Annotated in this window: 30 protein-coding genes and 6 pseudogenes; 15 read left to right on the top strand and 21 right to left on the bottom strand. The window is 64.9% G+C overall.

What is annotated here, in order from left to right; translation table 11 throughout:
* Positions 1–271: 271 nt before the first annotated feature.
* Together IE101_RS18535 and IE101_RS18530 are read right to left on the bottom strand one after the other, a co-directional pair.
* Positions 272–955: an ABC transporter ATP-binding protein gene (locus IE101_RS18535; RefSeq protein ID WP_189635343.1), complete on the bottom strand. Its 684-nt coding sequence runs from the start codon at positions 953–955 to the stop codon at positions 272–274.
* Positions 956–971: 16 nt separating this feature from the next.
* Entirely contained in the window at positions 972–2,324 is a 1,353-nt protein-coding gene (locus tag IE101_RS18530) for a KpsE/RkpR family capsule polysaccharide export protein (protein WP_229804308.1), read from the bottom strand.
* A gap of 95 nt (positions 2,325–2,419) precedes the next feature.
* Between IE101_RS18530 and IE101_RS18525 the strand changes: the two genes are divergently transcribed.
* The 5 genes from IE101_RS18525 to rfbA all read left to right on the top strand — a co-directional run bounded on the left by IE101_RS18525 (position 2,420) and on the right by rfbA (position 6,703).
* Positions 2,420–3,289 carry an ABC transporter permease gene (locus IE101_RS18525; RefSeq protein ID WP_189635342.1) on the top strand — a complete coding sequence of 290 codons (870 nt, stop codon included), beginning with the start codon at positions 2,420–2,422 and terminating at the stop codon, positions 3,287–3,289.
* Between the two features lie 95 nt (positions 3,290–3,384).
* Positions 3,385–3,939 carry a dTDP-4-dehydrorhamnose 3,5-epimerase gene (gene rfbC, locus IE101_RS18520; protein WP_189635341.1) on the top strand — a complete coding sequence of 185 codons (555 nt, stop codon included), beginning with the start codon at positions 3,385–3,387 and terminating at the stop codon, positions 3,937–3,939.
* Between the two features lies 1 nt (position 3,940).
* A complete protein-coding gene (gene rfbB / locus IE101_RS18515) occupies positions 3,941–4,990 on the top strand; it encodes a dTDP-glucose 4,6-dehydratase (RefSeq protein WP_189635340.1) in 1,050 nt (349 codons plus the stop codon).
* Positions 4,987–5,835, top strand: a complete 849-nt coding sequence (rfbD, locus tag IE101_RS18510) for a dTDP-4-dehydrorhamnose reductase (protein ID WP_189635339.1) — start codon at positions 4,987–4,989, stop codon at positions 5,833–5,835. Before rfbB ends, rfbD begins: the two co-directional genes overlap by 4 nt.
* A gap of 1 nt (position 5,836) precedes the next feature.
* Positions 5,837–6,703, top strand: coding sequence for a glucose-1-phosphate thymidylyltransferase RfbA (gene rfbA / locus IE101_RS18505; RefSeq protein ID WP_189635338.1), 867 nt, complete (start codon positions 5,837–5,839; stop codon positions 6,701–6,703).
* Here rfbA and IE101_RS18500 read toward each other — a convergent pair whose 3' ends face one another.
* Both IE101_RS18500 and IE101_RS18495 read right to left on the bottom strand, forming a co-directional pair.
* Positions 6,704–7,714, bottom strand: coding sequence for a DUF2793 domain-containing protein (locus tag IE101_RS18500; RefSeq protein WP_189635337.1), 1,011 nt, complete (start codon positions 7,712–7,714; stop codon positions 6,704–6,706).
* A 90-nt stretch (positions 7,715–7,804) separates the two neighbouring features.
* A complete protein-coding gene (locus IE101_RS18495; RefSeq protein WP_189635336.1) occupies positions 7,805–8,851 on the bottom strand; it encodes a replication initiator protein A in 1,047 nt (348 codons plus the stop codon).
* Between the two features lie 429 nt (positions 8,852–9,280).
* Between IE101_RS18495 and IE101_RS18490 the strand changes: the two genes are divergently transcribed.
* The 3 genes from IE101_RS18490 (at position 9,281) to galE (ending at position 13,036) form a co-directional block, all read left to right on the top strand.
* Complete coding sequence (locus IE101_RS18490; RefSeq protein ID WP_189635335.1) at positions 9,281–10,669, top strand: AAA family ATPase; 1,389 nt, start codon at positions 9,281–9,283, stop codon at positions 10,667–10,669.
* 110 nt (positions 10,670–10,779) lie between these two features.
* Complete coding sequence (locus IE101_RS18485) at positions 10,780–11,787, top strand: ParB/RepB/Spo0J family partition protein (protein WP_189635334.1); 1,008 nt, start codon at positions 10,780–10,782, stop codon at positions 11,785–11,787.
* 262 nt (positions 11,788–12,049) lie between these two features.
* Entirely contained in the window at positions 12,050–13,036 is a 987-nt protein-coding gene (gene galE, locus IE101_RS18480) for a UDP-glucose 4-epimerase GalE (RefSeq protein WP_189635333.1), read from the top strand.
* A 34-nt stretch (positions 13,037–13,070) separates the two neighbouring features.
* Here the strand turns inward: galE and IE101_RS18475 are convergent, their stop codons facing one another.
* On the bottom strand, positions 13,071–14,726 hold the full coding sequence (locus tag IE101_RS18475; protein WP_189635332.1) for a glycosyltransferase: 1,656 nt from the start codon (positions 14,724–14,726) through the stop codon (positions 13,071–13,073).
* 173 nt (positions 14,727–14,899) lie between these two features.
* Here IE101_RS18475 and IE101_RS18470 point away from each other — a divergent pair, with 173 nt between their 5' ends.
* Both IE101_RS18470 and IE101_RS18465 read left to right on the top strand, forming a co-directional pair.
* Positions 14,900–18,046: a rhamnan synthesis F family protein gene (locus IE101_RS18470; RefSeq protein ID WP_189635331.1), complete on the top strand. Its 3,147-nt coding sequence runs from the start codon at positions 14,900–14,902 to the stop codon at positions 18,044–18,046.
* Positions 18,043–18,402 (top strand): hypothetical protein, encoded by a 360-nt coding sequence (locus IE101_RS18465; protein WP_189635330.1) that lies wholly within the window; start codon positions 18,043–18,045, stop codon positions 18,400–18,402. Before IE101_RS18470 ends, IE101_RS18465 begins: the two co-directional genes overlap by 4 nt.
* On the opposite strand, the gene IE101_RS18460 is transcribed toward IE101_RS18465, so the two are convergent.
* From IE101_RS18460 to tagD, 7 genes are all read right to left on the bottom strand, one after another.
* Positions 18,356–19,663 carry a LicD family protein gene (locus IE101_RS18460; RefSeq protein WP_189635329.1) on the bottom strand — a complete coding sequence of 436 codons (1,308 nt, stop codon included), beginning with the start codon at positions 19,661–19,663 and terminating at the stop codon, positions 18,356–18,358. The genes IE101_RS18465 and IE101_RS18460 overlap by 47 nt on opposite strands.
* Before the next feature lie 83 nt (positions 19,664–19,746).
* Positions 19,747–20,541 (bottom strand): glycosyltransferase, encoded by a 795-nt coding sequence (locus IE101_RS18455; RefSeq protein ID WP_189635328.1) that lies wholly within the window; start codon positions 20,539–20,541, stop codon positions 19,747–19,749.
* Positions 20,538–21,356: a glycosyltransferase family 2 protein gene (locus tag IE101_RS18450; protein ID WP_189635327.1), complete on the bottom strand. Its 819-nt coding sequence runs from the start codon at positions 21,354–21,356 to the stop codon at positions 20,538–20,540. The genes IE101_RS18455 and IE101_RS18450 overlap by 4 nt, the downstream gene beginning before the upstream one ends.
* A gap of 4 nt (positions 21,357–21,360) precedes the next feature.
* A complete protein-coding gene (locus IE101_RS18445) occupies positions 21,361–23,904 on the bottom strand; it encodes a glycosyltransferase (protein ID WP_189635326.1) in 2,544 nt (847 codons plus the stop codon).
* A 42-nt stretch (positions 23,905–23,946) separates the two neighbouring features.
* Positions 23,947–24,987 (bottom strand): hypothetical protein, encoded by a 1,041-nt coding sequence (locus tag IE101_RS18440; RefSeq protein WP_189635325.1) that lies wholly within the window; start codon positions 24,985–24,987, stop codon positions 23,947–23,949.
* Positions 24,988–25,100: 113 nt separating this feature from the next.
* A complete protein-coding gene (locus IE101_RS18435; protein ID WP_229804304.1) occupies positions 25,101–26,168 on the bottom strand; it encodes an XcbB/CpsF family capsular polysaccharide biosynthesis protein in 1,068 nt (355 codons plus the stop codon).
* A gap of 84 nt (positions 26,169–26,252) precedes the next feature.
* Positions 26,253–26,687, bottom strand: a complete 435-nt coding sequence (gene tagD, locus IE101_RS18430; RefSeq protein WP_189635323.1) for a glycerol-3-phosphate cytidylyltransferase — start codon at positions 26,685–26,687, stop codon at positions 26,253–26,255.
* 235 nt (positions 26,688–26,922) lie between these two features.
* Between tagD and ilvD the strand changes: the two genes are divergently transcribed.
* Positions 26,923–28,761, top strand: coding sequence for a dihydroxy-acid dehydratase (gene ilvD / locus IE101_RS18425; RefSeq protein WP_189635322.1), 1,839 nt, complete (start codon positions 26,923–26,925; stop codon positions 28,759–28,761).
* A gap of 146 nt (positions 28,762–28,907) precedes the next feature.
* On the opposite strand, the gene cysN is transcribed toward ilvD, so the two are convergent.
* The 5 genes and pseudogenes from cysN to IE101_RS18400 form a co-directional block, all read right to left on the bottom strand.
* Positions 28,908–30,821 carry a sulfate adenylyltransferase subunit CysN gene (gene cysN, locus IE101_RS18420; protein WP_189635321.1) on the bottom strand — a complete coding sequence of 638 codons (1,914 nt, stop codon included), beginning with the start codon at positions 30,819–30,821 and terminating at the stop codon, positions 28,908–28,910.
* 1 nt (position 30,822) lies between these two features.
* Entirely contained in the window at positions 30,823–31,758 is a 936-nt protein-coding gene (gene cysD, locus IE101_RS18415) for a sulfate adenylyltransferase subunit CysD (RefSeq protein ID WP_189635320.1), read from the bottom strand.
* Positions 31,759–32,216: 458 nt separating this feature from the next.
* A complete protein-coding gene (locus tag IE101_RS20090) occupies positions 32,217–32,501 on the bottom strand; it encodes a hypothetical protein (RefSeq protein WP_373296138.1) in 285 nt (94 codons plus the stop codon).
* Positions 32,502–32,542: 41 nt separating this feature from the next.
* Positions 32,543–33,354: pseudogene (locus tag IE101_RS18405) on the bottom strand (IS5 family transposase).
* A 79-nt stretch (positions 33,355–33,433) separates the two neighbouring features.
* Positions 33,434–34,501: pseudogene (locus IE101_RS18400) on the bottom strand (ISNCY family transposase); the annotation flags it as partial.
* Between the two features lie 876 nt (positions 34,502–35,377).
* On the opposite strand from IE101_RS18400, the gene IE101_RS18395 reads away from it, so the two are divergent.
* Positions 35,378–36,562 carry a hypothetical protein gene (locus IE101_RS18395; protein ID WP_189635319.1) on the top strand — a complete coding sequence of 395 codons (1,185 nt, stop codon included), beginning with the start codon at positions 35,378–35,380 and terminating at the stop codon, positions 36,560–36,562.
* A gap of 167 nt (positions 36,563–36,729) precedes the next feature.
* On the opposite strand, the gene IE101_RS18390 is transcribed toward IE101_RS18395, so the two are convergent.
* On the bottom strand, positions 36,730–37,944 hold the full coding sequence (locus IE101_RS18390; protein ID WP_189635318.1) for a GSCFA domain-containing protein: 1,215 nt from the start codon (positions 37,942–37,944) through the stop codon (positions 36,730–36,732).
* An 837-nt stretch (positions 37,945–38,781) separates the two neighbouring features.
* Here IE101_RS18390 and IE101_RS18385 point away from each other — a divergent pair.
* Both IE101_RS18385 and IE101_RS18380 read left to right on the top strand, forming a co-directional pair.
* Positions 38,782–40,557, top strand: a complete 1,776-nt coding sequence (locus IE101_RS18385; protein ID WP_189635317.1) for a hypothetical protein — start codon at positions 38,782–38,784, stop codon at positions 40,555–40,557.
* Positions 40,554–43,736 carry a glycosyltransferase gene (locus IE101_RS18380; RefSeq protein ID WP_189635316.1) on the top strand — a complete coding sequence of 1,061 codons (3,183 nt, stop codon included), beginning with the start codon at positions 40,554–40,556 and terminating at the stop codon, positions 43,734–43,736. Before IE101_RS18385 ends, IE101_RS18380 begins: the two co-directional genes overlap by 4 nt.
* A gap of 216 nt (positions 43,737–43,952) precedes the next feature.
* Here the strand turns inward: IE101_RS18380 and IE101_RS18375 are convergent.
* Both IE101_RS18375 and IE101_RS19880 read right to left on the bottom strand, forming a co-directional pair.
* A pseudogene (locus IE101_RS18375) lies at positions 43,953–44,300 on the bottom strand (transposase); the annotation flags it as partial.
* Positions 44,301–44,353: 53 nt separating this feature from the next.
* A pseudogene (locus IE101_RS19880) lies at positions 44,354–44,527 on the bottom strand (IS110 family transposase); the annotation flags it as partial.
* A gap of 127 nt (positions 44,528–44,654) precedes the next feature.
* Here IE101_RS19880 and IE101_RS19875 point away from each other — a divergent pair.
* Positions 44,655–45,059, top strand: a pseudogene (locus IE101_RS19875) (IS21 family transposase); the annotation flags it as partial.
* A gap of 13 nt (positions 45,060–45,072) precedes the next feature.
* Here the strand turns inward: IE101_RS19875 and IE101_RS18365 are convergent.
* Positions 45,073–45,926, bottom strand: a pseudogene (locus tag IE101_RS18365) (Mu transposase domain-containing protein); the annotation flags it as partial.
* Between the last annotated feature and the right edge of the window lie 377 nt (positions 45,927–46,303).

Genomic DNA, 46,303 nt, shown 5'->3' with positions numbered 1-46,303 from the left:
CCAACACCAACTTTCTTCACACAACCGTCGCACACCCCTTGTTTCATTGGCATCCCAACCAAAAAATTCCCGCAACACAAACCCACAAACCAACACTTATCCACAACACAAATCACCCAAACCCCCAGAATCAACCAAGAATCACCGCCGAAAAACGGGGGGAACCGGAATCACCGCCGGAATCGGGGCGGGAATCGGGATCTCGGGCCACCAAACACAAAGACCCGGCAAAAGCCGGGTCCTCAGGATCGCGCAGGGGATCAGGGAGGGGTCAGCGCCGCCCGCGCCGGGGGGCGGGTGTATCCCCCATGAGCTGACGGTGGAGCGCAATCGCCTCTTCCAGATCGTCGAAGTACCACAGCTGCCCCTGCTCCAGCACCAGACCGGAATCACAGAAGGCGCGCACCGTGGCCATATCATGGCTGACCATGATCGCGCTGGAGGCCTTCATGCGCTCGTGGAAGACGGCGCGGCTCTTGCGGCGGAAGGCTGCATCGCCGACCGAGGTGACCTCATCCACCAGATAGGTGTCAAAGCGGATGCCCATGGCGGCGCCGAAGGTCAGCCGCGAGCGCATCCCGGAAGAATAGCTGCGGACCGGCATATGGAAATGCTGCCCCAGTTCCGCGAAATCCTCGACGAAGGCGGCCAGCTGTTCGGTATCCACACCATAGATGCGCGCGATGAAGCGGATGTTCTGCGCCCCGGTCAGGTCGCGGTGGACCGCACCGCCCAGGCCCACCGGCCAGCTGATGGTCCCGTCCGAGACGATGCGCCCGGAATCGGGGCGGATGGTGCCCGCCACCATCTGCAACAAGGTGGACTTGCCCGCACCATTGCGCCCGAGCAGCGCCAGCGACCGCCCCGTGGGCAGCGTCAGGTCCAGATCCTGCACGATGATCTTGCGCCCCGCGCCGATCCGGAAGCTCTTGTGCAGGTGTTCGAAGCGGATCATCTGCCAGCCCGCCGGTTCAGCGCCGATCGCGGATACTATAGAAGACCAGGGCCCCGATCGACCAGGCCAGCAGCAGGAACAGGCCCACCAGCCCCGACCAGACAAAGCGCTGCGGGAATTCCGCCAGCTGCGGCAGCGTCGGCCGGATATAGGGCGTCAGATAGAGCGTCTGGCGCGAGGCATTGGCCCGGGCGACATCCAGCGCGGCCAGGGCGGTGCGATAGGCCTCTTCTGCGAATTGCTGATCGACGGTCAGGCGTTCGAATTCGGCGATGAGTTCGGGGTAATTCTCATCCCCGTCCCCGGGCTGATCGGCCGAGGCAAAGGTTTGACGTTCCGCGGTGATGCGGTCGCGGATCACCTGGATGCGGCGCGCGGTCTGGTTGCGGCGCGGATCGGTTTCCTGGGTGGTCCCCAGAACGATGTCATTTTCGATCAGGGCTTCGGCCAGCTGCTGCTGCAGATTGTTCAGAACACCCATCCGGCCCTGGATATCAGCCGCCGGATCGACGATCCGCGTACGGGTGCGGAAGCGGCTCAGCGCCTCGCGCGCATCCTTCAGACGGGCCAGCGCCTGGTCCAGATCGCTGTTGGCATAGCGCATGACATCTTCACGCGCCTGGGTGTTCAGCGCATTGATCATGCGCTGGCTCTCGGCCACGATCTCGCCGGCGATGCGCTGGGAATCCTCGGCGGTGAAGGCCAGCACGCGCAGCTCGATCAGCCGGGTGCTCTGATCATAGGAGATGCGGACCATGCGCCGCCAATAGGCGTGCAGATCCTCGATCGCCGCATCGGGCCAAAGCGCGAAGACCGGGTCGCGCGGCCAGTGGAGCGCATAAAGCGCATCCAGCCCCACGCGTTCGTCAATGGCCGCGACGATTTCCTGGCTCTGGATGAATTCGTAGAGGATGTCGGCTTCCGACATGCCGCCCGCGCCGGTCAGCTGGGCCAGCCCGCCCATCAGCGCGCCCGAGGTGTTTTCCTCGCGCCGGACGGTGAAGGCGACGGTCGAGGCATATTGATCCTGCGCCACGCCCCAGAGATAGCCCATGGTGATCAGAAGCGGCAGCAGCACCAGCACCGCAAAAGAGAGGGCAAGCCCACGGTGGCGGGGCTGCAGCCGGGCGGGTTCGGCCATGGGGCGGATCTCGACCACAGGCACCGGGCGCGCCTCGGCGGCACCGCGGCCGGCCGCACGGGCGGGCGGCGCCTCGTCATCCCCTTCGACAAAAACTTGCTGTCGAGTGGCCGCGCTGGCCGGTTTGCGGGGCTTTTTGCCCGCGACCGGCACTTTTGCCGGAGGGGCAGCCGGGGTCAGCGGCAGATCCTGCGCGCTGGCCGCATCTGGGTTCTGCTGATCATTCAATGGCTTGCCCCGGCATGAACCGATTTGAACTTGTGCGCCCCCTTCTACATAATGGGCATTTGAAACGCCAGCACCGGTTTACCACAGGTTCGTGCATGCCCTCCTCCTCCTTGCTGCCTGACGCCGACCCCAGCCCGGTGCCCCAATCGGCGGTCCCGCTGCCTCAGGAACCCCGGCAGCCCCGGCGGGTGCTGACCCGGCGCTTCCCCACGCTGCGGACCGTTCTGGCCCTGATGCTGCGCGAGATGTCGTCGCGCTACGGCCGGTCGCCGGGGGGCTATCTCTGGGCGGTGCTGGAGCCGCTGGGGGCGATCCTGCTCTTGTCGGTCGCCTTCGGGCTGTTCATGCGCAGCCCGCCGCTCGGCACCAATTTCATGCTGTTCTATGCGACGGGCTATCTGCCCTTCATGGTCTATGGCGATATAGCCAACGCGGTGGCGCGCGCCATCGTCTATTCCCGGCCGCTGCTGATGTATCCGGCGGTCACCTGGGTCGATGCGCTGCTGGGGCGCTTTGCGCTGAATGCTCTGACCGGGATCACCATCACCTTCCTTGTGCTGCTGGGCATTCTCTTGCTGTCAGACACGCACGTCATTCTGGAACTGCAGCCGATCCTGCTGTCCCATCTGATGCTGATGGTCTTTTCCATGGGCATCGGCGTGCTGAACTGCGCGCTGTTCGGGCTGCTGCCGGTCTGGGAAATGGTCTGGGGCATTACCATGCGGCCGCTGATGCTCGCCTCGGGGGTGATGTTCATCTATGAGGACATGCCCAGCTTCGCGCGGGCGATCCTGTGGTACAACCCCCTGCTGCATGTGACTGGCGAGATGCGGAAAGGCTTCTACCCGATGTATGATGCCAGCTACGTGGCCCCCAGCTTCGTGCTCCTCTTCGGGCTCGGGACGCTTTTCCTCGGCACCGTATTGCTGGGGCGTTATCACCGCGACATTCTCAACAACGACTGATCCATCCTTTTCCCGCCTTGTGGGGCCGGTCGGGCAAGGTTCGCCCACCCCGGCCCCGCCTCTGGCCCGCCGCTGACCGAGAAAGACGAACAGACATGCAGATCGAACAGACCGCCCTGCCGGGTGTGGTGATCCTGACCCCGGCGCGTTTTGGCGATGACCGTGGCTTCTTTTCCGAAACCTGGAGCCGCAAGCGCCTGGCCGAGGCGGGGATCGACCTCGACTTCGTGCAGGACAACCATTCCCTTTCGGCGCGGGCGGGGACGCTGCGGGGTCTGCATTTCCAGTCGCCGCCCCATGCCCAGGCCAAGCTGGTGCGCTGCGGGCGCGGGGTGCTCTGGGATGTGGCTGTCGATATCCGCGCGGGATCGCCGACCTATGGGCATTGGGTGGGGGTCGAGCTTTCGGCCGCGAACGGGCGGCAGCTGCTGATCCCGGCGGGCTTCCTGCATGGCTTCGTCACCCGGACCGACGAGACCGAGATCGTCTACAAATGTTCGGATTACTACGCGCCCGACTGTGACGGTGCGGTCGCCTGGAATTCGGTGGGGATCGACTGGGGCCTGACCGGAGAGCCGGTGCTTTCGGCCAAGGATGCCGCCGCCGTGGCGTTTGCCGATTTCAAGACCCCCTTCACCTGGGAGGGCTGAGATGAAACTTCTTGTCACCGGGGGGGCGGGGTTCATCGGGTCGGCCGTGGTGCGGCTGGCCGTGGCGCGCGGGCATGAGGTGGTGAACCTCGATGCGCTGACCTATGCCGCCTGTCTGGCCAATGTGGCCAGCGTGGCCGAAAGCCCGCTTTACACCTTTGAACAGGCCGATATCCGCGATCGCGCGGCGCTGGAGCGGATCTTTGCCGCCCATGCCCCCGATGCCGTCATGCATCTGGCCGCCGAAAGCCATGTGGACCGCTCGATCGACGGGCCGGGCGATTTCATCGACACCAATATCACCGGCACCTATAACATGCTCGAGGCCGCGCGCGCCCATTGGCAGCGCCAGGGCCGGCCCGCGGAGTTCCGCTTTCACCATATCTCGACGGATGAGGTCTTCGGATCGCTGCCCGCCGACCCTGCGGTGAAATTCACCGAAACCACGCCCTATGATCCGCGCAGCCCCTATTCCGCCTCCAAGGCCGCTAGCGACCATCTGGTGCGCGCCTGGCACGAAACCTATGGCCTGCCGGTGGTGCTGACGAATTGCTCGAACAATTACGGCCCCTACCATTTCCCCGAAAAGCTCATTCCGGTGATCATCCTGAATGCGCTGGCCGGGAAACCCCTGCCCATCTATGGTGACGGGTCGAACATCCGCGACTGGCTTTATGTGGAAGATCACGCCGATGCGCTGCTTCTGGTGGTGGAAAAGGGCGCGGTCGGGCGCAGCTACAATATCGGCGGCGAGAATGAGCGCACCAATCTGGAACTGGTGCGCACGCTCTGCGCCATTCTGGATACCAAGCGCCCCAAGGCGGCGGGGTCCTATGCCGATCAGATCACCTTCGTGACCGACCGCCCCGGCCATGACGCCCGCTATGCGATCGACCCCGGGCGCATCCGCACCGAACTGGGCTGGCGGCCCAGCGTCACGGTAGAAGAGGGGCTGGAACGCACCGTGCAATGGTATCTCGACCACGAAACCTGGTGGCGCCCGCTGCTGGATCGGCAGGGGGTGGGGCAAAGGCTGGGGGTCAAGGCATGACGGTGCTTGTCTTCGGATCCACCGGCCAGGTGGCCACGGAACTGCGGCGTCAGGCACCCGAGGCGGTGTTTCTGGGGCGGGATCGCGCCGATCTGACCGACCCTGCCGCCTGTGCCGCCGCGATCCGGGCCGCAAACCCCACAGCCGTGATCAATGCTGCCGCCTGGACGGCGGTGGACCGCGCCGAAACCGAAGAGGCCGCGGCCCAGGTGGTGAATGGCGCGGCCCCCGGTGCCATGGCCCGCGCCTGCGCCGATCTGGGCGTGCCGCTGGTGCAGATCTCGACCGATTATGTCTTTGGCGGATCGGGAACCGCCCCCCGCCGCCCGGAGGATCCCGTGTCCCCGGTCAATGCCTATGGCCGCAGCAAATGGGCGGGGGAAGAGGCCGTGCGGGCCAGCGGCGCGACCCATGTGATCCTGCGGACCTCCTGGGTGTTTTCCGCCCATGGCGCGAATTTCGTGAAGACCATGCTGCGGCTTGGCGCCGAGCGGCCCGCGCTGCGGATCGTGGCCGACCAGATCGGCGGGCCGACCCCGGCCGATGCCATTGCCGCGGCCTGCCTGAGGCTGGCGGCCGCCCTGCGCGAGGGCGCGCGCAGCGGCACCCATCATTTCGCGGGCGCGCCCGAAACCAGCTGGGCCGGTTTCGCGCGCGAAACATTCAGGATCGCGGGGATGCCCACCACGGTCGAGGACATCCCGACCGAAGCCTTCCCCACCCCGGCGCGGCGGCCGCTGAATTCACGGCTCGACTGTTCCGCCCTTGCCGCGGACTTCGGGATTACCCAACCCGACTGGCGGGCCGCGCTCGCCCAAGTCATCACCGAGCTGAAAGGGGCCTGAGATGCAGCGCAAGGGGATCATTCTCGCCGGCGGGTCCGGCACCCGGCTTTATCCGATCACCATCGGCGTGTCGAAACAGCTGCTGCCGGTCTATGACAAGCCGATGATCTATTACCCGCTGTCGGTGCTGATGCTGGCGGGCATCCGCGAGATCGCGGTGATCACCACGCCGCAGGATCAGGACCAGTTCCGCCGCACGCTGGGCGATGGCAGCCAATGGGGCCTGCAGCTGACCTATATCGTGCAGGCCTCGCCCGATGGTCTGGCGCAGGCCTATATCCTGGCCGAGGATTTCCTGGCCGGGGCGCCGTCGGCCATGGTGCTGGGCGACAATATCTTCTTCGGCCATGGCCTGCCCGATCTGCTGGCCAGCGCCGATGCGCGCGCCACCGGCGGCACGGTTTTCGGCTATCGCGTGGCCGATCCCGAACGCTATGGCGTGGTGGGCTTTGACGAGGCGGGCCGGGTGAACCACATCATCGAAAAGCCCAGCCAGCCGCCGTCGCCCTATGCCGTGACGGGGCTTTACTTCCTCGATGGCACCGCCCCCGCCCGCGCGCGGCAGGTGCAGCCCTCGCCCCGGGGCGAGCTGGAGATCGTGACCCTGCTCGAGATGTATCTGGCCGAGGGGGCGCTTGCGGTCGAACAGATGGGGCGGGGCTTTGCCTGGTTCGACACCGGCACCCACAGCAGCCTGCTGGATGCCGGCAATTTCGTGCGAACGCTGGAATTGCGTCAGGGCCAGCAGGTCGGCAGCCCCGACGAAATCGCCTTCGAACAGGGCTGGATCAGCCGCGACCAGCTTTCCGACCGCGCCCGGCTGTTCGGCAAGACCGCCTATGGGCAATATCTGGCGGCCTTGCTGTAATCAGTACCAGCGCCCCACCGCCATCAGGCGCATGACATCGGCGCGGCGGGCATCGGCCTTGTCGCGCACCGAAAGCGTGGCCGTGGTGGTGGTGGGGGCTGCATCCAGCGTGACGCAGGCCAGCACCGCCGCCTGCACGGTGCCCGTCACGCAGGGGGCCGCGACGAAGGCCGAAGGGAAAGTCCAGGTGACGGCTGCCGTGGTCGAGGCGGTCAGGCTGTGGACACAGATCAGCGTCCCATCGGCAAAGCGCGAAAAGGTGCCGTTCGCCCCCGATCCGCGCTGCATGGCGGCGCCGGTGGGGACGCCCCCGCTCTGGCTGACCGTGCCCAGCAGATTGGCGCGCGTATAGGGCACAGCCCCGCCGATCGTGGCGCCCGCGGGCAGGGCCACCTGCCCCGTCGCCCGCGCGATCACCAGCGCCTCGGTCCAGACCGCGCCATCGGCGCTGACCTTCACCGAGAGATCATCGCTCCCCGCCAGCCCCAGTTCCGCCCGCCCCGACCAGTTCGACTGCAAGAGGAGCGAGGCCGTCTGCCCCGCCGCCGCCTTGTTGATCTTCATCTGATGCCCCGCCCCGTCATGGCTGAACAGCGAGGCCGCCGAGACGACCGAAAGGCGGTTCGTTCCGTCCGAGGGGGTGGCGATGCCCAGGCCCGCCATGTTTTCCAGCGGCAGTCGTTGCCAGGCCCCACCGCGGCAGATGCGCAGCTCGCCCTCGGCCCGGCCCCAGGCACGCCAGCCCTCCAGCGGGTCAAGAAAGATCCAGGCCCCCGGCAGGCGCAGCGCCAGCCGCCCCCCCTGCCCCGCCCATTCCCCCATGGGTGCCGGTCCCAGCGCCCAGATCTGCCCGACCGCCGGATTGACCGGCGGGGTCTGCGCGCCAAACCCCTCAACCGAGAGCTGCGCCAGCGCATCGAGGATCTGCAGCGCCTCGTTATGGGTGACATGCTTTTGCGCCTGCGCCGGGGCAAGGAAGGGCAGCGCAAGATTGGGCGAAAGATCGGACATGGGGGCGGTTCCTCTGGCAGGGATCGCGCCGACTGTCGGCAGGCCGGGTTAAGGGCGCCCCCATGGCACGCGCGCACCCTTGGAAAAGCGTTAACCCCGCGCGACCCGCGCCTTGACCCAGGCCAGGAAGGCCCGGTCGGGCGCCGTCAGCCGCGGGCGGCCCGATCCGATCCAGAAGGCCCGCCATTCCGCCTCGAGCGCATAGACATCAAGGCCCGGCGCCAGGGCCCGGGCGGCATCCAGCACCTCGGGATCGAAACGGGGGGCGAGATCGGGGCCCGCCTCCTCTTCGATCAGGCCCGCGCGGACAAAGCGGATCACGTCGCCCTCTTCCTCGGACATGAGGTAATCGGGCAGCTGCGCCTCTTCGATCATCTTGCGGACGGCGGCGCGGAACACCCGGAGGGGCGCGGCCGAGCCCGCCTTCTTGTGCAGCACCGCAAGCGAGACGCGCCAGTCGGGCTGGCGGCCGCAATGCTTGCGCGCCAGTTCGTAGATCCGCCGCTCCAGCGGTTTGCGCAGGCTGAAGTAATCGCGGCTCAGCGTCAGGACCGACCGTCCCAGCACGGCGCGGAACAGCCAGTCCGACAGCGTCACCGTGACCGAGATCATCCGCCCGCCCCGGGTCTTGCGCAGGATCTCCCAGCTTTCGATCAGGCCGAAACCGCTGGTCGTCTCCAGGCCGCCGGTGACGATATTGGTGGTGATGCGGGTGCCGGCCAGACGTTCGAAGGATTCGCGCAGACGCAGATAGCTGTCGCCCCCGGTGTCGCGGCGCGTGGCCACCAGAAGGTCATGCGCCTTGAGCTGCAGCGTGCGGCTGATCTCGCGCCCGGCATTGAGCGCGGCCATGAGCTGGCTGATGCAATAGATCAGGATGTCCTTGTCATGGATCGTCGCCCGCCCCTTGACCGAGGGCGTCACCTCGAAGCGCGCGCCATTGTGTTCATAAGACAGGATGCGCCGGTCGGGCTTGGTCGAGAGCGAGAAGATCGGATGTTCCATCGTGCCGATGTCATCCTTCGGGCTCGCCTCCAGCACGTCACAGATGAACAGATCCCCGATCACCGGCGGGGCGACCGTTGCGGAGGGCCGAAACCGTCCGGGCAAATTGCCCGCCAAAATCTGTCCCGCCATGACTGCTGCCTCGGATTCGCCCCCCGTTTTCTATCGGGGTTTCAGTGACACCCACCCTAGAATTATCCACAGGTGGCGTCCAGCCCGGCAGGGCGGCAAAGTTCGGGGGATCAGAGTCGCATCTTCGGGGGATCAGAGTCGCGCGAACGTCGGATCAGAGTCACCCCTGACAAAAGATCACGGAATTTCATCTGCAAAAACAAAGCTCTGAAAGGTCTTGCATCTTCCTGTAACAATAAGGATAACATCCCATAACTGAAAAAAATCTTCAGCCCCCTTGGATCCTCGGCCATTCCTGCCCCCGCAAGACCCGGCGCAGCGCCCGATCTAAGCGCGGAATCCGCTGAGAAAAGCCCTCCATGTCATGTCTTTTCTTCCATGTGATGTGTTTTTGCGTATGATGCGAGAAACGCATGACACGAGGCAGAAATGAAGCCCGAGGCCGCAAATCCCCTTCCCCCCTATTTCGCCATTGATCCCGATGCGGCGCTGGCCGCCCTGGGCACCCCCAGCGCCACGGCCGATTTCGGAGAGATCGCGCGGGCCTGCGAAGCCGGGCGGATCGATCTGGCGGGGCGGGGGCTCGATGCCCAGGGACAGCGGCAATTGCGGATGTTCTCGACCTGGGAAATCACACGCTATCTGATCCCGGTGGCACAGGCGCATTTCCGGCGCGTGCTGAAACAGAACCCCGACCTGCCGCAGGGCGCCTCGGAAACCGAGGGCGGCGCCAAATGGTTCACCCTCGATGAGGTGCTGCGCCTGCGGGCCTTCTTTGCCGCCGAAGGGTCCAAGGCCAAACCCTATGCGCCCTGGCGCCCCAAGGGCCTGCCCGCCAAGATGCTGGCGGTGGCGAATTTCAAGGGCGGGGTGGGCAAGACCTCGACCTGCGCGCATCTGGCCATGTCGGCCGCGCTCGATGGCTACCGGGTGCTGGTGATCGATCTCGACAGCCAGGGGTCGATGACCTCGATCTTCGGGGGGCGGGTGGCCGATGAATGGCAGACCGTCTTCCCGCTGCTCGCACGCCATTACGCCAGCCACCTGCGCCACGACAACCAGCGCCGACTTGACCGCGGCGATGCACCGATCCCCCTTGATGGCACCCTGACCGAGGCGCTGAGCCTGAAGGCCGAAAGCCTGATCCAGAAGACCCACTGGCCGAATATCGATCTGATCGGGGCACAGCTGAACCTCTACTGGGCGGAATTCCAGATCCCGGTCTGGCGGATGCAGGCCCGCGGCTGGAAGCTCTGGGATGCGCTGTCGGAAACGCTGGCGGCGGATGGGGTGCTTGACCAGTATGACGTGATCTTCCTCGATACCCCGCCCGCGCTTGGCTATCTCACCATCAACGGGCTCGCGGCAGCGGATATCCTGCTGGTGCCGATGGGGGCTTCCTTCCTCGAATTCGATTCCACCGGCCGCTTCTTCGACATGCTGCATTCGACCTTCTCCTCGATCGAAGAGGGCGAGAACATGGCCGCCCGCGCCCTGGGCCGGCCCGAGCTGAACTTCGAATGGGATGCCGTGCGCACGATCATCACCCGCTATGACGGGGCGCAGCAAGCAGAACTGGCCGCGCTGATGCAGGGCTGGATGGGGCGCACCCTCTCGCCCCACCGGCAGGATTTCACCGCGCTGATCGGTCAGGCGGGTGAACAGGTCCGCGGCATCTATGAGGCCGATTACCGCGATTTCAACCGCGAAACCTATGCCCGTGGCCGCGAAACCTTTGATGAAACCTGGGCCGCGGTGAAGGCGCTGATCCTCGGCTCTTGGCGGCGCGACGAACTGGCCGCCGGGGGTGCCCCCTGATCGGCCCCCTGCCCCGGTGTTTCGCGCGCGAAACATTCCGCGCGCGCAGCCCTCACTCTCCCTTCAGGCCCCCTGCCCCATCCTGCCCTCCCCTCACCCGGAGCTGACCCATGGCCAAACGCAAACGTCTTCTGCCCCTCGGTGGCACGACCGACGACCTCGCTGACCTGCCCGTGCTGGAAACCAAGGCGATGTTCCCCGGCTATCCGCAGGGCTATGCGGGCGGGCATACCTACAGCCGCCCGGCCCCCATCGCCGATATGGCCGGTGCCGCCGCCGCCACGGCCGCGATGGAAGAGATGGCCGAAACCCTGCGCCGCGCGCGGGAAGACGGGCGCATGGTCCTTGCGCTGCCGCTCGATCAGATCGAGGCCGATTATCTGGTGCGCGACCGCCTGACCGCCGACCCCGAGGACATGGCCGCCCTGGTCGAATCCCTCCGCGCCCGCGGCCAGCAGACCCCCATCGAGGTCGCGGCCCTGGGCCCCGACCGCTACGGCCTGATCTCCGGCTGGCGGCGGCTGCGCGCCCTGCGCCAGCTTGCGGCCGAGGATGCGAAATTCACCACCGTCCTCGCCCTCCTGCGCCGCCCCGACCAGTCGAGCGACGCCTATGTCGCCATGGTCGAGGAAAACGAGATCCGCGTGGGCCTCTCCTTCTACGAACGTGCCCGCATCGCCCTGAAGGCGGTCGAAGCCGGCGTCTTCCCCGATGACCGCAGCGCGCTCCGCAGCCTCTTTGCCAGCGCAAGCCGCGCCAAACGCTCCAAGATCGGCTCCTTCCTCACGCTCGTCCGCGCCCTCGACGGCGCGCTCCGCTTCCCCGAGGCGATCGGCGAACGGCTGGGCCTGCAACTGGCCCAGGCGCTCGAGGCCGACCCCGGCCTTGCCTCCCGCCTGCAGCTCGCCCTCCAGGCCGAGATCCCCGATGCCATGGCCGAACAGACGCTGCTCCAACGCGCCCTCACCCCCGCCCGCCCCAAACCGGTCTCCCCCGAAACCCCGCCCCCGGGCTTTCGCCTGCGGATGCCGAAATCGGGCCAGATCCTGATCGAAGGGCAGGGGGTCGACGCCGCCTTCCAGGCCCGACTGGAGGCCTGGCTCCGCGATCAAGGCTGACGCCCGCGTTTCGCGCGCGAAACATTCCCCGCCCCGCCTCCATTTTCTGTCTGCAAATATCCTCGGGGGGCGCGGGGGGCAGACAGCCCCCCGTCTCCCTCTCCATTCCGCCCCGACGCGGCCCATTTCGTCCCGCATCTGCTGCGAAACGTGCCAGATCCGCACCGCGCGCGCCTCTTTCCGTTGTCAAACCGGGGCCTCTCGCGTAAGCGCGACAGGCAGGCTTGCCTGCAATTGCGCAGGATATGTTTGGGAAAAGCACATGGGACAGACGGTTCTTGTCACGGGCGGCGCGGGCTATATCGGCGCCCATGCCTGCAAGGTTCTCAAGGCGGCGGGTTTCACGCCGGTCACCTTCGACAATCTCAACACCGGCTGGGAAGAGGCGGTGAAATACGGCCCCTTCTTCAAGGGCGATCTGATGAACCGCGCCGATGTGGATGCGGCCTTCGCGCAATATCAGCCCGTCGCGGTGCTGCATTTCGCGGCGCTCAGCCTGGTGGGCGAAAGCATGAAGGACCCCGGCAAATACTGGCGCGTCAATGTCATGGGGGCGCTGAACCTCATCGAGGGGGCGCTCGAGGCCGGCTGCCGGAACTTCGTCTTCTCCTCGACCTGCGCCACCTATGGCGATCAGGACGGGGTGCTGCTGGATGAAAACAGCGTGCAGAAGCCGATCAATTCCTATGGCGCCTCGAAACGCGCGATCGAGGACATGCTCACGAATTTCGGTGAAAGCCACGGGCTGAACCATGTGATCTTCCGCTATTTCAACGTGGCGGGTTCGGACCCCGAAGGCGAGATCGGCGAACAGCATGTGCCCGAAACCCATCTCATTCCGCTGATGCTCGATGCGGTGGCGGGCAAGCGCCCCGCGCTCACGGTCTTTGGCACCGATTACGCCACCCGCGACGGCACCTGCGTGCGCGACTATGTCCATGTGATGGATCTGGTCGAGGCCCATGTTCTGGGCCTGCAATGGCTGCTGGCGGGCAAGGGCAGCCGTGCCTTCAACCTCGGGACCGGCACCGGCTTTACCGTGCGCGAGGTGATCGACCATTCCCGCGCCGTCACCAACCGCGATGTGCCCATCATCGAGGGCGACCGCCGCGCGGGCGATGCCACGGCGCTGGTCTCGGGGTCGGCCCGCGCGATCGAGGAACTGGGCTGGCAGCCGAAACGATCGAACCTGCGCGACATGATCGGCGATGCCTGGAAATGGGCGCAGGGCCCGGGCTACGCCAAGTGATCTGCCGCCTGATCCCCCGGCCGTCTCCGGTGGATCAGGTGGGCCGCCGCGGCGGCACATGGCCCAGCAGCTCGGTCAGCACTGCTGACAGGGTCTCGGCGCGATAGGCTTCGGCATCGAACCGGGCGGGGGCCACCCCCCCGGCTAGAAATCGCGCCATCCCCTGCGCCAGGCCCGCGGCATCGGCCGGCACCAGCGCCGGCCCCTCCAGCCCGGCCAGAACGCTGCGCGCGCCGGGAATGTCGGTGGCGATGATCGGCAGGCCCAGCGTCAGCGCCTCAAGCAGCACCATCGGCTGCCCTTCGTAATCCGAACTCAGCACGAAGCAATCGGCCCGGGCCAGCACGGGGAAGGGGTTCTCCACATGGCCCGCCAGCGTGACCTGCCCCCCCAGCCCCAGCCGGGCGATCCCCGCGCGCAGCGCCCCTTCCAGCGGGCCGCTTCCCAGCAGGATCAGCCGCGCCTCTTGCCCCTGCCGCCGCAGCTGGGCCAGCGCGGTCAGGGCGCGCATCTGCGCCTTTTCCGGCGACAGTCGCCCCGACATGACGAAAAGCGGCCCCGCCCCCGTCAGATCCAGCCCCGGCGGCAGCGCGCCTGCCGCGCGGCGGCGCAGGGCGGCGGGGTCGATCACGTTCCGCAGGGTCAGGATGCGTGCGCCCGGCGGGTAATGCCGGGCCAGATGTGTCCGGTTCACCTCGCGCGTTTCATCCGAGACGCTGGCGATGGTGTCGAACCAGCGATAGGCGGCAAAGACGCCCTTCAGGCTGTCGAAGCGGCGCTCGGCCTCGGCCTGCAGGTGGTTGTGCTGCCAGATCACATGGCGGCGGGCCGGGGTCGCGGCGATCAGCGCCGCCCATTCCCGCGAATAGCCGCTGAAATCCAGCGCGGCATCGAATATCCGCCCGCCAAAAAGCCGCCGCGCCTCGCGCGTGAACAGCGCCCGGATCTGCGTCTCAAGCACGGGGTCCGACAGGTCATTGTCCGTCTGGAACCGCCGCAGCGCCGCGGCTTCGGTCGCGCGCATCGGAAATGTTTCGCGGTGGATCACCCGGATCCGGGGATCAAGCCGGGCCAGATTGGCCAGCGCCTCGGGGCTGCGCGCCTCGGTCACCAGATGCAGGTCGAGATCGTGATCGGCAAGCCCCCCCAGCAGATTGAGCAGCGAGGTCGTGATGCCATTGTTCTTCCAGCCGCCGCCAAAAAGCGCGATCTGCGGCCGGGGGGCGGGGCCGGGGTCCATCTGGCGCAGGCCATGCGCCCAGGCGGGGCCGTCATCGGCGCCCCGGCAGATCAGCTGCTGGTCCGCCCGCCGCAGCGCCCAGAGGGGCAAGGGCTGGTCGGTGCGGATCATCCCCGCCCGGGCCATCGCGCGGGCGTGATCGGCGCTGCCGGGGCGCAGGGTCGGGGTGCCGGGGGGGGCGGACAGCAGATCGGGCCGTTCCAGCGCGAGGACATGCGTTTGACCGCCCTCCTGCGGGCGGGTGGCCCAATCCTGCACAAGACCTGCGCCATGGCCCTGCCAAAGCACCAGGCCGGGGTCGACCGGGCTCTCCAGCGCGGCCAGATAGGCCTCGAGGCGCGGATCGCTTCGCGTCAGGCCGCGCTTCATCCGCCGCAGGATCCGGCCCGGAACCCGGGTCAGGATCTGGCGCAGCCGAAGGGCAGGGGGCAGGCGGGATGAGGCGGACATGCCCTGTCCTGCGCGGGGGCGGGGGCCGATGTCAAGCCATGCGGGCGCGGGCAGGGCAGGGGGTGTGGGGCAGGGGTCTGGGGCAGGGCGCGCGAACTCCTGTCTGGCCAAGCCGGGGGGGCGGGGGTAGGAAAGACCGGCCGGATGACGCGATCAGTCATGAAGGGAAGGATATGCTGTCTTCTGCCAAAGGCGCAGGGCCTGAACCGGGGCCGGATCTGGGCGCGCTCATCTTCCGGGCGGGGCTTTTCGATGCCGGGTGGTATGGCGCGACCCATGCCGATGTGGCGCTCTCCGGGCTTGATCCGGCCACGCATTTCCGCCGGTTCGGCCTGGCCCTGGGCCGTCTGCCCTGCCCCGATCTGGCTGCGCGCCTGGCGCCGGGGGCCGACCCCGCCCTGATCCCCCCCACCCTGAAACCGGCCGAGCTTGCGGCCCTGCGGCGCCATTTCCTGCCCGCAAAGCCACCTGCAAGGGCGGCAGGTCGGGGCGGGCGGCGGGCGCCTCCGGCCACCCCGCCCGAATTCGACGAGGCCTTTTATCTGCGCAGCAATCCCGACATCGACCTCAGCCGCGCCGCCAGCCCCTATGACCATTTCCTGCGCTGGGGCCATCGCCGATTTCGGAACCCCGCGCCGGATTTCGATCTGGCTTGGTATGCGCTGACCCATGGCCATGACTTCGCCACCCCCGACGAAAACCCCTTCCTGCACTATCTCCGGGTGGGCAAGGCGCGGGGGGATGCGGGCTGCCCGCCTGCCACGGTGCGCCTTGATCCGGCCGGCGCCCGGCCCCTGCCCGCCGCCCCCCGCCGGGCCTGTCTCTTTGCCGGATATGACCCTGGCCTGCGGATCGATGACTATGTGCTGATCTGGCTGCGCGAACTGGCGCGCCATGCCGATGTCTTCTACCTCGCCGATGGCGATCTGCCCCCCAGCGAACTGGCGCGTCTGGATGGCATCGTCGCCGGGGCCTGGGCGCTGCGCCATGGCGCCTATGATTTCGGGTCCTACAGTCGGCTGGCCTGCGATCTGGTCGGATGGGATCGGCTGGCCGGCTATGACGAGGTGCTTTTCGTCAATGACAGCTGCTACCTGCTGCAACCGCTGGACAGGGTCCTGGCAGAGATGGCCGCGCGTCCCTGTGCCTGGTGGGGGATGCAGGCGACCAAGGGCCTTGCGATCACCCGCGAGAGCCAGCCCTTCCCCGCCCCTGGCGATACCATGCCGGTGCGCGATCTGGATGAGGCCATGCTCAGCCGGTTCGAGCGCGAGCCGGTCTATGATTTCCACATGGGGTCTTATTTCCTGGCCTTCCGCCGCCCGGTTCTGGACGATCCGCGCTTTCGCCGCATGCTGGCGGGGGTGCGCCCCGAGCCGAACAAATTCACCATCATCCGCAAATATGAGGTGGGGCTGACGCGGCTGCTGATCGGGGCGGGCCATGCCTTCGACACCTTTGCCCCGGTGATCACGCGCCGTCATCCGGTCTATACCGATGTGCTGTTCGATCTGATCCGCGACGGCTTTCCGCTGTTCAAGCGCTTTCTGGTCACGGACAATCCCTATCGGGTCTCGGCGCTTGCGCTCTGGCCGCTGGTGGTCGGGGCGCGGCCCGATCTGCTGACCCCCCTGCCGGTGATCCAGGCCAATCTGCGCCGCTTGGCGCGCGATGACCGGCTGCAGGCCAATCTGGCCGTGACCGGGGCCGACCCCGCGCCGCCGCCGCCCGACCCTGCCGCCCTGGCCGAGGCCGATCGGCAGGCGCCGAAATTCGCCCATGTCTGGGGTTTTGCCGTCCATCCCGAACATCACGGGCTGGGCGGGGACATGCGCGCGCTGCTGGAGGCGGTGAAGGATGACCCCGGCCTGAGCAAGATCGTCTTTACCCGCAGTCGCCCCCTGCCTGCGACGCTGACCGGGGTCCATCTGCGCGCTGTGCCGCTCGCCTCGGAGGAGGGGCGGGCCTTGCTTTCGCGCTGCGGGCGCATCTTCCTTGAGACCGGTGCAGAGGCCGAGCTGGACTGGCCCGCGGGCGTGCCGCTTGCCGGTGCGGGGCGGCAGGTCTTCCGTCTGGGCGGGCAGGTGCCGCCGTCCGAAGGCACGGCAGGGGCCGGGCTTGCCGGGGTGGTGTCGCTCTGTGCCACCGAGATCGACCGGCTGGCCCTGACGGCCAGCCATCCCGGCGCGCAGGTCTGGCAGACCGGGCTGCCCCGGCAGGATCTGCTCGCGGCCGAAGTCGCGGCGCTGCCGCCCGATCTGCAGGATCAGGCCCGCGATCTGGCGGCGCGGCTGGCGGGGCGGGGGCTGGTGCTGATCGCCCCGGCGCCGCGTGGCCCCAAAGACCCCGCGCCCCTGGTGCTGAGCGCCGCCGAGGCGGCCGGGCTGGGCGCCTGGCTGCAGGCGCAGGGGCTGGTGGCCGGGCTTTGGGAAGAGGTGCCGCAGGCCGCGCTGCCGCAGCTTCTGGCCACCGGGGCGCTGAAACTGCCACCTGCGGCCTTCCCCGAGGCTGCGATGCTCTGCCGGGCGGCGCGTCTGGTGGTGACCGACCGCCCCGATCTGGCGCGCGACGCGCTGCAGGCGGGCTGCCCGGTGATCCGGCTGGCCCCGCCCCCGGCGGTAGCGGCCTGCCCCGATCCGGCGGCGATCCTGTCGGATCTGTCGGTGCGCGACGGGGCAGGGCTGATGCAGGCGCTGACGGTCGCCCTTGCCACCCCCCCGGAGGGTGCGCGCCGGGCGGCGCAGCGGGCGCTGCTTTGCGGGCCGGACGACGGGGGCAATACCCGGCGCCTTCTGGCGCAGTTGCGCGCCGATCCGGCGGCCCCGCCCCCGGCCCCGCAGTCAGGGCCGCAGCGCATCCTGCTGGTTTCGGGCGCCGATCCCGGCACGGCGCGCCTTGCCCCCTGGCTTGCGGCGCTGCCCGCCGCGCAGTGGCAGGCGCGCGCAGCGGCAGAGGTGCGGCCCGCCGATCTGGCCGGGGTTGATGTGCTGATCCTCGACCGCCCGCCGGGCGGGATTGCGGCTTTCGACCTGCTGGAAACCGCCCGGGCGGGCGGGGCGCGCCTGCTTTGTGATGTGTCGGACCGGGACCATGATTTCGAGGCCCGCATCGCCGCTCTGGGCCTTGAGGCGGCGCGTGATCAGGCCAATGCCCTGCATCTGGCTGCGGTCGAACGGAGGGCGGTGCTGGCCCTGGCCGATGCGATATTGCTGGCCGATCCCGCGCCGGATGCGGTGCTGCGGGCCCTGGGCAAACCGCTGCTGCCCGTCACCACGCCTGCGGATCTGAAGGCCGTGCTGCAGGGCGGAGAGCGCATATGACACAGACCCCCGATGCCGATCCTCTCGCCGTGCGCTATCGCGAACTGGCCCAGTTGCAGAGACGCATCCTGCAGGATGAGGCGGCCCTGACCCGGCTTGCAGAAGAAAAGGCCGCCCTGGGCGACGCGCTGGCGCAGGCCCGGGCGCAGCTGGTCCGCTGCGAAACCCGGCTGGACCAGCGCCGGGCCGATCTGGCCCGGCTGCGCGCCGAACTGGCCGATCAGCGCAGCGCCACCGCCCGCGAAAGCGCGGCCCGTGCGGCGGCCGAACAGCGGCTGGCGCAGATCGAGGCCAGCCTCTCCTGGCGGATCACCGCGCCCCTGCGCCGTCTTCGGGGTCTGCTGCCCCGGCGCTGAGCGGGGCGTCCGGCATTCCCGCAAAGGCCGCGGCCTGGGCCTGCCACTGCCCCTCGGGGCCGGTGGGCGCGATGAAGCCGCCGCGGGCCAAGGCGCGGCGCAGCGCCTCGGCGCCCCTGGGGTTGCTGGCTTCGCCCATCCAGATGCGGCGCAGAAAGATCGCCACCGACAGCGGGTTGCGCACCACGCTCTGGTTCGTGGTGTCGAAGGCCGAATTGAATTCGGTCACCGGGATGCGCCAGGTGCCGTAGTTTTCCGTCAGATAGCGGTCGGCATCGGCCGGGCCCAGCACAGGAGTGCCCGCAAGTTCATAGCGGCTGAGGGTGAAATCCGAATTGTCCCAGCGGAACAAGGATGAGGCATGCCAGATCACCCCGCCTTCGCGGTAATGCACGAAGATGTCGATATAGATGCCATTGGCGTGGCAGACCTTCATGAAGACCGGGCGCCGCGTCACGGTGATCTGCCCGGCGCCATCGCGGTCAAAGCTTGTCTGCCATTCCAGATCGGTGCAACGGAAGCGCCCGCCCGCATTCAGCCGGGCGCGCAGCGCCACCGGATCGACGGTATCGGCCATGATGCCTGCGTCGATGTCATAGTCATGGGGCAGGAACCCCCCCTCGCGCACGATGCCCAGCAGCGTCCCCGAGAGCACGAACCAGGGCGCCCCGGCGCGGTCCATTTCGGCCGCGAAATCCGCCAGCGCCACGGCGGCGCGGTCAAGGGCAAAGCCGTCGCGGTCCTTTTCCTCGGGCAGGTCGGGCAGATCGGCCGGGGTCAGGCGGATCGCCTCCAGCACGCGGTCGGCATCCTGGCGGAACTGCTCCAGCGCGGCCTGCAGGGCGGGGTTTTCGGGGCGGGGGTCGGCTGCGGCCTCTTCCAGCACCGCCATCCCCGAGACATAGGCCAGATCGCAGGCCACCAGCCCCGCCGGATGCGCCGGGGCGCGCCGTTCCAGAAAGCGGCGCAGGGCCGCAAGCTCTGGCAGGGTCATCTGGTTGCAGAAGACATAGATCATGTCGCGCGAGAGATGGAGCCGCATCCAGCTGCGCCGCGCATAGAACGAGGCCCGCCGCGCCGCCCGGTGGAACTGATCCTGCCGGATGATCCGGCGCGCCATTTCGCGCGCCAGCACCGGCTCGGCCGTGGCGAGCAAGGTGAACAGCCACATCATCCCCCCCAGCGGCAGGCGGGTCCAGCGCGCATGGGGCATGTTCAGAAAGCGGCTGAACCGGATCCGGCGGGGCAGGGCGATCTTCATCTTCGGCGGGGCTCCGGCGCAGCAGGGATTGCGCCCTGCCATAGCCCCGGTGGCCCTGTGCCGCAAGGCGGCGCCGGGGTCTTTCAGGGGCGCAGGAAGGCCAGCCAGCTGCGCCAGCCATCCAGCGACCGGCGGTGCCGCCAGGCAAAGGCCAGCCGCACCGCAAGGCTGCGCCCCCGCCCCAGCGCGCGGATCAGCACGCGGCGGCGCACGGCCATGGCCTCGGGGCTCTGGCGCAGGCCGGAACTTTCTGCGGGGTGGCTGGCGGGCGTCACATCGACATGCCAGCCGCGCAGGCCCGCTCGCAGCGCATCGCAGAGGAAGATATATTCATCGCCCATCCAGTCGGGCTGGCCCGCGCCGAAGGCCGGATCAAAGCGCACCCCCGCCGCGCGCACCCGTGCCGGGCGCAGCGCCAGTTCCGGCGTGCCGACCCGGCCGCAGTTGAACCAGCGCAGCGGCGTGCCATCGGGAACATAGCGTTTGCGCGGGCGGCCGGTTTCATCGGTCAGCCGCGCGCAGAGCAGATCGGCGCCGGGCAGGCGGTTGAAACGGTCGATCAGCGCGGCAATGCCTGCGGGATGGAAGGTCAGGTCGTCATCGGCAAAGAGCAGCAGCTCGGTCTCCACCGCGGCCAGGGCGGCATTGCGGCTGCGCGCGACGCCGCGGCTTTCCAGCGCGCTGAGGCGGATGTCGCGGCGCCTGCCCTCCGCCGTCAGCCGGGGACGGGCGGCGGCCACCCGATCGGCCGGCCCCTGGATGAACAGATGCCAGACCACCCCCGGCAGGGGGGGCAGGGTTTCCGGGGTCAGCTGGTCAAGCCGCTCGGCCATGCCGGCCAGGGCGATTGTCAGGCGGGGGGCGGGGGTATCGGTCATCCGGCCTCGGGCGGTGGCACCGCCCCCTCCAGCCAGCCCAGACGCCGGGCCAGCCCCGGCAGGCGGTGGCGCAGCAACCCGCGCAGCGCATAATGCCCGAAATACCAGGACGCCTCGGCGCGCGACAGGCCAAGCGCCTGACGATACATCCCCCAGGTATCCGCCGCCGCCCGCCCCTTGGCCCCGGACAGCGAGGCGGGGCTTTCGCGATAGGTCATCAGCACCAGCGGCAGGCCCAGCACCGCGGGCGTGTCGCGCAGCAGATCCAGCCAGAAGGCGAAATCCTGCCGCCGCCGCAGCGCGGGCATGGCGCGCGGCCCGAAATGCGCCCGGTCATAGATCGCGGTCGAACAGGCGACGGTATTGGTTTTCAGCAGATCCGCCCGGCTGGCACGGGCCGGAACCCCCACCACCCGGCGCGCGCCCCCGCCTACCGGCACCCGGTCATAGGCGGTGCAGGAAAAGGGCAGCCCCGCCGCCGCCATCGCGGCCAGCTGCAGGTCGAGCTTGCGGGGATGCCATTGGTCATCGGCATCGAGAAAGGCGATGAAGCGCCCACGCGCCGCCGCGATCCCGGCATTGCGGGCCGGGCCCGCGCCCGCCTGCCCCCCGGTCCGCAAAAGGCGCAGCCGGGGGTCCGCCGCCGCCAGCCGCGCGCAGATCGCGGGGCTTTCGTCGGTCGATCCGTCCTCGATCAGCAGCGCCTCCCAGTCGGTCAGGCTTTGCGCCTGCACCGAGGCCACCGTCCCGGCCAGGGTATCCGCGGCGTTGAAAACCGGGATCACCACCGAAACCAGAGGTGCGGCGTCTGCCATGATCTCAGTCCAGGCCGCAGACGATGTGGTAGAATTCGTCCATGGTTTCCGCAGCATAGGCTTCGCCCAGACGGTCGGTGCGGCGGGGCAGCCCCCCTGCGGCGGCGGCGGCCATGGCCTCGGCCAGGGCCTGGGGGTCGGGGGCGATGATCTGGCCCTGACCATCCTTCAGCACGGCGCGGATGCCCGGAATATCGGTGCCGATGCAGGGGGTTCCTAGACAGAGCGCCTCGAGCAGGACCATGGGCTGGCCTTCGTAATCCGAGGACATGACACAGCAATCTGCCGCGGCCAGCATCGGATAGGGATTGGCCACCAGCCCCAGCAGATGTACCCGCCCGACCAGACCCAGCGTCTCGATCTGGGCGCGCAGCGTCTCTTCCAGCGGGCCCGTACCGCAGATCAGCAGCTGCGCCTGTGGATGGTCGGCCGCGATGCGGGCGAAGGCCTCGATCAGCCGGTCATGCCGCTTTTCGGGCGACAGCCGTGCCAGGGTGATGAAGCGGAAGCCCGGTTCGGCAAAGAGCGCCGCCGCCGTGGGATGGGTCTCGGCGATCGCGGTTCGGGACAGGCCCGTGACGCGGCGCACATCCAGCGTGTTGCGGACGGTGCGGGTGGTCAGATCCGGCGGGTAGAATTCGGCCAGATGGTCGGCATTCACCTGCCGCGTCTCTTCGGAAACGGCGACGATGCGGTCGAACCAGCGATAGGTCTGAAACACGCCGAAAAGCTGCTTCTGGTTCCGCGCGGCATCCGCATTGGTATATTCCGCCCAGAGGTGGTTGTGCTGGTAGCAGACCTTGCGCGTGGCATTCGCATTGGCGATGAGGCCGGTCCAATAGGGCGCATAGCCGCCGAATTCGATGGCCAGATCGAACCGCGCCTCGCCCAGGATGCGGCGGTTCTCGCGGGCAAAGATTTTGGCAATCAGCGCCAGATCCTCCTCGGACAGACGATCGGCGCCGGTGCGGAAGCGGTGATAGACCGGGCGTTCCTTTTCAGTCAGCAGCAGGTCGCCCACCCGCAGGATCCAGTTGCAGCGCGGATCGAAATCGCGGAACTGCGCCATGCGGGCCTCGTCCGTGCCCATCAGCGGGGCATCCAGCAGGATATAAGGATCGAAGCGGTCGTAATCCAGGTTGGCGATCAACCCCTTGAGCGAAGAGGTGATGCCATTGGGGAGCATCCCCCCCGGGGCGATCAGGATGCGCTTGCGCCCGTCGGCCTTCGCCGAGGCAGGCGGGGTGGCTGCCGGATCGAGCAGGGCCGCCAGCGCGCGCTCGGCCGCGCGGCCATCCTCTTCGGGGATGAAGCGGTCGCGCATCGCGGCATAGCCTGGAAATTCGGACGGGCGTCGCCCGGCCCGGATGGCCGCGATCAGCCCCTCCAGATCGCGGGTTTCGGCGCAGGGCAGTTCGGCGGGCTGCAGATAGAGCCCGCGTTCCTGGCTGTAGGCCAGGATGTCGGGGGTATGCAGCACGATGGGCCGGTCGATCGGCAGGAAGTCGAACAGGATGCTGGAATAATCGCTGACCAGCACATCCACGATCGACATCACGTCGTTGATATTGTCGTTGTCCGCGATCAGCGCGCCATTGGGCACATCGCCCGCGTCGCTGACCCGGACCATCTGATGGGCCGAGAAGAGCACGAACCACTCCGGCCCGAGCTGGCGGGCGATTTCGCCGTAAAGCTGGGCCTGTTCGTCGAAGACCGGGATGATCGAGGTGGAATTGCCGCGCCAGGTCGGGGCAAAGAGCACCACGCGCTGATCCGACGCAATGCCGTAGCGGGCGCGCAGATCGGCGGCGGGAACGGGGCAGTTGAGCGTATCGTCCACCCGCGGCGCGCCGCCGCGCATCAGGGCGGGGGCGGCCAGCTGGTCCACGTCGTAGGGGCGGATCGTTGCCCAGCGGTAATAGTCGCTCAGCTCGAGGATCAGATCCGCTTGCAGGAAATTGCGCTGGGTATTGGCCATCGAGACAAGCGGCGCATTCATGTCGCGCCCCATGGCCTTCATTGGCACGCCATGCCAGGTGTTCAGGTAGCGCTGGCCGGGGCGGCGCAGGAACCACGGCGGGAAGGTCACGTTATTGACCAGCATCCCGGATTCAAGCAGCGCCTTGGTATAGGCCGGGGTTCCGGTCCGGACCACGGTCACATCGGGGTTGCCTGTGATCTCGGCCGGGGGAACCGCCTTGGGGGCGGCGACCCAGTAAATCCGCATGCTGCCCGCCGGTCGGCTGCGGCAGAGCGCCCGATAGAGCGCGAGCGGATGATCCCCGAACTTCTTGCCCCAGTAGCATTCGAAAAGGATGGTGTCCTGGCGCAGCGGCACCGTCTCGAGCCCCTCTGGCCAGAGGGGTTTTTGCAGAAGGGGTTGTGGGGCACTCGGCTTGGCCGCGGGGACCTTGCCTGTCCCGAAGCCCATAGCGGCACGGTAATGTTGCCGCAGAGGCATCGTCAGGCGGTTATAGACTTTCAGACGACGCAGCCGGGTGTCGACGGGGCGCAAAACCAGCAGCACTTTACGAAGTAGGCGTTTCATCTTTTATCCACTATGCAGACAGTTGGCTGCCGTCTCGTTTTGTCACGCCCGTGGCCAGCGGGGTTCCAGATACTCAGGGTGATCGGGGAAATGGCGGGCGATGACGGCGGCATTGCCGGCCGCGAAGCGGGCCTGGAAGGCCTGCGCCTGCGCGAGGCCCGCCTCTGCGCCCTTGCCTGAGCAATGCGTCTCGACCCAGCGGACAAGGCGTGCGCGGCGGGCCGCATCGGTGAGGCCTGGGGCCTCCATAATCTGTTGCAGGACATCGGCCTGCGCCAAGCCGGGGCTGTGCTCTGCGATCCAGGCGTCCAAAACGGGTTGCGGGTCCTGTCGGTTCTGCATTGCAGAATTGTATTGACGCAGCAGTTCCTGCCCCTGCGGATTTATGGAGCTGTTGGTATCGGCCGGGCGCAGGAGATCTGCCGCATTCGGATCGATTCCCAGCAGGTCGCAAAAATCAGCGACCACGCCGCCCTTGTCAGCGGGGGGCAGGCCCTTGTAGGGGCGCACCTCCAGGCTGTGCTCTCCAAATACCGCGCTCCACCGGGCGAGGACGGCCTCGAGGTCAAAATAGGGGCGGAAGCGTGCCGCCGAGCGGCTTTTCAGGAAATCGTCCAGCGTGCCGCTGAACCCGTGCCGCAGCATGGTTGAATAGAGCGAGCCTGCATGATCCAGCTGAGGGCGGACATAGACGATGATCCGTGTCTGTGCGCCGTCCGGGCAAAAGAGATCCCGGAAACTGCGAATGCTTTCGCTCTCTTCTAGGCGTGAATGCAAGTGTTCGCTTGTGATCAGGATTTCGGCGGCCTCAGGGACCTTTCGGAGCTCCTCGGCATAGGCCTGCATCGTCTCGGCGCGATAGGCCTGCAGATCCGCTTCGGTCTGGATACGGGCATGGCGGGCCAGATCGGGGCTGGCGCCGAAGGGCAGGGAGGACAGCACCGCGCGAAGGTGATGAGATTCCCCCAGGCTTTCGGGTACGAGAATGCCCCGATGCAGCAGAGCCGCACGGTTGGCGCGCAGAAAGGCCTGGATGCTGGTCGATCCGGTCTTGGTGGTGCCGATATGTACAGTCAGTCTCATGCCATGTCCGATGCGGAGGCCGGGTGGGGGCCAGAACCTAGTCCGGAACCGGGTCCGGAGCCTGCGCTCCTTAGCAATCCCGTACCCCGCTGTGCAACCGTCCTCTGCGGGTCTTACCAGACGGTGTGAAGCCCCGTCGGCGGTGGCAGTCCGGCCAGATGCAGATTAAGCTGGGATAGCATGTGCGAAACGGTTTTCGGCCCCACATCGGGGTGTTTCTCGATGCCGGGATTGTCCGAGTCGAGGAACAGGAACCGCGAGGCATAGGGCTTGATCAGCATCGGCTCGATATAGGCGAATTGCGGCGACCTACGCGAACAGATCACCGAAAGCGCCGCCTCAGGGTGCAGCTCGTCGCGCAGCAGCGCGGCAAAGCGCGCCTCTTTCGGGGCAGCGAAGGTGCCTTGGGTGAAATGCAGGTCGCGATAGACCTTGATGTAATGGTCGTCCGACAGGATCGGGTCCACCGCCACCGCGCGCAGCCCGTGGCGCAGCGCATAGAAGGCGGCGGCGGTCCCGCCCTTGGAGGCGCCATAGAGCACGATATTGCGCCGGTCCACCTTCAGCGCCTCGGCGGTGGCGGCGATGCGCGCCCAGATATGTGTCTCATTTTGAGGCAGGGCCAGCGAATTCAGGTAGAAGGACCCCACCACAGCGCCAAAATCGACAATCCGCAGCACATGGGTGTTCTGCGGCACATATTTCGGCAGGCTCGAGAAATTCTTCTCGAAATGCCGCATCAGGCTGGGCGTGTACATCTTGGCCGCGATCGAGGAGAACACGACCAGCAGCCGCGGTTCGCCCGCGCCGGTTGCGGGTTCCAGCGTGTGGAAGATCTCGTTCTCATCGACCTGGACGGTGCCGTTCAGCACCTCGCGCCAGAGCCGCCGGATGCGGCGGTGCCGCACCATCGAGGAGACGCCCTCGCGCAGGACGTAGAGATGGAAGCCCGCATTGGCCAGCAGCACGAGCTTGGCCTTGGTCTCGGGGTTCTGCCGGGCCAGGTTGATGATGCTGGTCGTGCCGTCCTGGGCCACAGCGGAATGATCGACATGCAGGAAATCCAGCGCTGGCCGTGTCTCGAGCAGGGCGCGCAGCGTCTCGATCGGTTCCGACAGGTCGATCTTGACGCTGACACGGCTGTCGAATGTGGTGACGGCTTCTTGTGCGCGACTGATCATGTCGTACATCTCCCTGCGCATGCGTCCTCTGATCCGGGACAGTTGCGAAATCCACCGGCTCTTCGGCATCAAGGTCGCGGGGGGTCAGGCGCCGGGGGACAGGGCGGTCTCGCTCGGGGTTGCCGCAGGCTCTGACGCGTCCATGGTGTTGCGGATCATGGTCGAGGAGATACCCTCGGTCCGTGACAGATAGGTGACGGTGCAGAGATCCGACAGGAAGTCGAACTTCCCTTCCCAATCGCTGCCCATGGTGAAGATGTCGACATGATAAAGCGTCACGTCCTGGCGTTTCTGTTCCCAGGTGTTTTCCGGGATCACCAGATCGACATAGCGCAGCGCCTCGAGATGGGCCTTGCGCTCTTCCCAGCTGTGATAGGCCTTCTTGCCCTTGATCGCGTTGAACTCATCCGTGGAGAGCGCAACAATCAGGTAATCGCCAAGCGCGCGGGCGCGCTGAAGCAGACGGATATGGCCATAATGCAGGGTATCAAAAGTGCCGTAGGTCAGAACACGCTTCATTACAGGGTCCACTCAGATGCTTTCCTGCTGTAAAGCCGCTTGCCCCCTGCGTTTCAAGCGCAAAACGCGGCAGGCCGGGCCGGGGAGGGGCGGGATCGGTGCTTTCCTGCCCGGAGGGCGCCGGATCGGGCGCGCGGATGCGGCCCGGGCCCTGCAAAATCAGCCAAGAACGGTTGATTTTTGCCGCGCCAGAATGCACTTCTGCACGGCACACGCCAGCCGGAAAGCCAAACTCATGCCCGCATATCGTTCCCGCACCACCACCCATGGCCGCAACATGGCAGGGGCCCGTGGCCTCTGGCGTGCGACCGGGGTCAAGGACAGCGACTTCGGCAAGCCGATCATCGCCATCGTCAACAGCTTTACCCAGTTCGTGCCGGGGCATGTCCATCTCAAGGATCTGGGGCAGATGGTCGCCCGCGAGGTCGAGGCGGCCGGCGGGATCGCCAAGGAATTCAACACCATCGCGGTGGATGACGGCATCGCCATGGGCCATGACGGGATGCTCTATTCGCTCCCCTCGCGCGAGCTGATCGCCGACAGCGTGGAATATATGGTCAATGCCCATTGCGCCGATGCGATGGTCTGCATCTCGAACTGCGACAAGATCACCCCCGGCATGCTGATGGCGGCCATGCGGCTGAACATCCCGGCGATCTTCGTGTCGGGCGGGCCGATGGAGGCCGGCAAGGTCACGCTGGGCGACGGGCGCACCATTGCCATCGATCTGGTGGATGCGATGGTGGCCGCAGCCGATGACAAGGTGTCGGATGCCGATGTGGCGGCGATCGAACAGGCGGCCTGCCCGACCTGCGGGTCCTGCTCGGGGATGTTCACCGCCAATTCGATGAACTGCCTGACCGAGGCTTTGGGCTTTTCGCTGCCGGGCAATGGTTCGACGCTGGCGACCCATGCCTATCGCAAGAACCTGTTCTTGGAAGCCGGGCGCCGCGCGGTCGATCTGTGCAAGCGCTATTACGAACAGGACGACGCCTCGGTCCTGCCGCGCAATATCGCGACAAAACAGGCCTTCGAAAACGCCATCGCGCTCGATATCGCCATGGGCGGATCCACCAATACGGTGCTGCACATCCTGGCCGCCGCCATCGAGGGCGGGGTCGATTTCACCATGGATGACATCGACCGGATGAGCCGCAAGGTCCCCTGCCTCTGCAAGGTCGCGCCGAACAAGGCCGATGTGCATATCGAGGATGTGCATCGCGCAGGCGGCATCATGGCCATCCTGGGCGAGCTGGACCGCGCGGGCCTCATTCACCGCGATTGCCCGACCGTCCATGCCCCCACCCTGGGCGCGGCCATCGACCAATGGGACATCGCCAAGTCGAACAACCCCGAGGCGCGGCAGCTGTTCCTTGCGGCCCCCGGGGGCGTGCCGACGCAGGTGGCCTTCTCGCAATCCTCGCTCTGGCCCGATCTGGACACCGACCGCGCGGGCGGCGTGATCCGTTCGGCGGAAACGCCCTTCTCCAAGGACGGCGGGCTGGCGGTGCTGAAGGGCAATATCGCGCTGGATGGCTGCATCGTGAAAACCGCAGGCGTGGACGAATCCATCCTGAAATTCACCGGCAAGGCCGTGGTCTTCGAAAGCCAGGATGCCGCGGTCTATGGCATCCTGAACGGCAAGGTCGTGGCGGGCGATGTGGTGGTGATCCGCTATGAAGGGCCGAAGGGCGGGCCGGGCATGCAGGAAATGCTCTATCCGACCAGCTATCTGAAATCGAAGGGCCTGGGCAAAGTCTGCGCGCTGATCACCGACGGGCGGTTCTCGGGCGGGACCTCGGGCCTGTCGATCGGCCATGCCAGCCCCGAAGCGGCGGCGGGCGGCACCATCGGCCTGGTGCGCGACGGCGACCGGATCGAGATCGACATCCCGAACCGCAGCATCCACCTGGCGGTGGACGAGGCCGAGCTGGCCACCCGCCGCGCCGAACAGGATGCCAAGGGCTGGAAACCGGCCGAGCCGCGCAAGCGCCAGGTCTCGACCGCGCTGAAGGTCTATGCCCAGTTCGCCGCCTCGGCCGACAAGGGCGCGGTGCGCGTGCTGCCGGAATAAGCCGAGACCGACATCCCGGAACGATGCAGGCCCGCCAGATGGCGGGCCTGTTTCCGTCTGGGGGGCAGGGATCCCGGCCCCGGGCCGGGCACATGAAAAAAACCCCCGCGGTAGGCCGCGGGGGTTCGGGATCGTTCCCTTCGGGATCAGCGCGCGAGGATCGCCTGGACGATCTGCTCGGCGGCCTCCTCGGCCGTCAGATCGACGGTATTGACCGTGATCTCGGCCGCCTCGGGGGCTTCATAGGGGCTGTCGATGCCGGTGAAGTTCTTCAGCTGGCCCGACCGCGCCTTTTTATAAAGCCCCTTCACATCGCGGCTTTCGGCCACTTCGAGGGGCGTGTTCACGAAGACCTCGAGGAATTCGCCCTCGGCCATCAGCTCGCGCACCATGCGGCGTTCCGACCGGAAGGGCGAGATGAAGGCCGTCAGCACGATCAGACCGGCATCGGTCATCAGCCGGGCCACTTCGCCCACGCGGCGGATGTTTTCCACCCGGTCGGCATCGGTGAAGCCCAGATCGCGGTTCAGCCCGTGGCGCACATTGTCGCCATCCAGCAGGAAGGTGTGCTTGCCCAGGGCATGCAGCTTCTTTTCCACCAGATTGGCGATGGTCGATTTCCCCGACCCCGAGAGGCCGGTGAACCAGACCACGGCGGCTTTCTGGTTCTTCAGGCTTGCATGGGCGTCGCGGTTCACATCGACCGCCTGCCAGTGGATGTTCTGGCTGCGGCGCAGGGCGAAGTGGATCATCCCGGCGGCGACGGTCGCATTGGTCATGCGGTCGATCAGGATGAAGCCGCCCAGATCGGGGTTCACCGCATAGGATTCAAACGGGATCGCCCGGTCGACCGAGATATTGACCACACCGATCGCATTGAGCCCCAGCGTCTTCGAGGCCAGATGTTCCAGCGTGTTGACGTTGACCTCATATTTCGGCTCGGTCACCGTGGCGGTCACGGTCTGCGTGCCGATCTTGAGCAGATAGGGACGGCCGGGCAGCATGGCGGCCTCGTCCATCCAGACCAGCGTCGCCTCGAACTGGTCGGCGACCTCGCAGGGTTCGTCCGCCTGCACGATGACATCCCCGCGCGAGCAGTCGATCTCATCGGCGAAGGTCAGCGTCACCGACTGGCCGGCAATCGCCTGATCCAGATCGCCGTCATAGCTGACGATCGACTTGACCGTCGTGGTCTTGCCCGAGGGCAGCACGCGGATCGCATCGCCCGGACGCACCACGCCCGCGCCGATCTGGCCGGCAAAGCCGCGGAAGTCGAGATTGGGGCGGTTCACCCATTGCACGGCCATGCGGAAGGCATAGTCCTGCATCCGCGTGTCATTGACCGGCGCCTCTTCGAGGTGCTGCAGCAGCGTCGGCCCCTGATACCAGGGCATGGCCGCGCTTTTCATCGCGATGTTTTCGCCCTTCAGCCCCGAAATCGGGATCGGCAGGAAGCTTTCCATCCCGATCTGCTGGGCGAAATGCGAATAATCCTTCACGATTTCATAGAAGCGCTCCTGGCTGTAGCCCACCAGGTCCATCTTGTTGATGGCCAGCACCACGTTGCGGATGCCCAGAAGCTGAACCAGATAGGAATGCCGCCGCGTCTGCGTCAGCACGCCCTGGCGCGCATCGATCAGGATCACGGCCAGGTCGGCGGTCGAGGCGCCGGTGACCATGTTGCGGGTATATTGTTCATGGCCGGGGGTATCGGCCACGATGAACTTGCGCTTGTCGGTGGCGAAGAAGCGATAGGCCACGTCGATGGTGATGCCCTGTTCGCGCTCTGCGGCCAGACCGTCGACCAGCAGCGCGAAATCGATGTCACCGCCCTGGGTGCCGACCGATTTCGAATCCTTCTCCAGCGAGGCCAGCTGATCTTCGAAGATCATCTTGGTATCGTAGAGCAGGCGCCCGATCAGCGTCGACTTGCCGTCATCCACCGACCCGCAGGTGATGAAGCGCAGCATAGTCTTGTGCTGATGCTTGAGAAGATAGGCGTCGATGTCCTCGGCAATGAGGGCGTCGGTGACGTAGACGGAATCCTGGGTCGCGGACATCTCAGAAATACCCCTCTTGCTTCTTCTTCTCCATCGAGGCCGACTGGTCGTGGTCGATGGCGCGGCCCTGACGTTCCGAGGTGGTGGTCAGCAGCATTTCCTGAATGACTTCCGGCAGGGTCTTGGCCTCGGATTCGACGGCGCCGGTCAGCGGGTAGCAGCCCAGCGTGCGGAACCGGATCGAGCGCATGACCGGGGTTTCCCCGGGGGCCAGCGGGAAGCGTTCGTCATCGACCATCAGCAGCAGGCCGTTGCGTTCCACCGTCGGGCGCGGCTCGCTGAAATAGAGCGGCACGATCTCGATGCCTTCGAGGTGGATATATTGCCAGATGTCCAGCTCGGTCCAGTTCGACAGCGGGAAGACGCGGATGCTCTCGCCCTTGGCCTTGCGGGTATTGTAAAGCTTCCACAGCTCGGGGCGCTGGTTCTTGGGGTCCCAGCGGTGGTTGGCCGAGCGGAACGAGAAGACGCGTTCCTTCGCGCGGGATTTCTCCTCGTCGCGGCGGGCGCCGCCGAAGGCCACGTCGAAATTGTATTTCGTCAGCGCCTGTTTCAGACCTTCGGTCTTCCACATGTCGGTATGCAGCGACCCGTGGTCGAAGGGGTTGATGCCCTTTTCCTTGGCTTCGGGGTTCTGATAGACCAGAAGCTCCATCCCGGCATCGCGGGCGGCCTTGTCGCGCAGGTCATACATCGCCCGGAATTTCCAGGTCGTGTCCACATGCAGCAGCGGGAAGGGCGGCGGGGCCGGATAGAAGGCCTTTTTCGCCAGATGCAGCATGCAGGCGGAATCCTTGCCCACGGAATACAGCATCACCGGGTTTTCGGCATTGGCCACCACTTCACGCATGATGTGGATGGCTTCGGCTTCCAGGCGCTGCAGATGGGTGAGCGTGCTCTGGCTGATCCCGGCCGCGGCGGACGTGCTCGTCGTCATGAATGGCCCCTTTGAAACGGTTTGAGGCGATGTGGCAAATTTTTCGCCTTGCTCCAAGAGGCGGCCCATCGATTTTGGCCGCTTTCGCCCCGGGACGCACAAAAAAACCCTCTCTTTCTAGGCGAAACCCTGCCCAAGCTGTCCCGTGGGCATGCTCTGTCCGGATGTGGCTGTTCCCTTGTGGCGGGGGGGGGTGGAACAAGGTTCTTTTTTGCGCGCGGCCGGGCTGATCTGCGGAGAGATTGTCCGGCCCGGCAACAGGCGGCGTGTCCTGCCGCCCTGCGGGGGGGGGCAGGCCCCAGATTCTGGCGCGGGTTTGCCGCTTAGAATTTTTGTTGTCCACAATTTGGAATGTCGCTTTATCTGCAAAGTAGAAGTGTCGCTGGGGCTGCGCAGAGCGGTACTGGGCAGGGCGGAGACCTCCGACATCGCAGACCTGCCCGGTCCTGCGGGCAGGTTCATTCAGCGGCATGTTGCATCTCTGCTGCCGCCTCGGCAGCACGACGGTCCGCACGTTTCTCAGCCCAGCCCTTGGGACCTGGAGGCTTGCGGCCGGTGGGGGTGTATTTGGTCCTCTGCTTGCCGATCTTCACCTCGTCCATCGCGAGGCGGGTATCCTGTATCTCCTTGGCGAGGGCCAGGGCTTCCGACAGCCGCTTGTTCTCGGTGATCGCCGCATGGGTCACGCGCTGCTGGTCAGGGTCGAAGACCTTGTAGGGCAGGGAATAACCCCTCCAGCGCACGTCAAAGCGGCCATCCCGCTAGGGTCCAGCCTCATTGATCCTCATAGCCAGAACATGACGGTTGCAGCGAGGGCGACGACGGACAGGAAGGTCTTGGGGCATCTGTCATAGCGGGTTGCAACCCGGCGCCAATCTTTCAGCCGACCGAACATAATCTCGATGCGGTTGCGGCGACGATAGCGCCGCTTGTCGTAGCGAACGTTCTTGCCGCGCGACTTCCTGCCAGGGATGCATGGACGTATCCCCTTGTCTTTCAATGCATCTCGAAACCAGTCTGCATCATAACCGCGATCCGCGATCATCCAGTCGGCCGCGGGCAGACTGCCCAGCAGGGCGGCGGCTCCGGCGTAGTCGCTGACCTGACCGGCGGTCATGGAGAACTTCAGGGGCCGCCCCTTGGCGTCAGTGACGGCATGCAGCTTGGTGTTCAGCCCACCTTTCGTGCGCCCGATCAGGCGCCCGCGCTGGTCGTCGGGTCCCCCTTTTTCGCCCGCAGGCTCGAAGCCGTGCGGTGCGCCTTGAGATACGTCGCGTCGATCATGACGGTCTTCTGCCCGGTGCTCTCGGAGGCCAGTCCCTCCATCATCCGGGCAAAGACCCCCATGTCGCCCCACCGCTTCCAGCGGTTGTAGAGCGTCTTCGGCGGCCCATACTCCCGCGGAGCATCGCACCACCGCAAACCATTGCGATTGAAGAAGATTATGCCGCTCAGCACGCGCCGATCATCGACACGCGGCTTGCCATGGCTCTTCGGGAGTGAGGAGGATCAGAAAACAGTCCGGGGGACTGTTTTCCCGACGAACGGCCTCAACCGCCCCATCTGCTCGTCCGTCAGCCAGAAAAGGTTGCTCATCATCACCCCCCTCAGTTCGGGAGCTTGAATCACGCAGGCCCGGCGCTCTCAAGCCTATCAATGGGTCCTGACCCTAGGCATAGGTGTCGACATATTTGCCCACCAGGCCGCGCGAGACCTCGGTCTCCTCCAGCGTGATCCGCTTCCTTTCATAAGAACATAAGAAAACGTCAATTGCTGACCGACATCGCGTTCGTCGCGCCAACACAGAATGCCGTTCAGCCGGTCCGGGCTTTCGGTCACCGCGCGGTGGAGGTTGTCAGGGCGGGCAGAGGTTCTTGCAAATTGCTGGTTGTGGCGCTGGGTACAACCCGGCAGCCAAGCAGTCCCTGCCACCATGCCAGTCACGTCATCAAGCCGCATCTCCTTGACAAGACGGTCTTGCAGGGTACGGTTCTTGCGCTCGACCCGCCCCTTGGCCTGGCTCGAATTTGCACAGGGGATCTCGATATTTAGCTCCAAAAGCGCACGACCGAACTGCGTGGTGCCGTGACCTGTCCGCACCTCGGACTTCGCGACACGGAACACCGAATGCTTGTCGGAAGGGAAGGCAACAGGTTTGCCATGAGCCCGCAGATAACCCGCCAGCATCTCGAAAGAGGCAAACGTGCTTTCCGAGGGCACAAAACGCATCTCCTGGATCGCGTCGGTCGCATCGTCCACCGCCACGATCAGCGTGCAAGGGGCATCGCGATCTTCGAACCAGCGATGGTCCGAGCCGTCGATCTGCACCAGTTCGCCATAACATTCCCGCCGAAGGCGCGGCCGATGGAGCACCCGCCGCTGGCTGCGGGACAGCCAAAGCCCGTCCTCAACCATCCATTTGCGCAAGGTCTCGCGGGAAATCTTCACTCCGTCGCGCTCGGCCAGCTTCTCGGCTGCCAGCGTCGGCCCAAAATCGGCGTAGCGTTCCCGCACAAGCGCCAGGGTCACCCTCGAGCGTCCGATTGTTCGATGGACGTCCGCGCGCCTTGTGTCTCAGCGCCACAGCGCCGTCTTCGCGAAACGTCCTTAGCAATCGTTGAACCTGTCGATCGCTCAGGCACAAAATCGAAGCTGCCTCTGACGTGGACAGCCGCCGCGCAACCACGCTCGACAGCACTTCAACCCGGTGAACCTCGCGCTCGCTCATCAGCATCCATCCCATGACGCCCGACTCCTTTAACGGAAGAACAGGGCGACATTCCAACTTTGCTCAGGTGCGACAGTTCTACTTTGCGCTTACAAATTTTTACGTATAACTTTGATTATGTAATATTTATATACTGGCGGTGAGTCCGCTAAAACCTTGAGCAAGGAAGAACACCCCACCTGAACCGGTACGCTTCAAGGTGGATGCGGCTTGTTCCAGCCCTGCATTGACAAATGATACCCTTATCATGGCCCATTTTGACACTTTGAACGCGACCACCCTCTGGCAGGATTTTGCATCTGAACGTCAGTGGCGGGGCCTGGAATTCCGCACTCGAAGTCTCGGACCGGTCCGCAGGGAAATCCATACCCGCTTAGACGGTGCATATCGCTGCAAGAGCGCCAAGAAACCTGCCCTGAAACCTGTGTGGCGACCCTGAAAACCCTCCATCCTATACGGTCAGTCTCTTGGTCATGTGCCTGACAAGACGTGCCATGACCGCATCGCGTCTGACTGGGATCCCAAGAGGACCGCTGCACGCGGGGGATCGGCCCGAGCGCCGCAGGAGCAGAGGCGCCGCCTCGATCATGTCGCCGGGGAGGAAGATATGCCTGAAGCCCCTCGGAGGGCACATATTGATCAGATGCCTTGTCCACGTGCTTTTCACGCGATCATGGCCGCGCGTTCATCGCGCGCGACATGGATCTTTGGACTTGGCAACACAGCACCGTGCCCGATTTCTCCTGGCCAGGCACGCTGACCGATACTGCCTGCCTGCCCTTCGGGCGCGCCTATCCGAGCCCCCTTGCTTGCCTGGGGGTGAGGGAGTAGGTCCAAAGGCGACCTAAACGACATAAGAATTCTTGCAAATTCCAAGAAAGTTGGAACTTCATGACCAGGTTCATCGTCCACATCGGGGACGGCAAGTGTGGCAGCTCTTCGATCCAGAAGAGCCTCTTTGAAGCCCGAGAAGATCTGCGTCAGGCAGGCATCCTCTATGAAACATCCGTTCCGAAAAATGGTCAGTTCAGTTTGATCTCCCTGATCGGCAGGGGAACGCGTGGCCCCGCGGACGCGGTGGCTGAGCAGACCCGCCAGACGCTGGAAATGATCCGGGCCAATCTGCAGCCAGGCGATACGGTTCTTCTGTCCGGAGAGTCCTTCTTTTCGGTGCCGCCAGAACAGATGATGCAAATTCTGCAAGCCATTGCGCCTGAGATCGGGCAGCTTGACATCATCGCATATGTCCGGTCGCCCCATAGCATGTATCTCTCTCTGACCCAGCAGACGCTGAAGGCGAGCAGCACCTATGTAAAGCCGGATGCCTATGTCCGCAGGTTGGACAGCATCCTTTCTGCCTGGGCGTCGTTCGACCGAACCAACAGTGTGACCGTGCGGCACTTTGACCGGGCGCATCTTGTCGGTGGGGATGCGGTTGCGGATTTTGAGCAGGTTCTCAGAGACATCACCGGGCAGTCCGGCCTGCAGCTTCCCAGATCGGTTGAAAACACCTCCCTGTCCGCCGAGCAGATGGTGGTTCTTCAGCGTTTCCGCACCGCATTTCTTAAAGAGATGGATGGAAAGTTCAGCCCGCAAAGCAACCATCTTATCCAGTGTTTTGAAAAGATGAACAGCACAGGGCTGGTCGGCCATAAGCCGCAGCTCTCCGATCATGCGAAGTCGGTTGTCTGCCAAGCCAATGCGGTGGTTGTTGAGAACTTGGGCCGCCAGTTCCCCGGGCTTGTGCTGGACAATACCGCCCCCCAGTTTGACGGTGTGAGGGATCTGGCCCCCTGGGCGTGGTCCGATGGCGTGCAGGACATTCTGGCGCATTGCGACGACGAGCTGGTCGCACATCTCATGAAGCTGGTGCCGGGTTTCTCGCCAGCTCTGCAGGGAGGCATGACGGCTGCGGCAGAACAGGCCGTGCGCACCATTTTGAACTTGCCCCGCGTGACATGTGATGAGGTGATCGGTGCGGTTCGGAACTACTGGCGCAGATCGGGATGTGCACGGGCGGCGCAGCAGCTGGATGCACTGCAGCTGTGCCAGAAGCTTCCAGACATCGTAGGGTGACGCACGGGACCATGTACCGGTTCGACGACAGGAGACAGGGGTGGACGTTTTTCATTCCGTGAACGGATCGCAAGTCGGTCGCAGGTCCGGGAACAGCCATCCATTTTATCCGACCGGCGATTGGGGGCGGGACGATGAGCGCCTCCGGGGAAGGCGCGCTCGACCTCTTACCCGGCCTGCATCCCGTCAGAGCCGGCTTTGGCTTGCTGCAACTGCTTTTCCAGCGCCAGAATGCGGTTCTTATACTTGTCCACGTCGCGCCGCAGCCTGCTGATGAGCTCTTGCTCAGCCGTCTCGGCCACGCCGTCGTTTTGCATCGCGGCTTCCGTAGCCTCAACCAGACCGTATCGTTCGAGAAATGTCCCGATGATGCGGCCCACGATGAAATCGCTCGCGTGCAGCCTGTCCTCCTGCCAGGCAAGAGACGGGGCACTGTTCATCACTGTCTCATAGCTGGGAAAGTAATCTATTCCGGTGTGAGCGTCCGCGAACTCCATCGCCGCGACCCTCAGTGTGGATTTCGAGGTCATATTGGCGACGATGATGTCATCTTCGGAAAATGTGCGGCCCAAAGCCACGGGGGAAACCGTGACAATGACTTTCTGCCCCGGCTTCCCATGGCGCGCGAGAAGGCCATGAATTTCCTGCAGGGCGCGGGTGCAATCATCCAGCGACAGGCATTTGAAGCCAAAACGGTCGGGCTCCTGCGCGATCAACCTTGGGGCGGGCATTTCCGTCAGGTAGAGGTCGGTTTTGTGATCATACCAAGCCTCGATCAGGCCGAGCGTGAGGATCACCACGTCAGCCTTGAACACCTGGGCAAAGGCGGTGTTGATTTCCGCACGACGCGCGCTCAGGGCATCAATCGTCGCATCCCCGGAATTTACCCGCAGCTGTGAGTCATAGAAGAGGCCGTCTCGCACGGGCAGAAAGGCTTCCACCGGGAAGGGGCGTTCCCCGGCGGCGAACTGCAGCTCCTGCAGGATCGACAAAGGGGTATATTTGTTGAAAATGCCGAGGGTGCGGCCGCCGGTGTCGCCAAGATCGCGCACATTCATCTTCCGGCTCAGAACCTCAGCCCCGGAAAGCTCCAGGCGTTCCTCCACATTGCGGGCGAAACAAGATCCGATGGCAAAGAACGTGTCACCCGGCTTGCAGGAAAAGCTCTGTCGTCCGACCGGGACAACCACCTGCTTCAGGATACGCTCGCGGGCCGACAGATGGGCGCCGCCCACCCAGCGATCAAAATCATTGGCCTTCGAGCGTGCAAGAGCATCTTTTGCGGTGATCATTAGGTCACATCCCGGAAAGTAGTATGGCTGCTTCATGAACAGAGGCGCCCCGAGTCTGTGCCATTCACTGATCGTGTGCAAGGGCGCCATGTTGTCCGGGCTTGAGTGAGGGACCTGCCACGGGATTTCTCCTCCTCCGCCGAGATGAGAAGCCGGCTCAGGGAGACGACAGGCCGCACGATTGACGGGAGAGGAGAGCATGGGCGCACCGCAGGATCAGGGTCGAAGGCATGAAATGGCTGATCCTTGCCGCAGGCACGGGAGGCGCGCGCGCCATACGCGCAGTCACAGGGCACCCTCAACCCCCAGCGCCGGTCTTCCTGCTCGGCAGGGCGTGGGCGGGTGGCCGGCGGGAAAAGGTCCCGCGCTTTGCCGGAGCCAAGCAGAGTACGCCCGAACCTTCAGGGCTTGCCCCGAGGCGCGATCCTTTGCCGAGAGGGACGGATGTCATGGATCCTGCTGCCTGCGCCCCCTGCCCTGTCAATGCCACAGGACTGTGCTATGTAGCATGGCCCCTTTCGTCATGTTTTGATCGGCTATGTCTTTTATGTCTTTGATGTCACTCAAGAAGCGACCTTCATCCCGCAGCGCCTCGGAGAGCGCGCCCCAGCGGGAGACGCGCCGCGTCCGGGGCTGTCTGATTGTACGGCAAATGGTGCACGGCTATGCCTTGCTTGAGACTGGCGCCCCGCAAGGCTGCAGGAAGCTGGCAATTCCGTCCGAACACAGGAGCAGCGCGATGATGATTGCTTGCATGGCCGAACGACATCACCTTTCAGCAGGGCCAGATCAACAGTGAAGATGCCGCAAGCGCTGGCGCGGATGCTCGCCAAGACCGTCTGCGGCGCCGACATGGCACTGGCACAGAAGTAAACTCCACCAGATCGATGGGATCGGGCAGGACAGCGGAGACAGAAGGTAACGCATATGGCGCAATCCAAACACGCGGAGAACGAGCCGGGCTCGGAGGCTCAGGGGGCATCGCCGAAGGCCGAACGGCATGCCGTGATCGTCCTGCCGATGCATCGCAGCGGGTCGAGTGCCTTGTCGCGTATGCTGAGCCTGCTGGGGTGCGATCTGCCAAAGACACTGATGGTCGGCAATGAGACCAACCCGACCGGCCACTGGGAATCGACGGTCGTGCGGGCGCTGAACGACGACATCCTGAGCTCTGGCGGATCAAAGTGGCAGGACTGGCTGGCATTCAATTCCAACTGGTACAAGACGCCCAAGCCGCGCGAATTTCAGGCCCGCGCGCTGGAGGTTCTGGCGAAGGAGTTCGGATCATCAAGTCTGTTCGTCTTCAAGGATCCCCGCGTCTGCCGGATCTTTCCGTTCTGGCGGGATGTCTTCGCAGCCGCCGGGATCGAGCCGAAGATCGTTCTGACCGTCCGTCACCCGCAGGAAGTCGCTGCCTCGCTTGAGCGGCGCAAAGACAACGGGATTCCCGCGCTGGTGGGGCTGCTGCTCTGGCTGCGCTACATGCTGGACGCCGAGGCTGACACGCGCGGGATGACCCGCGCAGTGGCATCTTATGACATGCTGCTGCAGGATCCGGTGGGTCTGGCGGAAACTCTTCAGGCGCGGCTGGGGCTGTTCTGGCCCAGCCTGTCGGAATCGCAAGCCGATGTGATCCGCGGCTTCATGGACCCTAGCCTGCGCCATCACAATGCAGCGGCCGAGGCGGGTCTTGCCGCGATGCCCGACTTCCGCGAGTGGTTGGAGGCGGTCTATGAAATATTCCTGCGGTGGAGCCGTGACGGTGAGGATGCCGCCGACTATCCGACGCTGGACGCGGTGCGCCTGCAGCTGGATGATCTGGCGACCCCGCTACATCGGCTCGTCAGCACCGTCACCGCACAGGCCGGGAACCTGGCCCATAAAACCGCCGAAGTCGATGCTCTGAAGAAAGAGAAGGCGGTCCTGCAGGGCAAGGTGGACGAAACTCTGACAGCCCGTGATGAGGCCCTCAGTGTCCGTGATGCGCTGCGGGGGGAAAAGGATCGGCTTGCGCAAAAGCTGAGCCAGCGTGACGCCGCCCTTCAGGACCTGCAGGGCAAAGTCCAAAGCCTGAGCAATGCGTTGGAGCAGCACAACCATGAGGTAGGAGCCGCCGCCGAGGCGCTGCGGGGGGAAAAGGACCGTCTCGCGCAAGAGCTGAGCCAGCGTGACGCCGCCCTTCAGGACCTGCAGGGCAAAGTCCAAAGCCTGAGCAATGCGTTGGAGCAGCGCAACCATGAGGCAGGAGCCGCCGCCGAGGCGCTGCGGGGGGAAAAGGACCGGCTCGCGCAAGAGCTGAGCCAGCGTGACGCCGCCCTTCAGGACCTGCAGGCCGAGGTCGAACGCCGGCGCCGGGCCCTCCGGACAGCCGAGCGTTCAGTTGTGCAGCTGCGCGAGAAAGCCGCAAGGCTGGATGCGGTGGCGAAGACCCAAGCCGATGAGCTGGCGCAGATGGCGCAGATGATCGTCGAGAAGGAAGAAGCGCTCAAACGCCGCAAGGCTGCGGCCCATGCTGCGGATACAGCGCTCGCAGCACTGCGGCACAAGCTTGCCCGGATCGGAGCGCAGCACGAGGCGGTGCTGCAGAGCGACTCTTGGAAGGTGACCGCCCCTCTGCGGTGGATCTCCAGGTTATTGAGACGCTTTGCTCGGGGTGCCGGGGCAGCCCGACAAACGCAGCGGAAGAATGGGAAAGCGACATGACGATTGCCGAAGAAATCAGTGCCTCCGGCCTGTTCGACCGCCGCTGGTATCTGGCGGCCTATCGGGATGTCGCCCTGTCTGGGATGAAGCCACTTGCGCATTTCATCCGCATCGGGATGAAGATCGGCCGCGATCCCGGGCCGAAATTCGACACGCGCCACTATTTGCAACAGGTCTCCGCGGCCGAGCTCAAGGGCCTAGCGCCTGTCCTGCATTATCTCCGGGTCGGCCGTGCACAGGGCAAGACGGCCCTTGCAACGGCTGGAAAGAGCGCCGGCCGGCGGCGCACGCCTGCCGTCCCGCCGTCGCGCCGGATCCAAGCACCGCAAATGTTTGCCTCTGCCGAAAAAGCCTCGCAGCGGCTTCGGAAAATTCTCTCCGCCAGTCTGAAGGGAAAGCCGAAAAGGCTGTTCAATAGCTTTGACACGGCGCTTGAGAACGAGGTGCGCTCTGCGGCGGCGCGGCTCTATTGGAAAGAACGGGATCGCTATCAGGCCATCAAGGTTTCAGTGGTGATGCCCGCCTACAATCGTGCTGACCGGATCGGTAAGGCCATTGAGTCGGTTCAAGCGCAATCGCATGGAAATTTTGAACTGCTGATTGTTGATGATGGCAGCAGCGACAATTTGAAAGAGGTTCTGAAAGGCTATGCCGACGATAGCCGTATCCGGACTTTCTGGAACGATCACAAGGGGGTTAGCGCGGCGCGTAACACAGCGCTTGAGCACGCAACCGGCACCTATGTTTTCTACCTCGATTCTGACAATGTCTGGACCCCCGATTTCCTTGCCATAATGGTCACAGCCTTTGAGGTGTCGGGCCAGAGCTGCCTTTATGGCGCGTCACAGCTGCAGAACGGTCTGCAGGAGGTGCTGGGCTATCGAGGCGAACCGTTCAACTGGGACCAATGCCTGTCGGGCAATTACATCGACATGAACGTCTTTGCCCATCGAGCCGATCTGATCCGGAAATACGGCGCCTTCGATACAGTTTTGCAACGTATGGTCGATTGGGATCTGATCCTGCGCTACACGCGTGAAGGCGGGGCGGCCTATTGTCCTGTGCTGGGTTGCATCTATTTGGAGGACCGTGAGGATACCGGCCGGATCTCCACCTCCCGGCCTTATATCTTCCGCAAACTGGTACATGAGAAGAACCGGCTGGGCTTGACGTCTGTCGCCGAGACCCTCGACAAGATTTCGCTGCGTTTTGCGCTCAAGATCCCTGCCCCGTACAAGGTGCGCCATGCGTGGGGCGATTATCACTATGCGGAGTCGCTCCGGGCGTCGCTGGAGATGCTGGGCCATAAGGTTCGGATCGATTTCCTCGAGGACTGGGACAAGCATCCCCCCAATACCAGCGATGTGGTGGTGGTTCTGCGCGGGCTGTCAGCCTATACGCCCAAGCCGACCGAATTCAGCATCCTGTGGAACATCAGCCACCCTGATCAGATTTCCTACGAGGAGTATGCGCGCTACGACATTATCTGCGTCGCCTCTGTGTCCTATGCTGATCTTCTTTCGAAGATTCTTGAACGCAAGGTGCATGCGCTACTCCAATGCACCGATTCACGGTCCTTCGCCTATCGGGAGCATGAAAACCGTCCCGGGGCGCCTGGCGTTTTCATCGGAAATTCGCGTAACGAATTCCGAGAGATCGTGAAGTGGGCTGTCGAGGCAGGGGCCGGGCTTGAGATCTACGGGCAGCGTTGGGAACAGTTTGTCCCCGCAGAGATGATCGTCAAGGACAACCTGCCCAATGACCAACTGGCAAATGTCTATGCTGGTGGCCATTTCGTTCTGAATGATCACTGGGCGTCGATGCGGGATTTCGGGATCATATCAAACCGGGTCTTCGATGTGGTGGGCTGTGGCGGTAGACTGGTGTCCGACAGCATCCCCTCGATCGCCCAGACCTTTGGCGGAGTTGTCGAGATGGTGGACGATCCGGAAGGGCTGAGGAAGGCCCTTGCCGAACCGTTGCCGCCAGTCGCCCAGGCGCAGCGTCGCTGGGCAGCGGAACAGGTACATGCGCATCACAGTTTCGACGTCCGTGCACGGGAGATGATGCAGCTGATCAAGATGAAGCTGGTCGAACCCGGCACAGGGCCCCGCGCTCCATCGGCACCGGTCCGCAGTCCGCGGCGCCGGCGTATCGGGCTTTTGTTGCAACAGGGGAAGCGCTGGCCGACCAGTTCTGCCTTTATTCGTCTGATCGCCCCGCTGACAACGGATTATGCCGCCACCAAGCTGGAGCTTGTCTACCTTCAGGACGGTTCTGATCCGCAGCTGAAGGAATGCGACATCTGCATCGTGCAGCGCATCGCCGTGCGGGACGATACGGAGGCCGACTTGCTGCTGGAGCGTCTGGAACGTCTTTGCATCCCGCTATTCGTCGATACCGACGATGCGTTCTCATTCCACGAAAAGCATATGGCGGATGACCTGGTGCTGAAGAGGCTGATGGGACGCGCGCGCGAGGTCTGGTTCTCGACAGAGGCGCTGGCAGAGGCCTATAGCGAACTGCAGGTGCCGAAGCGGGTCATTCCAAACAATCTCGATCCGCGTTTCTGGCGCAATTACAGACAGCCTGTGAAAACCAGCTTCGATGCCCCGAAGGTCCGTTTCCTCTACATGGGAACTGTCACCCACGAGCAGGATTTTCTGAGCGTTCTGCCCGCCTTCGAAAGGCTGGGCGAGGAAATGCCCGATCGTTTCGAGTTGACCCTGATCGGTGCCGTCCGGAATCCGCCCCAATATCCTTGGCTAAAGCAGTTGATGCCGCCGGAAGCTGCAGGCAGCTATCCACGCTTTGTGCGTTGGCTGGTCGAGAACGCGCAGTTCGATGTCGGCATCGCCCCGCTGGTCGGTAGCACCTTCAACGGCGCCAAATCCGACATCAAGTTCCTGGATTATGCCGCGCTTGGCTTGGTTCCGATGGTCTCGGAAGGTCCCGCCTATGCCAAGGTGATCGCGTTGGGTCTCGCGATCGGATGTCGTTCAGATCCCGAGGATTGGTTTGAAAAAGCCGCGCGCATCATTCGTGATCCGCAGGCCTATGAGGGGATGCGTCAGGCAGCTCTGGCCCATGTGTGGCGAGAGCGGAACGTACTCAATTCAGGGAACGAACTTGTGGATATCATGAGCGCCTCCTGGTTCCCCGGGGAAATCGCCGACTGAACGTTGGCTTTCGAGGGATATGAGAGCCACTGCCCGGCCCAGCATTTGCGCCTGGCAGCGGCTGGTGCTGGATCGAGAGAAGCCCGGCTATATTGACGCCGTCCAGTGTGTTTCGGCGTGCAAAATTGCCCCCCTGACGTTCTGTCGGACCGTTCGTTGCGAGGTAGAGGATGTGATGGGTAATCCCCCCGTTTTAACGGGGTGCAGAAGTAGACTTCAGGCAGCCATCTTCAGTTTCTGGGCGGGTGTGATACCGCCGATTCCCATGTTGGGGCGCTCATTGTTGTCAGTCCATAGCCAGTCGGTTGCGATCTGTTGCGCCTCCTCGATGGTTTCAAAGATGTAGAGGTCCAGCCATTCCTGCCGGAACGTCCGGTTGTAGCGCTCGACATAAGCATTCTGCTGGAGCTTTGCGGGTTGGATGTGGTTCAGGGCAATGCCTTGCTTCTCGGCTCAGATCATCAGCGTTGAGCTGATGTATTCCGGGCCGTTGTTCACCCTGATGGCCAGCGGCTTTCCGCGCCACTCGATGATCTGGTGCAGCGCCCGGACCACGCGCTCAGCACTGCGCTAACCTCCTGCGCCGATGCCGACTTGCAGTGGGCCGGCCGGAATCAGCCGAGATGAAGCAAGCGCGCGATCCCCTCGGCATCCCGGCGATCGGTCTTGATTGGCATCGCCTTCAGCGCCCCCTTCACCTGCCGGGTTTCCATCAGCACAACGTCAAGTCCAGCCTCGGTCAGCCCGCGGTACAACCATTGCGACAGGGGGCCGACTTCGAGGCCGATGGCGGCGATGGTGGCGTCGAGTTTGTTTGTTTTTCACTGAGAACTGAGCCATGTGAACCTTTTCCTAAAGCGGTGAGCGGCGGGGGCAACGGAGTGATCCACATGAGGCTTTTTGAACATCATCCGACGCATGCACTTGCGGCAGAAGCTGTCGATCCGCGAGATTGCGCGGCTGACGGGCGTGTCGCGGAATACTGTGACCAAGCATGTGGCAGCAAACATGATCGAGCCCAAATTTGCGACGCCGGAGCGGCTCAGCAAGCTTGATCCCTATGCGGAGAGGCTGGCAGGCTGGCTGAAGACCGGGGCCGGGAAGTTGCGCAAACAACGGCGCACAGTGAAGCAGTTGCATGCTGATTTTCTGGCGCTTGGCTTCACCGCTTCCTCCCCCCGGGTTGCGGCTTTTGCGCGACGGTGGAAGGCAGATCGGCCGCCCGAACCGCAGACGACGGGGCGCGGGACCTTCGTGCAGTTGCACTTTGCCCCCGGCGGTGCCTTCCAGTTTGATTGGAGCGAGGATTTTGCGGTTCTGGGGTGTGATCCTCCGGTGCATTGGCCAGGCACCGCGCGACCGCCTCATAGGACGCCAGCGGACGGCGTGCCACCGGGGCAGCGACCGGCGCTGTCGGGACAGATGCCGCCCGCCGGGTGAGCGGAATCGGCTTGCGATGGCCGGGATCGAGCCGACGCTGGTTCTTGCCCTCAAGCACCGGATGGGTGGCGATCAGTCGACCATCCTCGAAGATCCGCACCTCGGCCGGATGGTTCTGGACCTCGACGAGGCGGCGCCTGGTCGTGTCCGGCACGCTGTATTGGTTGCCGCCAACCGCGACCATTCCTTCCTGGCTGATCCGCCGCTCCACCGTCAGCACCGCGTCATATGGGTGCAGCGGCAAGGGCAGCAGGTGCGGTCTCTTCTCGGCAAAATGGTCTTCCACGACCCGTTGCGTGGTGGCATGCACGCGGGGATTGGCGATGGTCACGCGCCAGTCCTCGAACTGGGCATTCAGATCGTCCATGTCGCGGAAGCTGCGGCCAAGGAAAAAGTCCTGGCGCACGTAGCGAAAGGGCCGCTCGACCTTGCCTTTCGTTTTGGCCCGGTAAGGCTGGCAGGCCCGTTGCGCGGACCCGTAATGCGCCAGCAGCGCCACGAGAGACTCGTTGTAGGTACACCACGCCCGCAGAATCCTCCCCGATGACCGCCGTTTTCATTCAGTCATAGAGGATCTCGGCGCATCACCGTTTCCAGCGTCTGATTCTGGCGGAACCGCCCCCACAGCCACCGGCTGTGCCCCAGCACCATGCTGAACAGCCAGACCTTGCGAAGAACGCCGGGCTCCGAGGTGAACGCGACTCGGAACTCGGCAAAGTCCACCTGCACCTGCTGACCCGGCCCGCTCTCGTGGCCGAGCGCTTCAACCCCGATCTGAAGCGCGTCTACGACAGGCTGATCGATGTGGGGAAGCGCCAGAAGGTGGCGCCCCCCGCGGTCATGCGCAAGCTTGTCATCTTGGTAAACGCGCTGGTCGCAGGAGCGCAGAAATGGCCCCCAACGCGCTGTTGCCAAGAGGGATACTATCTTCTCCTCAGTAGCACGAGTAGATTTCACTGGCTCGATACCGACGATGATACACACCGCCGCCTGTTTACGAGCCTCGGCGGCCTGTTCCGGCAGGGGGGGTATTAGCCGATCCGTGAAGGACCAAGCTTTGAATAGAGCCACCTTCAGACCGAGGACGAGTCTGGAGGAGGTCGGGGAGTTGGGCGCCATTTTTTCGC

It is taken from the genome of Gemmobacter lanyuensis (assembly GCF_014652355.1).
In the GTDB taxonomy this organism is placed as follows: domain Bacteria; phylum Pseudomonadota; class Alphaproteobacteria; order Rhodobacterales; family Rhodobacteraceae; genus Gemmobacter; species Gemmobacter lanyuensis.
Note: the sequence above shows the minus strand (reverse complement) of the source record. Positions and strands in the feature narration are given on the sequence as shown.

Coding starts and splice junctions, on each gene's coding strand:
- IE101_RS18535 (WP_189635343.1), bottom strand. CDS start 955: ATGATCCGCTTCGAACACCTGCACAAGAGCTTCCGGATCGGCGCGGGG.
- IE101_RS18525 (WP_189635342.1), top strand. CDS start 2,420: ATGCCCTCCTCCTCCTTGCTGCCTGACGCCGACCCCAGCCCGGTGCCC.
- rfbC (WP_189635341.1), top strand. CDS start 3,385: ATGCAGATCGAACAGACCGCCCTGCCGGGTGTGGTGATCCTGACCCCG.
- rfbB (WP_189635340.1), top strand. CDS start 3,941: ATGAAACTTCTTGTCACCGGGGGGGCGGGGTTCATCGGGTCGGCCGTG.
- rfbD (WP_189635339.1), top strand. CDS start 4,987: ATGACGGTGCTTGTCTTCGGATCCACCGGCCAGGTGGCCACGGAACTG.
- rfbA (WP_189635338.1), top strand. CDS start 5,837: ATGCAGCGCAAGGGGATCATTCTCGCCGGCGGGTCCGGCACCCGGCTT.
- IE101_RS18500 (WP_189635337.1), bottom strand. CDS start 7,714: ATGTCCGATCTTTCGCCCAATCTTGCGCTGCCCTTCCTTGCCCCGGCG.
- IE101_RS18495 (WP_189635336.1), bottom strand. CDS start 8,851: ATGGCGGGACAGATTTTGGCGGGCAATTTGCCCGGACGGTTTCGGCCC.
- IE101_RS18490 (WP_189635335.1), top strand. CDS start 9,281: ATGAAGCCCGAGGCCGCAAATCCCCTTCCCCCCTATTTCGCCATTGAT.
- IE101_RS18485 (WP_189635334.1), top strand. CDS start 10,780: ATGGCCAAACGCAAACGTCTTCTGCCCCTCGGTGGCACGACCGACGAC.
- galE (WP_189635333.1), top strand. CDS start 12,050: ATGGGACAGACGGTTCTTGTCACGGGCGGCGCGGGCTATATCGGCGCC.
- IE101_RS18475 (WP_189635332.1), bottom strand. CDS start 14,726: ATGTCCGCCTCATCCCGCCTGCCCCCTGCCCTTCGGCTGCGCCAGATC.
- IE101_RS18470 (WP_189635331.1), top strand. CDS start 14,900: ATGCTGTCTTCTGCCAAAGGCGCAGGGCCTGAACCGGGGCCGGATCTG.
- IE101_RS18465 (WP_189635330.1), top strand. CDS start 18,043: ATGACACAGACCCCCGATGCCGATCCTCTCGCCGTGCGCTATCGCGAA.
- IE101_RS18460 (WP_189635329.1), bottom strand. CDS start 19,663: ATGAAGATCGCCCTGCCCCGCCGGATCCGGTTCAGCCGCTTTCTGAAC.
- IE101_RS18455 (WP_189635328.1), bottom strand. CDS start 20,541: ATGACCGATACCCCCGCCCCCCGCCTGACAATCGCCCTGGCCGGCATG.
- IE101_RS18450 (WP_189635327.1), bottom strand. CDS start 21,356: ATGGCAGACGCCGCACCTCTGGTTTCGGTGGTGATCCCGGTTTTCAAC.
- IE101_RS18445 (WP_189635326.1), bottom strand. CDS start 23,904: ATGAAACGCCTACTTCGTAAAGTGCTGCTGGTTTTGCGCCCCGTCGAC.
- IE101_RS18440 (WP_189635325.1), bottom strand. CDS start 24,987: ATGAGACTGACTGTACATATCGGCACCACCAAGACCGGATCGACCAGC.
- IE101_RS18435 (WP_229804304.1), bottom strand. CDS start 26,168: ATGATCAGTCGCGCACAAGAAGCCGTCACCACATTCGACAGCCGTGTC.
- tagD (WP_189635323.1), bottom strand. CDS start 26,687: ATGAAGCGTGTTCTGACCTACGGCACTTTTGATACCCTGCATTATGGC.
- ilvD (WP_189635322.1), top strand. CDS start 26,923: ATGCCCGCATATCGTTCCCGCACCACCACCCATGGCCGCAACATGGCA.
- cysN (WP_189635321.1), bottom strand. CDS start 30,821: ATGTCCGCGACCCAGGATTCCGTCTACGTCACCGACGCCCTCATTGCC.
- cysD (WP_189635320.1), bottom strand. CDS start 31,758: ATGACGACGAGCACGTCCGCCGCGGCCGGGATCAGCCAGAGCACGCTC.
- IE101_RS18395 (WP_189635319.1), top strand. CDS start 35,378: ATGACCAGGTTCATCGTCCACATCGGGGACGGCAAGTGTGGCAGCTCT.
- IE101_RS18390 (WP_189635318.1), bottom strand. CDS start 37,944: ATGGCGCCCTTGCACACGATCAGTGAATGGCACAGACTCGGGGCGCCT.
- IE101_RS18385 (WP_189635317.1), top strand. CDS start 38,782: ATGGCGCAATCCAAACACGCGGAGAACGAGCCGGGCTCGGAGGCTCAG.
- IE101_RS18380 (WP_189635316.1), top strand. CDS start 40,554: ATGACGATTGCCGAAGAAATCAGTGCCTCCGGCCTGTTCGACCGCCGC.